We start from the raw sequence: 57,671 nt of genomic DNA, 5'->3' as shown, positions 1-57,671 counted from the left end.
TCGGCCGCCGCCGACCTGCTGGGCATCACGCCCTCAGCCGCGAGCCGGCAGGTGAAGCGGCTCGAGCAGGAGATCGGCGTGCAGTTGCTGCAGCGCACCACGCGCCAGCTGCGGCTCACGGAGCCCGGCGCCGAAGCCTTCGCGCGCTGCCGCGAACTGGTGGCGGCGGCGCAGGGCGCGATGGACATCGGCGCGCAGTTCGCGCGCACGCCGGCCGGCCGGGTGCGCCTGAGCGCGCCGAAGGCCTTTGCGCGGCGCGTGCTGCATCCGCACCTGCTCGACTTTCTGCGCAAATACCCCGCGGTGGACGTGCAGCTGATCGTGGCCGACCGCGACATCGATCCGATCCGCGAAGGCGTCGATCTCGTGGTGCGGCTGACCGCGGCGCCGCCCGAGGGACTGGTGGCGCGGCAGCTGATGGCGGTCGAGCACCTCCTGTGCGCCACGCCGGCCTACCTGGCGCGCCACGACGCCATCGCGCACCCGCACGACCTGCGCGCGCACAGCTGCCTGTCGCTGGGGGAGCACGAGCGCGACAACCACTGGCGCTTTCGCAAAGACGGTGAAGACGAGGTCGAGGTGGTGGTGGATGGCCGCTATGTTTGCAACCACAGCGAGATGCGGCTCGACGGCGCGCTCGCGGACCTGGGCGTGGCCTGCGTGCCGGCCTTCACGGCGCGCGAGGCGCTGGACGACGGCCGCGTGGTGCGCGTGCTGCCCGACTGGACGTTGCAGGGCACCTACCAGGGGCACGCGTGGCTGATGTACCCGCCGAGCCGCTACCTGCCACCCAAGTGCCGGGTGCTGGTCGAGCACCTGCTCAGCGCGCTGCCTTCCCCGTGAGCACGCGCACGGCCTCGGGCAGCGAGTGGACCTGCGGCATGAAGTGATCGATGAGCGCGCCCAGCGCCACCGCGCAGATCACGGCGCCCAGCAGCGGTTTCCAGGTGAGCCGCACCGCCGCCATGAGCCAGCCTTCGCGCGCCACGCGCACCGCGGCGCGGGCCGACACATAGGAGAAGGCGACCTCGATCGCCACGGCCAGCAGCGCGTCCCAGCTGAAGTACAGCAGCACGAGCGAGCCTGCGCCGAGCACGACGGCCACGCAGAGCAGGAAGATGGCGAGCACCGGCACGACGATGATCGCGCCCTCGTCGGCGCTGCCCGCGGCATCGAGTGCGCCGCTGGCCACGTCGGAGAGCGCGCTGCCGCCGTCGGTGGCGTCGGGCGCGCACCCCGGATCGTCAGCGCCTTCCGTCGTGCCGCCCAGGTCTTCCGGCGCCTCGAACTCGGTGCGCCGCTCCACCAGCCGCTGCGCCCACCAGCGCAGCACGCACAGGTAGCCGACGTAGCCCACGCCGAGCGTGACGAGGTAGCGAATGGCCAGCGACTCGACATGCAGCAGGTGCATCTGCAGCGCCGACACACCCCACATCAGGAGCAGCGTGAAAGTGCCGATCAGCAGGCCGTGCGTGCGCAGGCTGTGATCGCGGTGCAGGTCGCGTTCGACCTGGGTTTCCCACAGGCGCACGGAGCGCCAGTTGGAAAGAACCTTCACGTCATTCGTCGGCGGGTGCGAAGGGCACCCGCGGCGCGACCGCGCACATGAGTTCGTAGCCGACGGTGCCGGCGGCCTTCGCCACCTCGTCGATCGGCAGCACCGCACCGGTCAGGGCCGAGCGGCCCCACAGCGTGACCTCGGCGCCGAACTGCGCGTCGGGCACGGGCGTGAGGTCGACGGTGATCATGTCCATGCTCACGCGGCCCACCATGCGGGTGCGCACGCCGTTCACGAGCACCGGGGTGCCGGTGTCGCAGTGCCGCGGGTAGCCGTCGGCATAGCCGACCGCCGCGATGCCGATGGTGAGCGGGCCCTCGGCTGCAAAGCGCGAGCCGTAGCCGATGGTGTCGCCGGCCTTCAGCGTCTGCACCGAGATGAGCCGGGTCGACAGCGTCATGGTCGGCTGCAGCTGCCAGTGCGCCGCGTCGTGTTCGGGGAAGTCGGGCGCGCTGCCGTACAGCACGATGCCGGGGCGCACCCAGTCGCCGCGCGTGCGCGGTGCATGGCGCAGCGTGGCCGCGCTGTTGGCAATGGAGCGTTCGCCGGGCAGGTCGCGCGTGGCGCGCTCGAACACCTCGAGCTGGTGCTCGACGCCGCGCGGGCCGTCGGCGTCGCTGAAGTGCGTCATGAGCGAGATCTCGTCGACCTGCGGGAGCGCGTTCAGGCGCGTCCAGGCCGAGCCGAAGCGCTCGGGGGTGAAGCCCAGGCGGTTCATGCCGGAGTTCATCTTCAGGAACACGCGCTGCGGCTTCAGGGTCTTGTGGGCCGCGAGCATGTCGATCTGCTCGTCGCAGTGCACCGAATGCCACAAGTCCAGCCGTGAGCACAGCTCCAGGTCGCGCGCGTCGAACACGCCTTCGAGCAGCAGCACGGGGCCGCGCCAGCCCAGCGCGCGCACGCGCTCGGCCTCTGCCAGGTCGAGCAGCGCGAAGCCGTCGGCGCCGCGCAGGCCTTCAAAGACGCGCTCGATGCCGTGCCCGTAGGCATTGGCCTTGACCACGGCCCAGACGCGGGCGTCGAGCGCCGAACGGCGAACGCGGTCGAGGTTGTGGCGCAGGGCGGCGGTGTGGACGGTGGCAAGGATGGGGCGCGGCATGGGGGTGTTGGGGTGATTTCAGACCACGTTTTAGCATCTTCGGGAATGGGGTCGAATCCCGTGGGGATGCCTGAATTCGCGTCGTACCCCCATGCTATAACCGCCCATTCGCGCCTGACGCGACACTTTTTCACTACCGCCAGCAGACCCTCTGGCCAGCCAGCCCATCGATGAAGCGCGGTTTTTACACGATCATGTCGGCCCAGTTCTTTTCGTCGCTGGCCGACCAAGCGCTTTTCGTCGTTGCCGTCGATCTCATGCGAAGTTCGGGCGCCCCCGAATGGCAACGGGCCGCCCTGGTGCCGATCTTCGCGGTCTTCTATGTGGTGCTGGCCCCGCTGGTGGGTGCCTTTGCCGACGCGCTGCCCAAGGGCAAGGTGATGTTCATCAGCAACGCGATCAAGGTGATCGGCTGCCTGATGATGCTGTTCGGCTCGCACCCGCTGCTGTCGTACTCCATCGTGGGCCTGGGCGCCGCGGCGTACTCGCCGGCCAAGTACGGCATCCTGACCGAGCTGCTGCCGTCGTCGCAGCTGGTCAAGGCCAACGGCTGGATCGAAGGACTCACCATCGCCTCGATCCTGCTGGGCATCGTGCTCGGCGGCATGCTGGTGGGCCATGCGGTGTCGAGCCAGCTGCTGCTCATCGACCTGCCGCTCATCGACACCGGCATCGACTCGCCGGCCGAAGCCGCGATTGCGGTGCTGATCTTCGTCTACGCGCTCGCGGCCTGGTTCAACACCCGCATCCCGCACACCGGCGTCGAGATGCGCCCGCTGCGTTCCGACCCAGCGCAGAGCATGGCGCGCAACCTGGCCGGCCTGCTGCCCGACTTCTGGCATTGCAACGCCCGCCTGTGGCGCGACCGGCTGGGTCAGATCTCGCTGGCGACCACCACGCTCTTCTGGGGCGCGGGCGGCAACCTCAAGTACATCGTGCTGGCCTGGGCCGCCGTGGCGCTCGAATACAACACGACCCAGGCTTCGGCGCTGACCGGCGTGGTCACCATCGGCACCGCGGTGGGCGCCATCGTGGCCTCGATGTACATGCGGCTGGACATGGCCACGCGCGTGATCCCCATGGGCATCGCGATGGGCGTGATGGTCATCGGCATGAACTTCATCGGCAACGTCTGGCTGGCGGTGCCGTTCCTCATCATCCTGGGCGGCCTGGGCGGCTTCCTGGTGGTGCCGATGAACGCGCTGCTGCAGCACCGCGGCCACAACCTGATGGGCGCGGGCCGCTCCATCGCCGTACAGAACTTCAACGAGCAGGCCTGCATTCTTCTGCTGGGCGGCTTCTACAGCGTGTGCACGGGCCTGGGCCTGTCGGCCTACGGTGCCATCAGCGCCTTCGGCCTCGTGGTGGCGGGCTGCATGTGGCTCATCAAGCGCTGGCACGAGAACAACCTCAAGAAGTATCCTGAGGAAGTCGAGCACCTGCTGGCCATCGCCCGCAGCGACAAGCACCACTGATTTCGCGCGACCGCGTTGGTGAATGGCCGGCGCGCCGAGCGCCCTCCATTCCAACGCCCCCATGCCCGCACTCGCCCTGATGTTCAACGCCTTCGTGTGGGGCGTGTCCTGGATTCCGTTCCGCCAGATCGCCAGCCACGGCCTGCATCCGCTGTGGACCACCTGCCTCATCTACCTTGTCATCGCCACGGCGATGGGCCTCGTGCGTCGGCATGCCTGGAAGGCCTTCGCCACGTTCCCGATGCTGGTGGCGCTGGGCCTGGCGGCGGGCTTCACCAACGTGGGATTCAACTGGGCCGTGACGCAGGGCGACGTGGTGCGCGTGGTGCTGCTGTTCTATCTGATGCCGCTGTGGAGCGTGATGCTCGCCTGGCTGCTGCTGGGCGAGCGGCCGACGGGCGGCGCACTGGCGCGCGTGGCGCTGGCGCTCACCGGCGTGGTGGTGGTGCTGAAGGCGCCGGGCACCGACTGGCCCGTGCCCTCGAGCCTGCCCGACTGGCTGGGCGTGGCGGCGGGCTTCGGCTTTGCCGTGACCAACATCGTGCTGCGCCATCTGCGGCATGCGCCAGGCGAGTCGCGCGCGCTGGCGATGTTCTGGGGCTGCACCGTGGTCGCGGGCGTCGGCGCAGTGAGTGGCACCGCGTTCGGCGGCATCGATTCGCCGTTGCTCGCCTCGCCCGGCTGGTTCGGCTGGGCCGCGCTGCTGGGCACGGGCTTCATCGTCGCCAACGTGTGCCTGCAGTATGGCGCGCCCAAACTCGCGGCCAGCGCGACCTCGGTGATCATGCTGTCGGAAGTGCTGTTCGCCAGCGTCTCGTCGGTGGCGCTGGGCGCGTCGACCATGAACTCGCGCATCCTCGTCGGCGGCGCGCTGATCGTGCTGGGTGCGGTGTGGTCGGCGTTTGCGCGAACCCCGCCCGCGCGCGATGATCGCGTTTCCGCGTCCACCTGAGGAACTCCCCCCATGACCAGCGTCTACGACTTCGAGGCCACGCGCATCGACGGCAAGCCGGTGAAGCTCTCGACCTTCCGCGGCAAGGTGCTGCTGATCGTCAACACGGCAAGCAACTGCGGGTTCACGCCGCAGTTCGAAGGCCTGGAAGCGCTGCACGAAAAGTACGCCGACCAGGGCCTCGCGGTGCTGGGGTTTCCATCCAACCAGTTCGGTGGACAGGACCCGGGCACCAACGAGGAGATCGGCGCCTTCTGCATGACCAACTACGGCGTGAGCTTTCCGATGATGGAGAAGATCGACGTCAACGGCAGCGGCGCCCTGCCGCTGTTCCAGTGGCTCACCAAGGAAAAGCCCGGCCTCTTGGGCAGCACGGCCATCAAGTGGAACTTCACCAAATTCCTGGTGGGGCGCGATGGCACGGTGCTCAAGCGCTACGCGCCGCTGGACACGCCGGCCTCGCTCACGCGCGACATCGAGGCGGCCCTGGCCGCCGACTGATCAGAATCTGAAGTCCGCCGTCTTCGGCGCGCCGCCGACCGTCACGGTCTGGCTTTTTGTCTCGCCCGTCGACGTGCTCACGTCGATCACATAGCGCCCCGCCGGCAGGTCGATCAGGCAGACCGGCCCGGTGGCCGTGAAGGCCATGGCGGCCGACGTGTTCGTGTCGCCGCCCTTGATCGCGACATTCAGGTTGGCCAGGTAGGCACCGTCGGCGCGCGCGAACAGCAGCGCCAGCGGATGGTTCTTCATGGCGGCGCGCATTGCGATCGACTCGTCGGAGCCGATGCCGCCGCACACATGGCGTGTGGGGCCGGCGCCCTGCCAGGGCGGCAGCGCCGACGGCGGCTGCTGCGCCTGCGCAGCGAAGGTGCCTGCGATACAGGCAGCGGCCAGCAATGCACGGCGCAGCGGAAAAGCAGAAACGAAGGACATGGCGCGAACTCCTTGCAGCGTCTTCGGTGCGCCATGATGCGCCCCGAACGCGCGCTGCGCACGTCGGACGGCAACGTGCCCTGCCGTGCGCGTGCGCCCTACCCTGCGGGCGCTTGCAGCGCCGCGTCGAGCAGCTCGACCCAGTGCCGCACGGGCGTGTCGCCGCTGCCGCTTTGCAGGTGCGTGATGCAACCGATGTTGGCCGAGGCGATGGTCGTGGGCTGCAGCTGCTTGAGGTGGCCGAGCTTGCGGTCGCGCAGCGGATACGCCAGCTCGGGCTGCAGCACCGAATACGTGCCGGCCGAGCCGCAGCACAGGTGCGATTCGTTCATGGCCACGCGCACGTCGAAGCCGAGCGCGCGCAGGTGCGTCTCGACGCCGCCGCGCAGCTTCTGGCCGTGCTGCAGCGTGCATGGCGGGTGATACGCCACGACGCCTTCAGGCGCGCGCACGCGGGCCTTCAATGCGGGCACGAGGTCGGGCAGCAGTTCGCTCAGGTCGCGCGTGAGCGCGCTGATGCGCGCGGCCTTCGCGGCATAGGCCGCGTCGTGCTGCAGCAGGTGGCCGTATTCGCGCACGGTGACGCCGCAGCCCGAGGCGTTCATCACGATGGCTTCGACCTCGTTGCCTTCGACAAAAGGCCACCAGGCATCGATGTTGGCGCGCATCTGCGCCTTGCCGCCTTCCTGGTCGTTGAGGTGGAACTTCACGGCGCCGCAGCAGCCCGCCTTGGGCGCGACCACGGCCTGGATGCCGGCCGCGTCGAGCACGCGCGCGGTGGCGCTGTTGATGTTCGGCGCCATCGACGGCTGCACGCAGCCGGCGAGCATCAGCACCTTGCGCGCATGCGTGCCGGTGGGCCAGCGGCCGGCGTCCTGCTTCGCGGGCACCTTGGCTTTCAGGGCCTCGGGCAGCAGGCCGCGCACCGACTGGCCGAGCTTCATCGCGGGGCCGAACAGCGGCGACGGCAGCGCCTCTTTCAGCAGCCAGCGCGTGGCCGACTCCATCGCCGGGCGCGGTACTTTCTCGTCGACGATCTTGCGGCCGATGTCCACGAGATTGCCGTACTGCACGCCGCTCGGGCAGGTGCTCTCGCAGTTGCGGCAGGTGAGGCAGCGATCCAGGTGCAGCTGCGTGCTGCGCGTGGGCGCGTGGCCTTCGAGCACCTGCTTGATGAGGTAGATGCGCCCGCGCGGCCCGTCGAGCTCGTCGCCGAGCAGCTGGTAGGTCGGGCAGGTGGCGGTGCAGAAGCCGCAGTGCACGCACTTGCGCAGGATGGCTTCGGCTTCGCGGCCCGCGTCGGTGTCGCGGAATTCGGGGGCTAGTTCGGTTTGCATCGCGGGTGGTGTCGTTTCTTTTTTTATTGGTCGCCTGCGAAGAGCCGGCCGCGGTCGAAGACCCCGTGCGGATCGAACTCCTGCATCAGCGCGCGATGGATGCGCGCCACCGGCGCGCTCAGTGCGTCGAAGCGCGGCACGCTGCAGCCGGCCGCTTGCGCCGCAGGCACGCGGAACAGCGTGGCATGGCCACCGACTGCATGCGCGGCTTCACGCAGACGCGCGGCCTGCGCGGGCGGCGCGAGGTACCAGCGCTGTCCGCCGTGCCACTCGACCAGCGGTGCGGCGCAACCATCGATGGCGATCACCGGCGCGGTCTGCGGCACCGACAGGCGCCACAGTGCCAGCGAACCATCGGTGTCGAGCGCGAACCACGGCATGCGCTGGTCACGCAACGCGGCCCAGCCGGCAGCCGCGCGTGCCGGGTCCTGGCGTTCGCCGCCGAGCTGCGCGCAGGCCGCTTCCACGGCCGCCACGGCGCCGCGCAGCCGCAGGCGCAGCACGCCCGCGCCGGGCGCATGTTCGAACCAGCTGCTCGCGTTCAGCGGCAGCGGGCGCCCGCCCCATTCGTTGAGCAGGCGCAGCGCATCGGCCTGGGTGCAGGCGAAGGCGAGCGTGGCCTCGGCGGGCGCCACGGGCAGCACCTTGAGGCTCACTTCGGCGATCACGCCGAGCGTGCCGAGCGAACCGGCCAGCACGCGCGAGACGTCGTAGCCGGCCACGTTCTTCATCACCTGGCCGCCGAAGCTCAGCACCTCGGCACGGCCGTTGACGAGCATGGTGCCGAGCACGTAGTCGCGCACCGCGCCCACGCTGGCGCGCGAGGGGCCGCTGAGGCCGGCCGCGACCATGCCGCCCACCGTGCCGCCGTCGGCAAAGCACGGCGGCTCGAACGGCAGGCACTGGCCTTGTTCGGCGAGTGCGGCTTCGAGTTCGGCCAGTGGCGTGCCGGCACGCACGGTGACGACCAGCTCGCTGGGCTCGTAGCTGGTGATGCCTCTGAGCGCGCGCAGGTCGAGCAGCTCGAGCAACTCGCCATTCGGCGGCTGGCCGTAGAAATCCTTGGTGCCGCCGCCGCGCAGGCGCAGCGGTGTGGCATCGGCCGCGGCGGCGCGCACGCGCTCGACGACCTGCTGGAGGGCGGTGTCCATGTTCGTCATCGGGTTCTCAGAATCTCGGCAGGTCGGCGTGCTTCAGCCGGCCGCCGCGCACCACTTCTTTGCCGTACTCGGCGCAGCGCTGCAGCGTGGGAATCACCTTGCCGGGATTGAGCAGCCCGGCGGGGTCGAAGGCGCGCTTGATGCCGAACATCTGCTCGTTCTCGGCCGCGGTGAACTGCACGCACATGCTGTTGAGTTTTTCCACGCCCACGCCGTGCTCGCCCGACACGGTGCCGCCCATGGCGACACTGGTCTCGAGGATGTCGGCGCCGAACAGCTCGCAGCGGTGCAGCTCGTCGGGGTCGTTGGCATCGAACAGCACCAGCGGATGCAGGTTGCCGTCGCCCGCGTGGAACACGTTGCAGCAGCGCAGGTTGTACTTCTTCTCCATCTCCTGGATCGCCAACAGGATGTCGGCGAGCCGCTTGCGCGGGATGGTCGAGTCGAGGCACATGTAGTCGGGGCTGATGCGGCCCGACGCCGGAAAGGCGTTCTTGCGGCCGCTCCAGAATTTCATGCGCTCGTCTTCGCTGGTGCTCACGGCAATGGCGGTGGCGCCGCAGCCGCGCAGCACGTCGGTCATGCGGCCGATTTCTTCTTCGACCTCTTCCGGCGTGCCGTCGGATTCGCACAGCAGGATGGCGGCGGCGTCGAGGTCGTAGCCCGCGTGCACGAAGTCTTCGACGGCGGCGGTCATGGGCTTGTCCATCATCTCCAGCCCGGCCGGGATGATGCCCGCCGCAATCACCGCCGCGACCGCGTCGCCGGCTTTGCGCACGTCGTCGAAGCTGGCCATGATGCAGCGCGCGAGCTGCGGCTTGGGCACGAGCTTCACCGTGACCTCGGTGGTCACGGCCAGCATGCCCTCGCTGCCGATGGCCAGCGCGAGCAGGTCGAGCCCCGGCGCATCGAGCGCCTCGCCGCCGAATTCGATCGCCTCTCCCTCTGCGGTGAAGCCGCGCACGCGCAGCACGTTGTGCAGCGTCAGGCCGTACTTCAGGCAGTGCACGCCGCCCGAGTTCTCGGCCACGTTGCCGCCGATGGTGCAGGCGATCTGGCTCGACGGATCGGGCGCGTAGTACAGGTTGAAAGGCGCGGCCGCTTCGCTGATCGCGAGGTTGCGCACGCCGCACTGCACGACGGCCGTGCGGCTTACCGGGTCGACCTTCAGGATGCGGTTGAACTTGGCGAGCGACAGTGTCACGCCCAGCGCGTGCGGCATGGCACCGCCCGAAAGCCCGGTGCCCGCGCCGCGCGCCACCACGGGCACACCGAGCTGATGACAGGCCTTCAGCACGGCGGCCACCTGCGCCTCGGTCTCGGGCAGGGCCACCACCAGCGGGCGCTGGCGGTAGGCCGTGAGGCCGTCGCATTCGTAGGGCGTGGTGTCTTCGGCGTGCCAGATGAGCGCATGCGCGGGCAGGTGCGCCTGCAGCGCCCGCACCACCTGCGCCTGGCGCTCCGCCTTCGACAGCTGCGTGTGCTGGTCGGTCGTGACGGGAGCATTCATGGCGGGAGCAACTTTCAGCGGACGACCATCAGGGTGAATGGCCACACATAGGCCTGCAGCGTCACGTACAGGCCGACCAGCGAGGCCAGCGCGATCGAGTGGAAGAACACGTAGCGCAGGATGTCGCCTTCGTGATTGAACCACCGCGTGGCGGTGGAGGCCACCACGATCGACTGGGCGTCGATCATCTTACCCATCACGCCGCCCGAGCTGTTGGCCGCGCCCATGAGGTTGGGCGCCAGGCCGAGCTGGTCGGCCGCGACCTTCTGCATGCCGCCGAACAGCACGTTCGACGCGGTGTCGGAGCCGGTCATGGCCACGCCGATCCAGCCCATGAGCGTGCCGAAGAAGGGATAGAAAACGCCGGTGTTGGCAAAGGCCAGGCCCAGCGTGGTGTCGGTGCCCGAGTAGCGCGTGAGCGTGCCCAGCGCCAGCATCAGCACGATGGTCATGAGCGAGTAGCGCACCATCCAGAGCGTGCGGACAAAGGTGCGCACGATCTCGACGGGGTTGTACTTCATGAACAGCGCGCTCACGATCGCCGACAGCAGGATGCCGGTGCCCGTGGCCGACAGCAGGTTCAGCACGTACACCGCGCCTTCCTTCGTGGGCGCCGTGACCACCGGCGGCATCTTCTCGATCAGGTTGTGCAGCCCGCCCATCGGGAACGACGGCGCAAAGACGCCGTTGAGCGCGGTCTTCACCGACGGCAGGCCCCAGATGAACACGAACACCGAAAGAATCACCCAAGGCATCCACGCGCGCACCAGCGCCTCGCGGCTGTGCACGACGATGGCGGCCGGCGGCTTGGCCTCGTGCGCGCTCACGTCCTTGCCGCGCAGCGAAGGCGAGCGCCACACGTTCTTGGGCTGCCAGACACGCAGGAACAGCACCAGGCTGGCCATCGACACGATGGCCGCGATGATGTCGACGAGCTCCGGGCCGATGAAGTTCGACACCAGGTACTGCGGCACCGCGAACGACACGCCCGTGACCACGATGGCCGGCCAGATTTCCATCATGGCCTTTCGCCCCGCGAAGGCCCAGATGAGCCAGAACGGCACCAGCAGCGAGAAGAACGGCAGCTGGCGGCCGATCATCGCGGTGACTTCCATCAGGTCGTAGCCGTGCACCTTGGCCAGCGTGATCACCGGCGTGCCGAGCGCGCCGAACGCGACCGGCGCGGTGTTGGCGATCAGCGAGAGACCCGACGCGGCCAGCGGCGAGAAGCCCAGGCCGATGAGGATGCCGGCCGTGACCGCCACCGGCGTACCGAAGCCCGCCGCGCCCTCGAAGAACGCGCCAAAGCAGAACGCGATCAGCAGCAGCTGGATGCGGCGGTCCTCGGTGATGCCCGAGAGCGAGTCCTGCAGCACCTTGAAGCTGCCGTTCTGTTCGGCCAGCTGCTGCAGGAAGATGATGTTCAGCACGATCCAGCCGATCGGCAGCAGGCCCGTGAAGCCGCCGAAGAGCGCGGCGCGTCCGGCCATTTCGGCCGGCATGCCGTAGGCGAACACGGCGACCACCAGCGCGGCCAGCAGGCCGAGGCCGGCGGCGATGTGCGCCTTGATGTGAAAGAAACCAAGGCACGCGAGCATCACCACCACCGGGATCGCGGCGAGCGCGGTGGAAATGATCATGTTGCCGAACGGGTCGTAGATCTGCTGCCAGGTCATGCGTTGTCTCCGGGGAGTCTGTTGTTGTGACTCGCACTCTAGGGAGAAGCACGCCGTTCGAATTGAAGGTTTTTTGCCCGGGCGTTGATAAAAATTTGTCGCGCGGGCCTGTCGGTCAATGCAGCGTCTGCACGATCCAGTCGACGAAGGCCGCGCACTCCCAGCGCTCCAGCGTGCCCGGCTGCCAGCAGATGTAGTGGCGGTGCGGCGAGGGCACGGGCCGGTCCGACAGCGCCACCAGCCGGCCCGATTCGAACCAGGCGGCGCCCAGCTTCTGGCGCACCAGCGCCACGCCGAAGCCGCTCGCGGCCGCGTCGTACACGAGCCCCAGGTCGTTGAACTGCGAGCCCAGGTGCGGCTCGGGCTGGTCGATGCCGCAGCTCGCGAACCAGGTGCTCCAGGGCTCGAGCGGGCTGCGGATCAGCCGCGCGCTGGCGATCTCGGCCGCGGTGCCAAAGCCGTCGAAGGGCCCGAACTCGTTGAGGTAGCTCGGGCTGCAGGCGGGCACCACGTCCTCGCCGATGAGCAGGCGGTGCTCGCAGTCGGCGTATGCGCCGATGCCGTAGCGCACCTGCAAGTCGGTCTGCTCGGCCGTGACGTCGAGCAGCGGAATCGACACGTGCAGGGCCAGCTCGATGTCGGGGTAGATGTTGCGAAAGAGCTCCAGCCGCGGCATGAGGAACTGGCGGCTGAAGGTGGGCGTGACCGCCACGCTCAGGCGCGGCGCACGCAGCGCCGCGTCACGGCTGCCGGGCGTGGCCTGCTGCAGCGCGGCCAGGCCGACGCGCACGTTCGCCAGGTACGCCGCGCCGTCGGCCGTGAGGCTGAAGTCGCTGCGGCCGAAGAGCTTGAAGCCCACGTGCGCCTCGAGCTGGCGGATGCGGTGGCTCACGGCGCTGGCCGTCACGCACAGCTCGTCGGCCGCGCGGCCCGCATGCCGCAGCCGCGCGACGGCCTCGAAGGTCAGCAGGCATTGGATCGGGGGGATGTGGAGCAAGGCCATCCGCGGCAGTTGCCCGACTCAGTCTTCGAAGAAATTCACCGGCAGGCCCGGCGTGTCGACGCGCATCGAAAGCACCGTGCCCGAGGCCGGGCGCTGCGCCAGTTCATCGGCCGGGCGGCCCTTGCGTCCGCTGGTGACGAACAGCGTGCGCAAATCGTCGCCGCCGAAGCAGGGCATGGTCGGGCATTGCACCGGCACCGCGATGGCCTCGACGCGCTCGCCCGTGGGCGCAAAGCGCAGCAGCTGCGCGCCTTCGAACATCGCGACCCAGTAGTGGCCGGCGGCGTCGATGGTGGCGCCGTCGGGGCGGCCGTCGTAGTGCGACGGCGCACCGGGTACCCAGCCCGCGGGCTTGGGGTCGAACTGCTGGAACACGCGCGCATGCGACAGCGTGTTGGCCTCGGCATCCCAGTCCCAGGCGCGCACCGCGTGCGCGGCGGTGTCGGCCCAGTAGAGCGTGCGGTGGTCGGGCGAGAACGCCAGGCCGTTGGCCGTGGTGACGTGTTCCAGCATCGAGGTGATGTTGGGAGACACGTCGCCGGGGCGGGCGTCGAAGCAGTAGAGCGCGGCGTTGGCGCGGTCTTTCGCCTCGTTGAGCGAACCGGCCCAGAAGCGGCCGAGCGCGTCGCACTTGCCGTCGTTGAAGCGCATGGTGCGCACGTCGTGCTCCACGCGCGCCATGGCGACGAGTGCGCCGCCCCACGCGCGGGCACGGTAGATGCCGTCGCGCAGCGCGATCACGAGGCCGCCGCTGCGTGCCGGCGCCATGCAGCCGGGTTCGGTGGGCAGGGCCCATCGCTCGACCGTGGCGGTGGCGGAACCGATCTCGCCGCGCGTGCGCAGCACGGCGCGGCCGGGGATGTCGAGCCAGTAGAGCGCGCGTTCGTGCGGGTGCCAGAACGGCGACTCACCCAGGTCGCAAAGGCTGTCTTCGATGGAGGTCCACATGGTGGGGCGATTGTGCCCCCGGCCACGCGGGCGGCGGGCAAAAAAAAGCCCGCTGACGCCGAAGCGCTCGCGGGCTGAACATCCAAAGGAGACTCGCCTGAAAAAATCGGGATCTGTTGTTCTTCTTTGTATCGAAAAGGGTGGTGGTGGTGGTCTTTGAGGAGCGGGGCCGGCGCCGTGCCGGATCACCCGCTTCCTGTGTGCGAATCAGCGGTTGTAAGCCGTTTCGCCGTGCGACGAGATGTCGAGGCCTTCGCGCTCTTCTTCTTCCGACACACGCAGGCCGAGGGTCAGGTCGGCGATCTTGAAGGCGATGAACGCCACCACGCCGGACCACACGATCGTGAACAGCACGCTCTTGACCTGGATCCAGACCTGGCCGCCCATCGTGAAGGTGTCGGGGGTCAGGCCGCCGGTGCCGCCCAGGCCCTTGGCTGCGAACACGCCGGTCAGGATGGCACCCAGGATGCCGCCCACGCCGTGCACGCCGAACACGTCGAACGCGTCGTCGGCGCCGAGCATGCGCTTGAGGCCGCCCACGCCCCACAGGCAGACCAGGCCGGCCAGCAGGCCCATCACGATCGAACCCATCGGGCCGACGAAACCGGCGGCAGGCGTGACGGCCACGAGGCCGGCCACGGCACCGGACGCAGCGCCCAGCATCGAGGCCTTGCCCTTGTGCAGGCTCTCACCCAGGATCCACGACAGGGCCGCGGCGGCGGTGGCGAGCACCGTGTTCACGAAGGCCAGGCCGGCAGCGGCGTTGGCTGCACCGGCCGAGCCGGCGTTGAAGCCGAACCAGCCGACCCACAGCAGCGAGGCGCCGACCATGGTGAGCGTGAGCGAGTGCGGCGTGAACGCTTCCTTGCCGTAGCCGACGCGCTTGCCGACCATGTAGGCACCGACCAGGCCGGCGATACCGGCGTTGATGTGCACCACGGTGCCGCCGGCGAAGTCGAGCGCGCCGTCCTTGCCCAGCAGGCCGCCGCCCCACACGATGTGGGCCATGGGCACGTAGCTGAAGGTGAACCAGATCACCGAGAACAGCAGCACGGCCGAGAACTTGGCGCGTTCTGCGAAGGCGCCGACGATCAGCGCCACGGTGATGGCCGCGAAGGTACCCTGGAAGGCGAAGAACACGTATTCGGGAATCGTGGTCAGCGCGCCGAAGGTCTCCTGCGTGATGCCCTTCATGAAGATCTTGTCGAAGCTACCGAAGAAATTGCCGTCGCCCGTGAACGCCAGGCTGTAGCCGTAGATGGCCCACAGGATGCTGATCAGCGAGAAGATCACGAAGACCTGCATCAGCACCGACAGCATGTTCTTGGAACGGCCCAGCCCGCCGTAGAACAGCGCCAGGCCGGGGATGGTCATCAGGATCACGAGCAGGGTCGAGGTGAGCATCCAGGCGGTGTCGCCGGAGTCGATCTTCGGTGCGGGTGCCGCAGCCGGCGCGGCAGGTGCGGCTTCGGCGGCTGCCGGTGCTGCAGCCGCGGGAGCCGCTGCAGGAGCGGGCGCTGCAGCAGCAGGTGCCGATGCAGCCGGTGCTTCCGGAGTGGCGGCGGGTGCCTGGGCCATCGCCGAAGTGCCGGCGACGAAGACGCTCAAACCGAGCGCAAGAGAGACAAGAAGTTTTTTCATGGTCGTTGTTCTTTCGGGCCAGGAATCGGTCAGAGGGCTTCGCGGCCCGTTTCGCCGGTGCGGATGCGCACGACCTGCTCGAGGTTGTAGACAAAGATCTTGCCGTCGCCGATCTTCCCGGTGCGCGCGGCCCCCTCGACCGCCTCGATCACGCGGTCGACCAGCTCGTCGGAGATGGCCGCCTCGATCTTCACCTTGGGCAGGAAGTCGACCACGTACTCGGCACCGCGGTACAGCTCGGTGTGGCCCTTCTGGCGACCGAAGCCCTTCACTTCCGTGACGGTGATCCCCTGCACGCCGATGGCCGAGAGTGCTTCACGCACCTCGTCGAGCTTGAACGGTTTGATGATGGCTGTGACCAGCTTCATGATGAGTTGCTCCTTCTGGATGGATGAAAGGCGGCGCGGCAACGTGGGCCGCGCCTGGTTGTTGTGTCGATTACAGCGTCTTCGTCAGCGTGAGGATGAAGCGCGCCTTGTTGGGCGAGTAGTAGGTGGTGCCGAAGGTACCGAAGTCGGGGATGTCGATGCCCGGGTAGGCCACGACCTGGTAGTTGGACTTCTTGTTGGCGCCCTGCACCGAGCCCGTGAGCGTCAGGCCGCTGCCGAAGTCGTAGGTCGCGCCGACGTTGTAGTCGACGTAGCTCTTGTAGCCCAGGCTGCGGATGTCGCTGGACATGTTGGTGAAGCCGACGGCGGCCTTGAGCGTGACCTTGGGCACGATCTCCTTGCTGTAGGCCAGGTTCAGGTAGCCGGTGTTGCGGCCCTTCAGGCCCGAGCCCGACTTGGCGCCGGCGTAGCCGAAGTAGTCCTTGGACACGGTGTGCGAGTACTTGGCCGTGAACGAGCCGAAGGCTTCGTTGGCGTAGGTGGCGCCCACGTAGAGCTCGGTGGTGTTGCCCACCGAGTTGCCCGGGTAGATGTAGGTGAGCGCACCGACGTCCATGTCGACCGGGCCGGCCTTGAACTTGTAGCCGCCGTACAGGTCGCTCTCGATGCTGTTGCCCTGGAGCCAGTTGACGCTGGAGTTCCAGTTGCCGACGTAGAAGCCGCTGTCGCCGAAGGCGTAGTCGAAGCCGCCCTGGATGGCGGGCTTGAAGCCCTTGGTCTTGGCGTAGTCGTTCTTGCCGATCATGTCCTGGTCCTGGCCGCGGAACTTGTAGTTCGTGGTCAGGGTGACATTGCCCGTGAGCAGGGGCGCGGGCGCCGGTGCGGCGTCGGCGGCCTGGGCCATGGCGGCGCCGGAGGCGGTCAGTGCGGTGGCCAGAACGATCAACGCCTGGGCGGCGGTACGGTGCGTCATCAGGGAACTCCTCGCAAGTGTGTTGTTGGACCTGAGCACCCTCAAAGCAGGGAGCGTGCCAAAGTGCACAAATACCGCTCCGGCCAGAGGGCGGCGATGCCCGGCGGTGAGCGCCAAATCGTTACAAGCCCTGTTTCCGGCAGTTGCACACGCTTGCACGCTGCACGGTCCTGGGCCTGCATGTCGCGGGCGCACCAACTTGGGGAGAGGGAGAAAAATGAGTCTGTCTTTGGTGCAAAGCCGCGCCTTGCTCGGCCTGGAAGCCGCCGCCGTCACGGTCGAGGTGCATCTGGCGAACGGCCTGCCGAGCTTCACTTTGGTCGGGCTGGCCGAGACGGAGGTCAAGGAAGCGCGCGAACGCGTGCGCTCGGCGATCCAGAACGCCGGCCTCGACTTCCCGACGAACAAGAAGATCGTCGTCAACCTTGCGCCCGCTGATTTGCCGAAGGACTCGGGCCGCTTCGACCTGCCCATCGCCCTGGGCATCCTCGCGGCCAGCGGGCAGATCGAGAACCACCGGCTGGCCGGCCACGAGTTCGCTGGCGAGCTGTCGCTGTCGGGCGAGCTGCGCCCCGTGCGCGGCGCACTGGCGATGGCCGTGGCCACCTACACGCAAGGCACGGCCGTGCGGCTGGTGCTGCCCATGGACAGCGCCCACGAGGCCGCGCTGGTGCCGGGTGCCGAGGTGTTCGGGGCCCGGCACCTGCTCGACGTGGTGCGGCAGTTCGTCGCCAGTGGCGGCGGGCCCGTCGATGCAAGCGACGACGGTTGGGCCCGCGTGCGCGCCGCGCCCGGCGACGGTGCGCCGCGCTATGCCGACCTGGCCGACGTCAAGGGCCACACCGGCGCCAAGCGCGCACTCGAGATCGCCGCGGCCGGCGGCCACAGCCTGCTGATGGTGGGCGAGCCGGGCTCGGGCAAGTCGATGCTCGCGCACCGCTTCGCCGGCCTGCTGCCGCCGATGAACGTGGACGAGGCGCTGGAAAGCGCGGCCATCGCCAGCCTCGACGGCCGGCTGTCGCCCGAGCGGTGGATGAGCCGCCCGACGGCCACGCCGCACCACACGGCGAGCGCGGTGGCGCTGGTGGGCGGCGGCTCGCCGCCGCGGCCGGGCGAAATCTCGCGCGCGCACCACGGCGTTCTGTTTCTGGACGAATTTCCGGAGTTCACGCGCGCCGCGCTCGAAGCCCTGCGCGAGCCGCTGGAGACCGGCACCATCACGATCACCCGCGCCGCCCGGCGCGCGGAGTTTCCGGCGCGCTTCCAGCTCATCGCCGCCATGAACCCCTGCCCCTGCGGCTACCTCGGCTCCACGCTGAAGCCCTGCCGCTGCACGCCCGAGCGCGTCGCGCGCTACCAGAGCAAGCTCAGCGGCCCGCTGCTGGACCGCATCGACCTGCACATCGAAGTGGCGGCGGTGTCGGCGCCGCAACTGCTCGATGCACCGGCGGGCGAATCGACCGACAGCATCCGGGCGCGCGTGGTGAGCGCGCGCGAACGCGCGTTGCGGCGCCAGGGCCATGCGAACCAGGCGCTGCAGGGCCGCGCGATCGACACCCACGCCGTGCTCGACAGCGCCGCGCGCCATCTGTTGCAGCAGGCGGCCGCGCGGCTGGGCTGGTCGGCGCGCAGCACGCACCGCGCGCTGAAGGTGGCGCGCACCATCGCCGACCTTGCGGCGGAAGATGCCGTGCAGGTCGCGCATGTGGCGGAGGCGGTGCAGTACCGCCGCGCGCTGCGCACCGGCGCGCCCTGACCCGCCGGCCTTCTTCTGCTACTTGAACTCGTGGCTCACGACCGGTGCGGACTTGCTGTCCTGCACCGTCACGCGCTGGCGATAGGCCGTGAGGTCGCCGTTGCGCACTTCGATCGTGTAGATGCCCGGGCGCAACGGCAGCGACTTGAGCGGCGGGCTCACGCCGCGGTCCGCGCCGTCGACGAAGACCTGGCCCCAGGGCCGGATGTTGAACTGCACACGGCCCATGCCGGGCGCCGCGGCCGGGGGCGGCGGTGACGCGGGCGGCGCACCGGCGATCACGGTCGGCACGGGGTTCGTGGGGCCCGCGGCCGGCGGCGGCGCCGACTGGCGGTCGAACTCGGCGATCGCGTTGCGCGCCTCCCGTGCATGCGGGCCGCGGCGGTAGCGCCGCAGGTAGGCCTCGTAGCCTTCGCGCGTGTTCTCGGCCTGGGCGAGGAGCCACGCCTCCACCTCGGCCATCACGGCGGGGTTGGCAGGAGGCGGCGGCTCGGGCTGCGCCGGCTGTGCGGGCGGGGCCTCGGGCTCGGCCGGCGGCGTCGCAGGTGGCGTGGGCGCGGCAGCGACCGGCACGTTGTCGAGCGGGCTCAGCGGGGCGCTGGCCGATGCGGCGGGCGCGGACGCAGGCGGCGCCTCCGGGGCGGCCCCGACCGGCGGCATCGCCGCGGGCGGCGCGCCCGGATCGGACATCGGCACACCGGGCGGCGGTGCCGCGGCGATCATCGGATCGGACGGCGCCTTGGCTGTCAGCCGCCAGCCGATCCAGCCGCCGACCGCGAACAGCGCGAGCACCAGCGCGCCCACGAGGAACCACGGCGGACGCTTCGACGGCTTCTTCGGCCGTGCGACAGGCGACGGTGCCGGCGGTGGCGGGGCCTGCACGCGCGCGGGCGCGGGCGCGGCTTCCACGGGCACGGGCTGCACCTCGGGCGCTGGCGGTGGCATTTCGACTTCCGGCTCCGGCGCAGGCGGTTCCTGCGGCACGGGCGCCGCGACGGGCACGACAGCCGCCGCAGCAGCCGCTGCCACAGGCGCCGACCGGTCCACCACGTAGAGGTCGCCCAGCTTCACCAGCCCCAACTCGGCCGCAAAGGCGGCCACCGACTGTGTGCGGTCCTTGCTGTGCACGGCCAGCGTGTGGTCCACCGCGGCGCAGAAGGCCGGGCTCAGGTCGTCGCGGTCCATCGACGACAGCGGCACGTAGGCGTCCTGCACGCTGCGCACCACGGCCGAGGGCGGCGGATGGCCGGTCACGGCGCGGTACAGCACGGCGCCGAGCGCATAGAGGTCGGTCCACGCGCCCTGCAGCAGCGTGTTGTCGTCGGCGTACTGCTCGATCGGCGAGTAGCCCGACTTCACCATCACCGCGACCTCGTCGACCAGGTCGGCGATCGACTTGCGCGCGGCGCCGAAGTCCAGCAGCACCGGGCGGTCGTCCTGCTGCTGGATGAAGATGTTGTCGGGCGCGATGTCGCGGTGGAAGCACTGGCTCTGGTGCAGCGTGTCGAGCGCACCCAGCAGCGGCCCCAGCATGCCCAGCAGCCACGATTCGGTCAGCGTGCCGGGCTCGTTCTCGGCCAGCTTGCGCAGCGTGCGGCCCTTGTAGAGCTGGATCGCCATGTAGGCCGTGGAGTTGGCCTCCCAGAAACGATGCACGCGCACCAGCGCCGGATGGCTGAACTGCGCCAGCGTGCGCGCCTCGTTGATGAAGCTGCGCAGGCCGGCCGCGAAGGTGGCCGTGAGCCGCTCGGAGCGCACGTGCACGCTGTTGTCGCCCACGCGGCGCGCGAGCATCGAGGGCATGTATTCCTTCACCGCCACCTCGCGCTGCAGCGAGTGGTCATACGCGCGGTAGACGATGCCGAAGCCACCTTCGCCGATGACTTCGAGCAGCTCGAACTCGTCGAGCCGGTGGCCCGTGCCGAGGGGATGGGGGCGCTCCTCCTGCGGGTCGGGCGTCGCGCTGGGGCTGGCGGGCGTCGTCATGGGATGTCTCTTTTTTCCTGCGGGTGGATCGGGCGCGTCATGCCCATGGCACGTGGCCTTGCGAAAACAACTGGGAGAACAGCGGCGTGTTGAGCCCGCCGCCGTGCGCCGCGGTGCGCAGCGGCGAGCCGTCGGCCTGGTTGGTCCACCAGTAGCTGGTGCCGCCGAAGGGGTCGAAGCACAGCGGCAGTTCGGGCCAGCCCAGGCGCTGCTGCGCGCTCGCGCCGCGCGCCCCGTGGGCAGCCGGGCCCGCCGCCGCGCCGAGGACCGAGAGGATGTCGTCCGAGCCGCCGCTGGCCGTGCGAAAGCCCGTGCGGCCCGCAGCCAGCACCTGGCTGTCGAAGAGGTCGGGCGCCACGCCATGGCGAATCGCCTGCAGCAGCGCGCTGCCGCACTGCCAGTACCACGCGGCCGAGCCCTCGAGCACGGCGGGGTGGTAGCGGCTGGCGTCCACTTGCAGCGTCACGCAGGCCGGGTAGTAGCGGCCCACGCGGTCGCAGCTGGGCGCGATGCAGCCGAACTGCACCGCGTTCACGCCGTGCGTCGCCGGAATGGCGAAGTTCCAGACCGGCGCCACCGCGTAGTGCCGCGTCATCGCGTCGGGCCAGCGCTTGAAGCTGCCCAGGCCGTTCTGCATCCAGCGGTCCCACCAGGCCTGCAGCTCGCGCGGCATGCGGCGGTAGAGAAAGTCGCCGGCCGACGGCAGCTTGCCGTACCAGCCGATCTGCTCGTCGACCGGCGACCAGGCCTGCGGAGGGAGTGCGCTGTTCATGCCCGCGCCCTTCTGTCTGGCCCCTTCCCCCGCTGGGGGAAGGCTGGGATGGGGGCAGGCAGAGCGCCCGATAGGAACGCCGCGTGCCCCCACCCCTGCCCTCCCCCGGAAGGGGAGAAAGAAAAAGGGCACGCCGCGCGCACGATGTGGTTCATCTCAGGATTTCCCCGGGCACGAGAAGCCATTCATCTGCGACAGCCGCAGCGGGTTGTAGACGCTGTTGGCCGTCACCGCGAGCACCACCTTCTTGCCCTGCAGGTCGAAGGTCGCGTTGAACGATTCGGGCGTGCGGCCCGACGAGATCGAGGCCTTGTCGAACAGCCGGTGCAGCGCCCACGGCCCTTCGGTCACGATGCCGCCGGCCGGCGTGCCGTTGGCCACCGTCACCTGCAGCCGCACCTGGTTGCTGTTGCGCGGGCCGGGCCACTTGATGCTGCTGGGCGCCTGCGGGCCGTGGGCGTAGCGCACCGTCTGGCCGTCGATGTCGAGCGTGAACTGCGTGAGCGCGGCATCCATGTCCTCGGGCCGGATGTCGAGCGTGAACGAAGGCGTGCGCCCGCCCGCCATGCCCGAGAAGAACACGTCGCGGATCGCCTGCGCCTTCTGGAACGCATCGAGGTAGGCCGAGCGCCCCGATGCGCTGCCGTCCACGCCGCGCTTGAAGGTCCACGGATTCACCGAGGTGTCGACCTGCGAGGCGAGGTTCTTCTGGAAGAAGTCGTCCATCATCCCGCCGGGCGCGAACAGCTGCGCGAAGTCGCCGGCCGCCACGTCGCGGCTGGAGCCGCGCGCGAACGGGTAGCGCCCTGCAATCGCCTGGCTGCAGAACTGCCCGATGGTCGCGGCGGCGTTCTGCCCGATGTTCTGCCGCGTCACCGCCGCAGCCTTCGACGACGCGGTGGCCGACAGGTCGTTCAGCATGCCCTGGAACGGCACCGGCAGGCGCCCGGCTTCGGCCTGCAGCTTCGTCACCGCGTCGCTGGAGGGCGGGATGTTGCCGCTGCGCAGCGCGGTGTCGGTGGCGGTGAGGAAGGTGTACAGCTCGTTGATGAGCGCGGCCGTCTGGTCCAGCGGCGACTGGCCGCCGGCCTTGGGCGCGGTCACCATGCGGCGCAGCGGCGCAAAGTGGTTGTCGACCAGCGACTCGGGCCGGTCGGGTGCGGTGTTGCGGCGCTGGCTGCCGTCGGGCTGGCCGATGAGCTGCTCGATGCGCTCGCGCGTGCTCGTCACGCGGTTCTGCGCCTGGTCGAGCAGGCTGCGCGCGGCCTCGTCGTGGTTGCGCAGCAGGTCGGTCTCGCGCGCGGCGCCGCGGATGATGCGCGACATCGGCGACTCGCCCGTCGACAGCACGCGCGTCATCTGGATGCTCTGCAGCAGCGACTTGCTCTCGGCCAGCCGGATGTCGGCCAGGTACTCGTCCCAGGTGCGGATGTAGTCGCTGAGGTACAGGCGCCGCACCTCGCGCAGCAGCAGCTCGCGCGAGGTGATGTCGGCCATGCCCGGCGCGCGGATCTGCAGCACCCAGCGGTCTTCCTGCTCCAGCCCCAGCGCGGTCTCGGCCATGCGCTTGTCGAAGATGTCCCAGTAGCCGCGGTAGGTGAAGAGCGTGGGAATGCCGTCGGTCAGCGGCTTGCCGCTGGCGCGGCGCACCACCAGCGCCGACTCCGCACCGCCCGCCTCGGCGATGGTGAAGGCGTTGGGCGCGCTGGTCTGCAGGAGGATGCGGCGCAGCCGCGCGTACGAGCGCTGAGCGAGCGGCACGCCGGCCAGGCGCTCGCGCGTCTGCGCGATGAGCTTGTCGTCCTTGGTGAAGGGCGAGGTCACGACGCGGTCGGCGAACAGCGTCTTCAAATGCGCCTCGAGGTTCGTGCGCTGCTCGCGCGTGAGCGAGGCGCCGATCTTGCGGTCGACGTCGGTCAGCAGCCAGGCCTGCAGGAAGTCGGCGTCGTAGCGCTCGGGGTCGTACAGCATGAGGTAGGCCTTGAGCGCCTCGTAGCTGTATTCGGCATCGGCCTTCGCGGCCTCGCGCAGCGACTGCTCCACGCGTTGCGCGGCCTGCGGTAGCAGCACGGTTTCCAACGCGCGCTGGTACACGCCGTCGGTCGCGGCCTGCAGCTTCTCGCCCTGGTAGAGGCCAAAGCGGTAGCCCACGGGCGGATCGCCGATGTCGAACTCGGCCGACTTCGGCAGGTCGCGCAGGCGGTCGAGGATGAGCAGCGAGCTCGCGACGTCGCCGCTCGAGTCGACCACCGTCGGCAGCTCGCCGCGCGCCGCCGCCTTGTTGAAGGCCTTGGCGTTGCCGTCGACCTCGGCCACGTAGGCCTTGTTGTGGCGCCAGCTGTTGGCCCAGGCGCCCAGCAGCACCACCGCGAGCAGCCCGACCAGCGCGTAACCCGCGAGGTCGATCGCGCGGCGCCGGCGGTACCAGCGCAGGTTGGTGCCGGCCACGCCTGCGTCGCGGAAGATCACCTGCTGGAGCAGCTCTTTCAGGAAGTAGCTCTTGCCCGGCCCCGGCGGCGGCGCGGGCGGCGCGTTCACCTGCAGGTAGCGCTTGATGGCGCCCATCACGCGGTCGAAGGCCGTGCCCTCCTGCGTGCCGCTGGTGAAGTACACGCCGCGCAGCAGCGGCGCCACCTCGAACTTCGACGGGTTGAACACGTCGGCCAGGAAGGTGCCCAGGATGTCCTCGAAGCTCGCGAACTGCTGCGGCAGCAGGTAGGCCTGCGCGCGCCGCATCGGGTCGGGCTCGGTCGCCATCAGCTCGGGCAGGCGCTCGTCCAGGCGCTGGTGCAGCAGCTTGTATTCCTGGTGGAAGCGCTCGCGCAGGTCGGCCTTGGCCGGGTCGGCGGGGTTGCCTTCGATCGGGAAGGTGAAGCCCCACACCTGCTGGCGCTCGGCGCGGCCCAGCGAGCCGAAGTACTCGTTGAAGCCGGCCAGCAGGTCGGTCTTGGTGACCAGCACATACACCGGGAAGTTGATGCCCAGGTCGTTGCGCAGTTCGAGCAGCCGCTTGCGCAATGCCATCGCGTGGCGTGCGCGCTGCGCGTCGTCGGCCAGCGGCAGGTCGGCGATGCTGATGGTGAGGATCGCGCCGTTGATCGGCTGGCGCGGCCGGAACTTCTTGAGCAGTTCGATGAAGCCCTTCCACTCGCCCTCGTCGGTCTCGCGGTGGCTCTCGTGCGTGGTGTAGCGCCCGGCCGTGTCGATGAGCACGGCCTCGTTGGTGAACCACCAGTCGCAGTTGCGCGTGCCGCCGATGCCGCGCACTGCCGCCTTGCCCAGCTGGTCGGCGAGCGGAAAGTCCAGGTCCGAGTTGACCAGCGCCGTGGTCTTGCCCGAGCCCGGCGCGCCGATGAAGATGTACCAGGGCAGCTGGTAGAGGTACTGCCGGTCGAACAGCGCAAAGCGCCCGGCCGCCTTGCCGCCGGGGCCCGGGGCGAAGCGCATGTTCTTCAGCACCGCGGTCGCGTCGGAAAAGCCGCTGTGCAGCTCCTTGATCTCGGGCGCGTCTTCGGGCTTGGCAGCCTTCGCCTTGGGCGACGGCGTGCGCAGCTGGTGCAGCAGCTGCGCGTTGAGCCGGCGCTCGCGCCACTTGCGGTAGGCCACGCGCACCAGCCACACGCCGAACATCAGCGCGATGACCACGATGCGCACGAACTCGCTTTCGAGCGGCCGGTAGCGGCCCACGGCGATCACCGGGCCGATGACCCAGATCAGGAACGCGAGCGCGATCAGCCCCAACAACACCCAAAGGTCGCGGCTGACGAGAAAACGGAAGAGCGCGCGCAGCATCAGCGGGTTCCTCCTTGTTGCGGGTGCTGCGGTTGCGGCGCAGACCCCGGCACGGGCACGCCCGCCACCGGCGCCACCAGCAGCGTCACCTCGACGCGACGGTTGCGCGCGCGGTTGGCCGCCGAGTCGTTGGGCACCAGCGGATCGGCGTCGCCGCGGCCTTCGGCGCGCAGGCGTTCGGGCCGCGTGAGGCGCCGGCCGATCATGGTCTTCACCGCATCGGCGCGCGCCTGCGAGAGCTGCCAGTTCGACGGAAAGCGCACGCTGCGGATCGGCTGGTCGTCGCTGAAGCCGCTGACCAGCACGTTGCCTTCCACCGCGTTGAGCGCATCGGCCACGCGCGCAAGCACCGGCGCGTAGCGGTCGAGCACGCGGTCGGAGCCCGAGGCGAACAGGCCGTCGCCGCGCAGCACCACCACGCTGCGATCGGCCTCGTCGCGCACCGTGAGCAGGCCGTCGCGGATCTCGGGTTCGAGAAAGCGCTGCAGGCGCGGTTGCGCCGCCACGGGCGCGGCCACCGCGCGCTGCGTCTGCGGCAGGCGCACCGCGCTCACGGCCGAGAACGCGCCGTCGGAATGGCCCGCGAGGTTGAAGGTGAGCACCGCGAACACCAGCACCAGCAGCACCGCCGCCACCGCGCCCACGGCCCACACCGGCAGCCAGTGGCGCGTGCGGCGCACGGGCGCGCTCGCGTCCTGCCAGTGCGGCGACAGCGGCGCGGCAATTTCGCCGCGCGTCTGCCGGATGATCTGCAGCAGCCGCTGCTTGAGCGTTTCGAGCTGCGAGCGGCCGTTGTCGATGACGCGGAAGCGCCCCTCGAAGCCCATGGCCAGGCAGAAGTAGATGAGCTCGATGAGGTGCAGGTGCTGCTGCGGGTTCTGCACCAGCCGCGACAGCAGCTGGAAGAACTTCTCTCCGCCCCAGGTCTCGTTGTGGAACATCACGAGCAGGCTCTGCGACGACCAGATGCTGCCGCCCCACGGCGTGAGCGCCGCGGCCTCGTCGACCGCCGTGCACAGGCAGTAGCGCGCGCCGATGATCACTTCGGGCGCGATGCCGGCCTGCTGCGCGCGCGTCTCGAAACGCCGCACCTCGTCGACCAGGTGCTCGCGCAGCTGCGCAGGCGCCGGATGGTGGCCGGTGGCGCGGATCTGCGGGATCAGGTCGAGCAGCGGGTTGGCCGCCGCGACCAGCGGGTTGTTGCCCGCCAGCGCCGTGTCGCCCGCGTGCGGACGCCGTGCGTCGTGCCACGCGGTGAAGGCATCGGGCTGCGGCTGCGATGGTTGCGGCTGCAGCGACCCCGGGCCGCTGCTGGTGTTCGCACCGCCGCCCGGGTTGGGCGGCACGAAGCCTCCCGGGCCGACGGCCATGTCATTGGCACCGTTCATAGGGTCCCTCACGGACGGATGGCCCAGAACTCCATGGAGAGCCCTGGAAAGTCGCCGGCCAGGTGCATGGCGACGCCGCCCGATTTCTCAAGCTGGCGCCACATGTCGCCGCCCTTGTCGAGTTCGAAGTAGTGGTAGCCCGCGTGGTACGGGATCTGGCGCGGCGCCACCGGCAGCGAGCGCACGACCACGCCGGGCAGCTGCAGCTGCACGAGGTCGCGGATGCGCTCGACCGAGCCGATCTTGACCTGCGTCGGAAAGCGCTGCTGCACCGCATCGGCCGGCAGGTCGGCATGCACCGCGAGCACGAAGGCCGCGTTGCGCACCAGCACCGGGTCGGGCATGCGGCCCACGCGCACGCCGTGGCTGCGCTCTTCCAGCTCGATGGCGATGGCGCTCTGCTCGAGCACCGCCGACAGCGAACGCCGCAGCTCTTCCATCAACGGGCGGATGCTCTCGTTGAGGTTGTCGTGGTCGTACACCGGCCACACCACCGGACGGCGCGTGGGCGAGGTGTGCGTGGCGAGGTCGCAGGCCAGCTTGAGCCAGTCGACGAACAGCGTCTCGGGGTGCACCTGCACCGCCTGCTGCGCATGCCAGGTGAGGGCGAGGTAGCGATTGACCAGCTCCAGCAGCAGGAAGTCGGAGACCTCGCTCACGCCGCCGCGCCCCGGCTGCGACAGCCGCGAGGCCAGCGCCTCGGAACGCTGCGTGAGCAAGCCGTGCAGCTCGGCCGTCATGCTGCGCAGCATCGGATGCGCCGAGGCATCGAGCACCGGCGGTATGTAATTGGCATCGACCACCAGCTTGTGGTCGGTGCGCCGCTCGATCACGCGCACCGCACCGATGGCCTGCCACTCGGCCGTGAGCGACGACGCGCGCGCCAGCCGCAGGCGCGGCTTGGCCAGCTGCAGCACCGCGGGGCCGAGTGCGACCGCATTGGCGTCGGCCACTTCGCGCTCGACCACGCCGAAGCGCGCGGCCGAGCCTTCGTCTTCCGAGAAGATCACCTCTTCGCTGCCGGGCCGGCGCAAGGGCAGCGCGAGCACGATGAGTTCGTCGGTGAGGTCGGTGGGCACGTCGAAGGGCACCGGTGCGTCTTCGAGGCCGAACGAGAACGGCGTGCCGTCGGGCAGCACGCCCGCGCCGGCGAGCAGCGACACGCGGCCGAGCGCGAAGGCGTCGCGGTCGATGTCCAGGTGCAGCCATCCCCAGTAGGCACCTTGCATGCCCGCGGTGCGGCGAGTGACGTACTGCTCGACATAGCGCTCCATCTGCTGGAAGTGCTGGGGCCGCAGGTACATGCCTTCGGACCACACCACGCGATTCGCCAATGCCTGAGATTGGGCGCCCTGGACGGCCGCGCCCGCGTTGCGAACTGTCACCAAAGAACCTCCTGGAGTGCTCACACGGAGGCGGGGAATGCGCTGTACAGCGGCTCCCCGCTCGATCTTCTTTCGCGCCTGATGCTACACGGCGCCTCTTGCGTTCTGCACGACTTTTCAGAGGCAGATGCGCCGCACTTTCGTATTAGCGCGCGCTGAAAATTAACGACTTGGTAGCACTTCGAGGCCGCTCTTGCGCACCGCGATGCGCACGCCCTGCTCGCTCGGAGAAAACTGCCACACCTTGTAAAGATTCGTTTGCTTGGGCTCCTTCAACGGCAACACGATGCGCCACCGAGCCGCTTCCAGCTTGCGATAACCGGCGATCACGCCGATGGCGCGCGAGTCGAGTCCGGCCTCGCGCTTGAACACGCGTTCCTCGCCGCTGCGCATGATGGCCTGGTCCGCGTTCACGAGTTCGGTCATGAGCGTCTCGCGGTCGCGGTCCTGCAGCGCGAAGTAGTCTGCCGTCTCAAAGTTGCCGGAAGATTTCAGTTCGAAGACCTTCACGAGAATCGGTGCAGCCTGGCCACGGCCGTCGGGATTCACGCCTTCGTCGATGCGCACGGTGATGGCGTAGGGCGTGGGCATCGACTTCGCTGTCGATGCGCATCCTGCAATGCCAGAGAGGCCTGCGAGCAACGGTGGTGTTGCCAATGCGCCTTGAATCAAGGTCCGTCGATGCATGAGATCTCCCTGAAAGCTTCGCGATCTATATTATCGAAACCATGCACGCGCACGGTGTGCATTGCGTGCTGTTGCATCACGATGCACGGCACACTGTCTCTCACGCATTGCCTCTCGCGAAGTAGGAGAAAAGATTGAAGTCTTGCCTGCCTGTTCTGTCTTTTGCCTTCACGCTTGCGCTGTTGAGCGGCTGCCAGAGTACCCCCGATGCATCGCAGCAACCCGAACGCCTGAGCCAGCAAGTGGCCCGCACCACGCTCGAACGTGCGCAGCAGGCCTACGATGCGGGCGACTACCCCAAGGCCATCTCGACACTCAAGAGCGGCGGCGTGTCGGTGTTCGACGGGGCCGAGCCCGCCACGCGGCTCGCCGCGCTGAAGCTCGAAGCCTTCAGCTACTGCGTGAACAACCAGATCCCGGAATGCCGCACGCAATTCCGCAAGCTCCTCGATGTGTTCCCGAGCTTCGACCTGAACGTCGCGGAACGCACCCACCCCGTGTGGGGCCCCGCGTTCGAGGCCGCGAAGAAGATGAAGCGCGGATGACACGCGGCCGGCCACGGCCGCGCAGTGCTCATGCCGCGACGAACATGGAGATGCCATGCGCTGGACAGTGATTGAACACGGCGGCACGCCCGTGGCCTCCGGGCCCTCGGCGCTGCTCGCCGCCCCGGGCGGCACCATCGGCCGCAGCCCCGACAACCACCTCGTGCTGCCCGACGAACAGCGGCAGATCTCGCGCCTGCAGGCCACCGTGCGCTTCGACGACGAAGGCGCCGCCGTGGTCCGCAACATGAGCGCGGTGCTGCCCATCAGCGTGAACGGACGCATGCTGCGGCACGAAGAAGAATCGCGCGTCGCGGAAGGCGACCGCGTGACCATCGGCAGCTACGTGCTCCAAGCCGCGAGTGCCGCACAGGCCGCGCCGCCCGCCGTCACCGAAGCACCGATCACCGAACCGATCGGCGAACATCCGGTGGCGCCGATCACGGAGCCGCCGCCTGTGTTGCCCGTGTCCATGTCTGCAGCGCCAGCGCCTTCTTCATCGATCAGCGCGCTGCTGCCTGCCGCCTCGCCGGCGTCCGATGTCTTTGCGGACCTGTTCGGCGAGGGCGCGCTGCCCATCGGCGATGCGCCGCCCGAGAAGACGGTCGCGATGCCCACCTTCGCACCCCCGCCGGTGAACGCGCCGATGAACGCGCCGGCACCTGCGCCGCTGCCCGCGCCGCCGCCACCACCACCACCGCCCCCGTTTTCTTCCGCTGGTGCAGCGGCTCCCACGACCACGCAGGTCTCCGCGCAGATGCCATCGGCCGCCGACTGGGACGCCATCCTCGCGAACGCGCCGCGCCGTGCCGACGATGCACAGGCGCCGATGCCCGACCCGATGGCGCAGGAGCCCTTCGCCCTGCCCTCGCAGGCGCAGCGCAACCCGGTCGATCCGCTCGCCGAGCTGAACCCGCAGTCGACGCAGGGCCTGTCCGACCTCGCGCTCAAGCGCAGCATGGACCCGCTCTCCTTCTTCGCCGAAGACCGCGATGCGCCCTCGCCGCTGTCCGACCCGCGCCCCACGGCGCTGACGCAGGACAACCCGCTCGATGATGTGCACCCGGCCATGGACCTGATCGCCAGGCCGCCGGCCGCGTCGTCGGGCCACAGCCTCGCGAACCATGCGCGCGAGATGACGTCGCAGTTCAATCCGCCGCAGCCGGTGGCGATCACGCCGTCAGTCGCAACGCCAGAGCCCGTGGAAGAGGTTGCACCGCCGGTGGTTGAAGAGCGTGTCGTTGCCGCAGCGCCGGAGATTCCGGTCGCGGTCGCAGAGCCCGTCGTGCCGGATGACGCGCCGCCTGCCTTGCCAGTCGCTGCGCCGGCACCCGCATCGCCCCGCCCACCCTCGTCGAGCGACGACCTGTTCAAGGCGTTTCTCGAAGGCGCCGGCGTGCCCGAGATCGCGGGCCAGCAGCCGCTCGATGCCGACGCGATGCGCCACCTCGGCCGGCTGATGCGCGCCTTCACCGACGGCACCATCGAGCTGCTGTCGTCACGCGCCATGCTCAAGCGCGAGGTGCGCGCCGAGATCACCATGATCGTGGACGAAGAGAACAACCCCTTCAAGATTTTGCCCAACGGCCGCGCCGTGCTGATGCAGATGTTCGGCGCACGCATGCCCGGCTTTCTCACGCCCGAGGCCGCCGTGCACGACGCGCTGGGCGACCTGCAGTCGCACCAGCTCGGCATGGTCGCCGGCATGCGAGCCGCGCTGCTCACGCTGCTGCACCGCTTCGACCCGGGCGGCCTCGACCAGGCCACGCCGCACGACGGCGGGCTCGGCGAAAAGCTGTTGCCCGGCGGCCGCGAAGCGCGGCTGTGGCGCCAGCTGAAACAGCTGCACGCCAACACCACGGCGGCTGTCGAAGACGACTTCCAGGCCGTCTTCGGCCGCGCTTTCCAGCAGGCCTACGACCGCGAGATGGAACGCTTGAAGGAGGCGCGCCGTGCTTGAAGCCACCCGCACCTTCGCCGTGCCCATCTCGACCTCGCAGTTCTCGTGCGTGGGCGAGCGCAGCGGCAACCAGGACGCCATCGGTTACCACCTGGACGAACGCAACGCCTGCTTCGTCGTGAGCGACGGCGTCGGCGGCCACGCGGGCGGCGAGCTGGCCTCGCGCATCGTGGTCGACACCGCGCTCAACACCTTTGTCGACCACCCGTCCGTGGCGGCCGACGACATCCGCCACGCCGTGAAGGAGGCCAACGACGCCGTGCTCGCCAAGCAGCGCGAGCTGGCCGACCAGAACCGCATGAGCGCGACCATCGTCTCGCTGTTCGTCGACCGCGCCACCGGCGAAGCCTGCTGGGCCCACGTCGGCGACAGCCGCCTCTACTGGTTCCGCCGCGGCGCGCTGATGCAGCGCACCGAGGACCACAGCCTGTCGGAACGCTCCGGCGAGGCCGCCGCAGGCCACGGCGCCAACGGCGGCGAACGCCTGGTGAAGAGCAACCTGCTGTACCGCGCGCTCGGTGCGCGCGCAACGGCGGAGACCTCAGTGTCGACACCGCAGCGGCTCGCCGATGGCGATGCGTTCCTGCTGTGCACCGACGGGCTCTGGCAGCTCATCTCGCAGCAGGTGATGGAGCGATCGCTGCAGCTGGCGGCCAGCGCGGAAGAATGGCTGGCGCTTCTGCGGCGCGCGGCGGAGGCGAAGGCCGATGCGCTGCAGGACAACTACTCGGCGCTGGCGGTGTGGGTGGGGGCGCCGCAGCAGGTGACGCTGGCGGGGGTGGGGGCGGCGGCGGTGCACGGCGCCTAGCGGCACCCGAACCGGCGCCGCGGCGCAGCGCGCCGGGGCTCACATGTGCAGGATGTTGCTCTGGCTCGGAATCACGCGGTAGCCTCGGGCATTGCCGCCGTTCTGGTCCATCTGGTCGCTCAGGCGCACCGAGAGCGCGCCGCCCACGACCACCTTCTTGCCCGACGACGTGTACCACGCCGGCCCCATCACCAGCGGCACTTTCACACCGAGCCCGACGCCCGCGGTGTCCAGCATCGAGAAGGGATTGACCGTCGCCCTGTTGTGCGCGGGCGTGCACTTGTACAGGACCTTTCCCTGGCTCGGCACGGCCATCATGCCGTCCGCCTTGTTGATCAGCGGCACCGGCGCTGCCGGCGCCCGGCATGTATCGGGAACGGCGACGCTCGAACCGCCGAGTTGGCAACTTGCCTGGCACATGGCTGAACTCCTTGAATCAATGAAAGGGCTTCATTCAGCCCACGTGAATCTGTCGGGCGTCCACCTTCACCACCCGCTCGGCGGTGACGAAGGTGTTCTTGGCATGAACGCGCAGCATCTCTTCGGCCTGGTAGTCCAGCCGGCCGGCGCGCACCTGTTCCACGCCGTCGGTCATGCGAAACGCCGAGCGGCTGAGTTGCACCAACCGGTCGACGACGGCTTCGTAGAGCCGCCCGATGAGGCGCACATTGAGCACCTTCGCCTCGACATCGGTTCCCTCGTAGTCCAGCCGTCCCACGCGGCAATCGGCCTCGGCTGCGTCGAGTGCCAGCCGCGATGTGCCGATGCGCACGCTCTGGCGGCCCTTGAGCACGAGCTGCGTGTCCGCTTCGATGCTGACCTCGCCGCGGTTGGCTGCCAGCGTCATGCTGCCCTCGGTGTCGATGCGCGACACGCTGGCATCGGCCTGCTCGGCCACCGCGGTCAGGTAGAGGCGTTGCGCATCGGGGCCGGACACCAGCACCGTGTCGCCCAGCTCCGGCCGCAACAGGCAGCTCGCAGCACGCTGGCAGCGCAGCGGCACCTCGTCGCACACCACGGTGTAGATGCCGCCCGGCAATGCGCCCGTCACCACCCCCAACGCGTTGACCATGCCGCCGGACCGACGCTCGATGGCTTCGACCTCGGCTCGCGTGGGACGGTCGAAGGCGACAACGGAAGACGTGTGCGCGTTCATGGCAGGACGGCGCGGTGCGCGCGGCGTGGGAGGGCGGCGAACGAGATGGTCATGGTCTCTCCTGTCTGCGGCGTTGGGAACGGCGCGCCGAGAATTCCTCGGCGGCCAGGACATCGGGATCGGGTTGAAGAAAACCGCTGCGCTCGCCGATGCGCGCCCCTTCGAGCAGGGCGCGGTGCATGTGGGTGCGCGACAGCGTCGCCTCGCGCAGATCGGCCTGGCGAAGGTCGGCATGCGCGAAGTCGGCAAACACCAGCCGCGCGCCACGGAAGTCGGCGCCGCTGCAGCGTGCCCGGTGAAAGACGGCCTGCTCCAGGTTCGAGCGGGCGAAGTTCGCTCCCTCGACCTGCGCATCCACCCAGATGCCCTGCATCAGGAAGGCATCGCTGGCCTGGACGCCGCGCATCCTGGCATTGAGGAACACGCAGTTGGGCGCATGCGCGCCGGTGAAGCGCGCGCCTTCGAGCATGGCGCCCATGAAGTTGCAGGCCGACAGCGTGGCGCCCTCGAAGTCGCAGTCGCGCATCTGCGCGTCGATGAACTGGCAGTGCGCGAAGCTCTGTTCGCGAAACGACTGCCCTGTGAGGTTCGCCTCGACGAAGACCGCCTGCTGGAAGCGGCAGCCGCCGAAGCGCGCGGTGCGCAGGTCGGCTTCGTAGAAGGTGGTGTATTTGAGGTCGCAATCCGAGAAGTCGGTGCGCGCCAGGCTGCCTTCGGCGAACACCAGGATGTCGCAGCGCAGCGCGCGGAAAGAGGCGTCGTCCAGCGTGCAGGCCACAAAGTTGCTCATGGTGCTCTTGGCCTGGTCGAACACCGCCCCAGCCAGATCGCACGCGTGGAAGGTGATGTCGTCCATGAAGACACCGCGCATGCGGGCCTGCGCACCGTCGCAGCGGTCGAGTGCGCAGCGACCCAACTGTGCGCCTTCGAAGTCGGCCTGCGCCAGCCGGCAATCCTCGAACAGGCTGCCGTGAAGATCGGCACCGGTGAAGTTCGCGCCCGAGAAATCGGTCCGGGCGAACAACCCGCCCGACAGGTCCAGGCCCCGGAAGTCGAGCCCGGCGAGCCGCTTGCCTTCGATCCGCCCACCCGATTTCACCTGGGCCACCACATCCGCCGGCGTCATGCCACGGTTCCGCTCTTGCGCCTGGGCGTCGTGACGGCCTGCACCGCATGCGCGCCGTCGAACAGCGTGTGCTCGTCCGCCAGGCACTCCGACAGGTCGGTGCGAAACAGGTTCGCGCGCCGCAGATCGGCCGATGCGAGGATGGCCTTGCGCAACACGGCACCGCTCAGGTCCGCGTCGATCAGGCAAGCCTGGGTGAAGTCGGCGCGCATGAACATCACGCCCGGCGCATCGGCGCCTTCGAAGTTGGCATGGCGCAGCGAGGTGCTGCCGAAATCGCTGTTGAGAATCCGCGCGCCCGAGAAGTCCGCTTCATCGCACGGCACTTCGCGCAGGCAGCAGTCCTTCAGCGTTGCGTCGCGGAACACCGCGCCGCGCAGCACCGTGCCGCCGATGAAGCAGGTCTTGAGCAGATGCGACTGCGACAGGTCCACGCGCTCGACCGTCGGCATCGCCACCCAGGCGCAATGGGTCATGACGGCGCGCACGAAGCTCACGTCGTGCAGCTCGGACTCCATCAGCGAGCAGCGCTCGAAGACGGCATCGTCGAAGCGCGTCTGGCGCAGAACGCAGGCCTCCAGCAGGTGCAGTGCGGTGATGCGCGCGCGATCGAAGCAGCATTGATCGATGTGCACGGTCAGCCCCTGGATCTCTTCCACCACGGCGCCAGAGAAGTCGCAGCGCCGGGCCTGCAGTTGCTCGATCTGCATCTGGCGCAGCGTGGCCGCTTCGAACACGGCGTCTTCCAGGCTGGCCAGCGACAGGTTGCAGCCGTGGAAGACCGCGCGCCGCAGCGAGGTCCGGTGCAGCCTGGCGCGAACCAGCACTGCCTCGTGGAAGTCGCTGTCGTCCAGGGTGCAGCCGCTGAAGTCGACGCCTTCCAGCAGCGTGCGGTGCCAGCGCGTGCCGCGCAGGTCCATGCCGGAGAAGTCGGCGCCAGTGAAGTCCCTGTCGGAAAAATCCCGATCGCCCGCCAGGATGCGCTGTGCTTCCTCGCGCGCCTGTGCGGCGGCCGCACTGTCCATGGAATCAGCGGCGGACTGGTGGTGGGCCATGCGCCGGTAGGCCTCGGTCAGGCCCTGCCGGCCGTGCTCGGTCACGCGGCGCAGCTCGTCCTGTTTGTCCTGCGCCAGGGGAGGCAGTCCCACCGCTGCCGCCACGCCGGTGATGCCGTCGAAGAGTTTCCCGGTGTTGACCTTGGGCGGCCCCTTGACCACGGCCTGGTCGAACTTCTCGAAGAACTGCGAGGTGTCCATGCCGGCCTTGCGAGACATGGGCGCATTTTTCTTCGCCAGCACTTCCATCTTGGCGCGCGCCGCCGTGAGCCGGTCTTTCTGCGCCGCCGCCAGGGCCCGGGTTTTCTCGATGAAGGCCGGCAGGTCCTTCAGCGTCGGCGTGGCGGGGGTGGGATCGGCCGGAAACTGGTAGCGCGAAAAGTCGCCGCCCGAGGCGCGGTAGGCCTGCGAGAGCCGCTCGCGTGCCCGCTCGCCGCGTTCACGCATGTTGCGCGCCAGCGCATCCGACAGTTCCTCGCTCTCGGCATCGAGCCACGGACCGATGCATGCATCAGGCAACAGGGCCGTGTCGTCCAGCACGACGAAGGGCGCCCCTTCCGGATCGCAGCGGCTGTACAGAACCTGCCAGTAGTGGTCGGGGTCGCGCGGCGCATCGCGCGGGTCTTCCAGCGCGATCATCATGTGGCTCACGTCTTCGGCGTCGTTCTCGGTGACCGGCACGGCGCCATGGAAGACCAGCACCAGCCGGTCCAGATGCGGAAAGAACCAGGCGGTCGTCAGCTGCATCGTCACCTGCTCGAAGTCCTTCGCCTGCGGCATGGCCTCGGACCCGATCGGGGGCTCGACGCCGCGCACGATGAAGCCACAGGCACGCCAGACCGGCAGCGTGCCCCGGATCACGGCGTCTTCCGGGTGCATGTTGCGGATCTCGAAGGAGGCGCCGGCGAGCTCACCATCGCCCTCGCCCAGCCACTGGTCCGGCGATGCAGCGTTGAAGTACCGCCAGTCCATGTCCCTGGAGAAGCCCGGGAACAGATGGTCTTTCCAGTGATCGTCGTACTCGCGCCCCATCCGCTGCATGCGCGAAGGCCGCTGCATCTCGATGGCGCCCAACCCGGCGGGAGCAACCACCTGGTCCGGCCGCCGCAGCAGGTGGTCGGGGTGCTCGATGTTGGGCAGGCGGCGCGCGCGCACCCCGTTGACGACTTCCTCGCTGCGGCCGAGGCCCACCGGATTCTCTTCGTGGTCCGGGCCGCCATAGGCATGCTGCCAATCGATGGGCATCGCATCGAAAGCCTGCGGCGGACTGGGGCGGCCATCGATCCAGAAGCGGTCGCCGAACACGGCCAGCGCCTTCCTGCGTCGCCCCACCTGCACGCTCACGGCGGCCTGGGTCTTGTCATCCTGATGGCGGGTGTATGCATAGCCCGTGGCCAGGAACTCGGGCTGGCTCTTGGGCATCGAGACGTCCAGCACGCCGTCGCTGCCCAACGCCTGGGCCACGGTGTCCCAGAGCTCCGGGTCCGGCAGCAGGATCGGCACACCGCGCAGCGTCGTCATCCCGATCGCGGTCAGCGCAAGCCAATCCTGACCATCCTTCTGGAACGGGCGATGCATGGCGCTCAGGCGCAGCGGCTTGATGATTCTCATGAAGCGGGCGTGTTGCGGATTTCGAGCAGGGCCTTGTCGCGATCGATCGCGACGAAGCCCGGGTTGTCCCCCGCGTAGACGATCGGAACGCTGCGTCCGGTCACGAAATTGCTCATCAGTTCGCGCTCGATCAAGGTGGACACGCGGGCCTCGTGCACGACGCCCTGCGGGTCGCGGAACGACAGCAGGAGGTCGGTGGCGGCCAGCGCATAAGCCTCGCCGCCCGAGATCGCCAGCTGGTTGGCAGGGCGCGTCAGTCGCAGGACGACCGCTTCGCCGCGCGTGCCCGAACGCTGCAGCGACTGCCACCGGCGCTCGTCTTCCCGGTACGTCTCCTCCGTGGCCCTCGGCGGCACGCGCGCGGTCAGCGCCCATGCGCCGCCGCCGACGAATAGCACGAACACCAACGCGGCGCCTGCCACGTCCCACCAGTTCATGTTGTGGACCACCTCCAATGGCTTCACCGCTCAGATCCGGATGAACAGCTTCTTGGCGGCAAAGCACAACCCGCCGCGAACAGAGCTGACCTTCTCGTCCTTGACCTTGATGCTTGTGTTTTCAAGCTTGACCCTGGCGGTGATCATGTTGATCCGGGAGATGTTCATGAAGGTCCCGTTGAACTGCGCATTCAACAGGGAGACCTGGGCCTTGAGTCCGTACAGGTCCGCCGCAAACGCCCAGGCCCCCGTGTGCTCGAGGGTCCCATGGTTGTCCGTCCAGCGCCACCAGTCCTCGTTCGCGGCGTTCACGGTGTGCTGGGGCGTGTTGGTGGTCTTCTCCGGCGTATTGGTGGTGTCGGGCCCCGTGGTGGTCGTGGTCTTGCCGCCTTCCACGACGGTGGTGTGATCCCCCAGCACATTGCTGTGGAAGCCGCCGTTGACGGTGAAGTTCATGCCGTCGTTGATGGTCTGGTTCACACCGCCTGAAATGGTCTGCCGCACGCCGCCGGTGATCGTCGAGTTGATGCCGCCGCCGATGATTTCCTTGATGCCGCCGGTGATGGTCTGGTCGAGGCCGCCGCTGATGGTCTCCTTCATGCCGCCGGTCACGGTGCGGGTTTCGCCGCCGGCGATGGTCTCCTTGGCGCCGCCGGTGATGTCGCGCGTCTCGCCCCCGGTGATGGTTTCCTTCGCCCCGCCTTCCACGGTGCGCGTCTCCCCGCCCGTGATTTCTTCCAGCGCACCGCCCGTGATGTGGCGCTCCTCGCCCGACTCGTAGGTCGCCGACTCGTGCCCCTTGATCAGGGTCGTGCGCGTCTTGTCGGTCGTGTGCGTCTCGTCGCCCTCCACCTCCACGTCGAGGTTGCGCTCGGCGTGCAGCAGGACCTGCTCGGCGCCCTTCTTGTCCTCGAACATCAGCACGTTCGCATTGGCTTGCGAGCCGCCCGGCGTGGAGCGTGTGACGACGCCGCTTTTGGTGGCCTCGCCCGGCAGGTCGAAGGGCGGCATCTGGTCGGCGTTGTAGACGCGTCCGACGATCACCGGCCGGTCGGGGCGTCCGGAGATGAAGTCGACGATCACCTCCTGCCCGATGCGCGGCATGAACACGCCGCCGAAGCGCTCGCCGGCCCAGATGTGCGAGACGCGAACGAAGCGCGAGCTGTTCTCGTCGCGCTGGCCGTAGCGGTCCCAGTGAAACTGCACTTTCACGCGGCCGTACTTGTCGGTCCAGATTTCCTCGCCCGCCGGGCCGACCACCGTCGCGGTCTGCGGGCCGCTGGTGCGCGGCACCGGTGTCTCGCGCGCGGCGCGAAAAGGCGTCGACACCGGCTGCACCACGAAGTTGAAGTCGTAGTTGCCCGGCTCCTCTCCGGTCGCGTAGCCGCCTTCGCGCAGCGCGTAGGCCACCTGCACAGCCAGGTATTCCTGGTTGTCGTCGGCGCGCGGCGAGTTGCGCATGTTGAACTTGTAGCCCGGCGCCAGGCCGCGCACCGTGGCCTGCCCGGCGCTGCGCACCGCCAGCGACTGCGACTCCTCCAGCCGCATGCGCGCGTAGTGCTCGCCATCGCCTTGCGCCGGGTAGTCGCCCAGCCACTCGTACATGTCGTAGCCGGCGTTGTCGTGGGCGCGCGGCTGGCTGCGCACATTGACCAGGTCGCCCTTGGGCGTGGTGAAGTTGTAGTCGTCCACCGTGTAGCTGCCGCTGCGCACCTCCTCGGAGGGCTGCCATTCGCGGATGACCTCCATGTCTTCGGTGATCTCCCGGTCGGCCGCGAAGTGGTCGATCTGCTCATAGCCGGCTACCGTCTCGTGCGCGCCGATGTCGTCGGCCAGCACCAGCGTGTGCTTGTTCTTCTCGTGCTTGAAGAAGTAATAGATGCCTTCCAGTTCCATCAGCCGGCTGATGAAGGCGAAGTCGCTCTCTCCATACTGCACGCAGTATTCCCACTGGCGATAGCTGTTGCTGAGCTTCTTCTCGAACGGGAAGCCGTAGTCGCCGAGCACCTCCTCGACGATCTCCACCACGGTCTTGTTCTGGAAGATCTTGTTGTCGCTGGAGCGCGTGAGATACCACAGCCAGGGTCTCACCTGCGCGCGATAGACCGTGTGTCGCTCGGTCTTGCCTTCGCGACCGATCACGGTGAAGCGGGTGATCTGGCCGTCCAGGTAGCGCGGCGCGCCGCTGATGGTCAGGATCTCCAGCGTCAGCGGCTTGCCCAGCACCGACTTCATGTCGATCGAGGCATTCGGGCTCAGCAGGTCGACTTCGAACTCGAAGAGCTGCGAGAGACCCTCGGTGCCGTGCATCGAGCGGAACATCAGCTGGTCTTCGCCCAGCGGGGTGTGGGCCTTGACGATTCTGTTCATGGTGCGATTTCCTTCTTTTCGGCGGCGTGTCCGGAGAACGCGTAGGCGAAATCGTCGGCCGCGGCCGACAGGTCCACCGCCGCCAGCTTGCGCCCGCTGACGGTGGCACCGATAACCTCCTCGCTCAGGCGCGGGAGGATGGTGTGCGTGAGGATGGCGTCGATCATGCGGCCGCCCGACTCGATGGCAGTGCAGCGGCGTGCGACGAGTTCCACGGCGCTGTCGCTGTAGCGCAGGGCAATGCCGTGGTTCGCCCGCAGCCGCGCCGCGATGCGGTCCAGCTGCAGGCGAATGATCCGGTGCAGCGCATCGGCCTGCAGCGGGTAGTAAGGCACGACCACCAGCCGCCCGAGCAGCGCGGGCGCAAACACCTTCAGCAGCGGCTCGCGCAGCGCGGCCGCCAGCGGCTCGGGGTCAGGGCGCAACGTCGGGTCTTCGCACAGCTGCATGACGAGGTCGGTGCCGACGTTCGACGTCATGATGATCACGGTGTTGCGAAAGTCGATGTGGCGGCCTTCGCCGTCTTCCATCCAGCCCTTGTCGAAGACCTGGAAGAAGATCTCGTGCACATCGGGGTGCGCCTTCTCGATCTCGTCGAGCAGCACCACGCTGTAGGGCCGCCGGCGCACGGCCTCGGTGAGCACGCCGCCTTCGCCGTAGCCCACGTAGCCGGGCGGCGCGCCCTTGAGCGTGGAGACGGTGTGCGACTCCTGGAACTCGCTCATGTTGATGGTGACGAGGTTCTGCTCGCCGCCGTACAGCGCCTCGGACAGCGCGAGCGCGGTCTCGGTCTTGCCGACGCCCGAGGGGCCGCACAGCAGGAACACGCCGACGGGCTTGTTGGGGTTGTCCAGCCGCGCACGCGCGGTGCGGATGCGCCGCGAGATGGTCTCCAGTGCATCGGGCTGCGCGACCACACGGGCCGACAGAATCTCGCCCAGCCGCAGCACCGACTGCGCGTCGTCGCGCACCATGCGGCCGATGGGAATGCCGGTCCAGTCAGCCACCACGGTGGCGACGGCCTGGGCATCGACGGCTGCGAGGATGAGCGGTGTCTCGCCTTGCAGCTGCACGAGCTGGTCTTGTGCTTCGTCGAGTTCGGCGCGAATTTCTTCGGGTGTTCTTTCGTGCGCGGGCGCTTTTTCTTCGCTGTTGTCTTCTTCGACTTCGGCCTGCACCGGCACCGCCGCAGGCGACAACAGCTTGCGCAACGCAACGATGCGCTCGACCAGCGCGGCCTCTTCCACGCGCCGCTGCTCCAGCAGCGCGAGTTCGGCCTGCGCCGCCGCCACTTGCGCCGCAATGTCTTCGACGCGCTGGTGCTCGCCGACACCGATCGCCGCCTCGCGCCCCGCAATGCCCGACTCGATGCCCAGCACCTCGATGCGCCGCTTCAAATCTTCGAGCGCTGCAGGCAGGGCGTGCTGGCTCAGCGCCACGCGTGCGCAGGCCGTATCGAGCAGGCTCACCGCCTTGTCGGGCAATTGCCGCGCGGGAATGTAGCGGTGCGACAGGCTCACGGCCGCTTCGAGCGCGGCATCGAGGATGAGCACGCCGTGGTGTTTTTCCAGCTCCGCCGAGATGCCGCGCAGCATGACCACGGCCTTCGGTTCGGTGGGTTCGTGCACCTGGATGGTCTGGAAGCGCCGCGTGAGCGCCGGGTCTTTCTCGATGTACTTCTTGTACTCCGACCACGTCGTGGCGCCGATGGTGCGCAGCCGGCCGCGCGCCAGCGCAGGCTTGAGCAGGTTGGCCGCATCGCCGGTGCCTGCGGTGCCGCCCGCGCCGACCAGCGTGTGCACTTCGTCGACGAACAGCACGATGGGCTTGGGGCTTTTCTCGACCTCGTCGATCACCTGGCGCAGCCGCTGTTCGAACTCGCCCTTCACGCCCGCACCGGCCTGCAGCAGCGTGGGGTCGAGCACCCACAGCGACACGTCCTTCAGCGAAGGCGGCACGTCGCCGGCCGCAAGGCGCGAGGCCAGGCCTTCGACCACGGCCGTCTTGCCGACGCCGGCCTCGCCGGTGAGCAGCGGGTTGTTCTGGCGGCGGCGCATGAGGATGTCGACGATCTGGCGGATCTCGTCGTCGCGGCCGTACACGGGGTCGAGCTCGCCGGCGCGCGCCTTGGCCGTGAGGTCGCTCGCGTACTTGGCGAGTGCCGAGCCGCCGGCTGCGGGGGCATCGCCCTGGTGTTGCGCCACCGGTGCGCCCGTGCCCGCATCCGACGCGGCGTCGTAGTCGTCTTCCGGCGAGCCTTCGGTCCATGCCGCGAGCTGCGCGACGAGCACGTCGGGCACGAGCTTGTCGAACTCGCGCGAGATGCCCGAGAGCACCTGGCGCAGGCCCGGCGTCTTCACGATGCCGGCGAGCAGGTAGGCACCGCGGATCGACGTGGCTTCGAAGCGAAGGCTCGCGTACACCCACGCGCGCTCGACGGCGTGGTCGACGTGCTCGGAGATGTCGCTGATCGACGTGGCGCCGTGCGGCAGGCGGTCGAGCGCGCGCACGAGGTCTTGCTCGACCGCATCGAGGTTGAGTCCGGCGCGCTTGACGATGCGCAGCAGGTCGCTGTCCTGCAACTGCAGGATCTGGTGCAGCCAGTGCACGAGTTCGACGTAGGCATTGCCGCGCAGCTTGGCGAAGGCCGTGGCGGTCTCCAATGCCTTGTAGAGCATCGGATTCAGTTTCGAGAAAAGAGAGACGCGGCGGATGTCGGTCATGAAGAAGCCGGTGCGTTGCGGGAAAAAAGCGCCTCGGGCTGGAACACCATGTCGCCGGCGTCGGTGTCGGACAGGCGCGTGCCGAGCCAGCTGCCCCAGCCCAGGCGCTGGTCGCTGCTCAGCCGCATGCCGCGCGCCTCGGGCTTGCTGAGCACCAGCCGCAGCTCCCAGGCGAATTCGATGCCGACGTACTGGCGCACCCAATCGACCACCTGCCGCAGCCGCGGGCTGCCCGGCAGGAACTCGCGGAACTGCTGTTGCGACAGCGGCCCGAGTTCGAGGCGGAACTTGCTCTGCGCATCGCGCACGGCCAGGCCGATGGTGGCGCCGCTGCCGAGCCGGTGGTTGCGCCCGAGCAGGCCGATGCGGCTGACCTGGCGCTCGTCGATTCGCACCCAGTCGCTCACGAACTCGACCACGCGCACGGGCACATCGAAGTACAGGCGCAGGATCTGGATGAGCCCTTCGGGGTTGCGCGTCTGGCGCACGAGGTGCCCTGCCATGTGGGTGCGCGCATGGTCGGCGATGCGGTCGCGCGCCTTCAGGCCGGGCTGCCCCATGTTCATGAGGCTGGCCACGTAGTCGACGAAGCGGTGGCCGTCGGGGCGGTCCAGGCTGTTGACGGACTGCGCATCGGCCCACGCGCGGTAGAACAGCAGGATCAGCCGGTGATGGAACAGATCGGCGAACGCGCTCAGCGTGTTGTCGGCGTGGTGGCGCTTGCGCTCGCGGGCGTACTCGGTCAGGTGCAATGGCAGCGGGCCGTTGGGACCGAACAGGCCGAAGCCGTAGATCGAGATGCGCGGCGCGCCGTCGTGATCCACCTCGACGCCCGACACGTTCGACGGCGCAAACGCCATCGAGGGCTCCTGCCCCAGCCGCAGCGGCTCATCGAACGGGCGCGGCGCACGGCCCAGCAGCGGATGGCCGCCTTGCGCATCCAGCCGGCGCAGCAGCATGAACAGGTCGTGCTCGAAGGGCTGCTCGACGAGCTGGGCCCACAGCACGGGGTCGGCTTCGGGCACGCCACGGCGCGGCGTGGCTTTCGCCTTCTCCCGGGTTGGACTGCGCACCTCATCCGGCGCCTCGTCGCGCGCCTCGGCCTCTGCCGACAGCAGCTGCAGCATGGCGTCGTCGTCGGTGAGGCCGGTCGTGCTCATACGGCGGGTCGGCGTCCCACGCGCGGGGTCCAGCGTGCGATCTCGCCGCGCTGCAGACTCGACAACGCGAACTCGGTGAACGCGTTGAGCGACACGTGCCGGCTGAAGAACTGCTCCAGCACGGCACCGAACAGGTACGGGCTCGCGCCCGAGAACGCGACCTCGTCGATCTGCAGCGCGATCTCCACGCCGCGCCCGAACACGATCGGCCCCGGCTCGGGCAGGCGGCGGAACACGGGCGCCAATGCCATCGAGCGCACGCCCTGGATCTGCCGGCGCACCGCCGGGTCGGCGAGGTTGCCGTACAGGTCGAGCATTTCGCGCAAGGCGGCGGCGCCCTGCGTGGCATCGACGTCGGTCAGGCTCAGGTAGTTGAGGCCCAGGTGGCTGATGAGGCGCCACGTGAGCGCGCCTTCGGCCAGCGCCGGGTACGGCCGCGACGGGCCGCGCAGGATGCGCACGCCGCGCACCGGCGCCGACACGCGCAGCGTGAAGTCCGACTCCAGTCCGGTCGGCAGCAGCAGCGGCAGGTCGCGGTTGGTGCACAGCGCATCGAGGGTGATGTGGCGCAGGCTGTGCGGGAACGGTGCGTCGTGCTGGTCGACCAGCGACACATACACCTCGCTGCCCGTGTAGCTGGTGCGCGTGCCCTGCGCGCGTGCGCGGTCGGACACGAGGCGCGGCTCGCGGCGCAGCGAGAAGTAGGCGCCGAAGTCGCCGTCGTCGGATGCGAACGAACCGAGGAAGGGCCGGAACTCGCGCTCCTCCGAGCCGTTGGCCATGTGGCCCGTGACGCGCTCGACGGTGAAGATCTCGAAGTCGCGCGGGCGCGTGCGGTCGATCACCGCGTGGTGCTCGTGCTGGCCCGGCCCGACCGGGATGCGGTCGCTGCGGCGCGGCACGAGGTTGATGATGGGCGTGCAGAACAGCGAGAAGTGCTTGGCGTCGACGAGCCGCTCCAGGTCAGCGTCGGCGCGGTCGAGCAGGATCACGATCTCCATCGTGGTGCCGCCGATGGCCGAGGCCGCCGCGCGCAGGTGCTTCACGCTGAAGAACAGGTAGCGCTCGGGAAAGGCGAAGTACTCGTGCAGCAGGCGGTAGCCCTGGAACGAGCGCGCGTCGTAGGGCAGCAGCGACTGCTCGGGGTCGAAGCCCTCGTGGCGGATCGCCTCGTCGCCCAGCGGCACGATGCGCGCCGTGCTGCCGGGGCCCGCGCGGCACACGGTGGCCACGCTGTGGTGAGCAACCAGTTCGAGCACGCGCAGCGCATGCAGCTCCGCGCCCGAGAGAAAGAACTCGAGCCGATCGAGCGGCATCTCGGAAAAACGCGCACCGCCCACGGCCTCGAGCTTGATGGTGATGGCGCTCTTGGCCTGGCGCGCCGCCATCGGCAGCGCATGCGCAACCTCGGCCGGTACGGGGCCCAGGCTGGCGTCGGCAATCCTGATCGGCCACAGCGTGACGGCATGGCCCGTGCGGAACTCGCAGGCCGTCTGCTCGCCCTTGATCATGCGACCGCGCAAGAGCGTGTGGCGCGGCAGTTCGTAGCCCGCCTTCAGCGAGCCTTCGTTGAGGTTGCCGTCGATCTGCACCACGGCCATCGCGGGCAGCGGCGCGAGGAAGTTGGGGTACACCACTTCGAGCAGGCGCTGCGAGAAGCGCGGAAACTCCGCATCCATCTTGAGCTGGATGCGCGCCGTGAGAAAGCTGAAGCCTTCGAGCAGGCGCTCCACATACGGGTCGCTGACCTCGATGCCGCGCATGCCCAGGCGGCCCGCGATCTTCGGATAGCGCTGCGCGAACTCGGCCCCGAGCTCGTGCATGTAGGTGAGCTCGCGGTTGTAGTAATCGAGGAGCTTGGCGTCCATGTCAGCGGCCCCGCTCTTCGTCTTGTCCCCTCTCCCTTTGGGAGAGGGTTAGGGTGAGGGCAGCGGCCTCGACGACGCAGCCACCCGTTGCAAGGCCGTCGGCCCTCACCCCCGCCCTCTCCCAGAGGGAGAGGGAGTCAATCCGGGGAGCGCGCGCAGAGTTCTGCATCACAGCCCTCCCGTCGGCCGCAGCACCATGTTCCCGCTTTCCAGGTCCAGCTCCGAACGCAGGATGAACTCGATCGGGTACGGCACCGACCACAGCGTGCCGCGGATCTCCAGCGCGAGCAGGTTGTGGTGCTCCAGGTCGGTCGCGTCGGTCACGCAGCGCACGTCGATGCTGTCCTTCATGATGCGCGGCTCGAAGTCGATGATGGCTGCGCGGATGGCCGCTTCGACGTCGGCGAAGTCGACCTCCGACATGCGCCCGCCGGCCCAGCCGCGCACGCCGTAGTTCACCACCGAGCCGCGGGCGCGCGGCATGCCGTTGATGCGGTGGTCGGCGCCGAAGTTGGTGGTGTTGAGCAGCCACTGCAGATCGCGCAGCACCGAGTCGCGCAGCAGCTTGCCGCTCATGAGGAAGGCGCCCGCGCGCTCCTGCCCGTTCTGCGGCGCCTTGTCGGTGAGGCGGTCGAGCAGCACCGGTTGCAGGCGGTCGCGCGCGACGCTCTCTTGTGCGTCGCCGTCGATGTCGGTGGCAAGGGCGGGGCTCATGGGACCGCCCCTTCCGTAGCGGCGGCTTCGAACTCGATGCGCCGCAGGTCGAGCAGCGAGTGGTCGCCGGCCTCGCTGATCAGCGTGCGCTGGCCGATGCCCGCGAACTGGTCGTCGCCCGCGAGCGGTTGCCAGTCGGTGCGGCGGCCCAGCGCGGTTTCGTCGTCGAGGCTGTCGAGCGCGCCCGGGTAGCGCACGGGCACGAGCGCGCTGAGGCCGCGGCCGTCGTGCAGCTCGATCTCGGCCGGCGCCCACAGCAGGTCGACCAGATGTTGCGGGCGCGAGAACTTGATGCGGCGCACCGCCGGCAGCGGCAGCCACGCATAGCCCGAGGGCGTGAACAGTTCGAGCACGGCGCCGATGCGCGCGTCGCCGTCGCACAGCCAGGCGAAGTCGCTGTGCGCCGCGGGCTCGCCGTCGAGCGCCTGCACGCCGCGTGCATCGGAGCGGTCGATGGTGGTCAGCGTGCCCTGCAGCGCGGGTGCTGCGTCGCGCGCGGCCTCGCGCAGTGCGGCGGCCTCGTCGGCGCGCTCGGCGGGCAAGGCGGCCGCGCTCAGCAGTTGTTCGACCCAGTCGGCATTGCCCGAGACGATGGCCGGCGTGCGTCCGCCGCCGGCCCAGAAGTCGCTGCGCGCTTGCTCACCCCTGAGCGCCATCGCGCAGGTGACGCTGGCCGGCGTGAACGTGGGGTCGAGCTTGGTCGCGAGCTTGAGCTGGTCTTCGGCCCGCTGCCATTCGCCGCGCAGCGCGAGGAAGTGGCACAGGGCAAGGCGCAGGCCGGCGTTCTGGGGACTGGCGCGGATCTGCCGCTGTACCCATTCGGTGTGCTCGGCCACGGAGCGCTCGCCCAGCACTGCAAACCCATCGCCCATGAAACTTCCCCGTTGACTGGCTGAAAGGTGAAAGGCGGCGCGCCGCGAAGGGCCGCCGCAAGAGACAGACAAACGGCTGTGGACCGCCGGCGAGGGCTGCATGGCCATCAGGCCACGGCCCCGCCGCGCAAGAAGGAAATCAGGCTTCCTTGTTTTCCTTGATGTTCCAGCCCAGCACCGTCTCGGCGCCCTTGCCGCCCTTGTCGGTCTGTTCCCAGTACTGCTGCTTCACCTTCGCGGCCTGGAAGGCGTACTGCACGAAGACGGCGTCCGACCCCTGCTCGGCCGTGTACTGCACCGAGGTGACGAGCACCTCTTCGAGCGTAACGCGGGTGTATTCGATCTGCGAGCCGCCGGCCTTGCACACGGCCACTTCGACCTTGCTCAGGTGCTTGCCGCTCGCGCAGTTCTTCAGCACGGAAGGCGCGGCCTTGTCGATGCGCGCGAGCACCTGCAGGTCGTTGAAGCTGGCCTTGCCCACACCGCCGCCGCCGCCGCTGACCATGTTGCCAGGCTGCGTCGCTCCCCATGCAAACGACTTGATGTCGGTCCAGTCCTTGTGGTTGGAGTCCTTGGACTCACCGTTTGCACCCTCGACGCGCATGAACATGTCTACTGCCATGATTGACCCCCAAAAGTTATCGATGAATTGCCCGGTAGCGGGACAGTGGAATTAGCTGCTGTCCTTCTTGTTGGACGGCAACTTCGAAACCAGCCGCAACGACACCGTGAGCCCTTCGAGCTGGTAGTGCGGCCGGAGAAAAAACTTGGCGGCGTAGTAGCCGGGGTTGTCCTCGATGGCTTCCACCTGGACTTCGGCCGCCGCCAGCGGCTTCATCGCCTTCGTGTCCTGCGAAGAGGTGCCGGGGCTGCCGTCGACGTAGTTCATGATCCAGTCGTTGAGCCAGCGCTCCATGTCCTCGCGCTCGCGGAACGAGCCGATCTTGTCGCGCACGATGCACTTCAGGTAGTGCGCGAAACGGCAGCACGCGAACAGGTACGGCAGGCGCGCCGCCAGGTTGGCGTTGGCCGTGGCATCGGCGTCGTAGTACTCGGCCGGCTGCTGCAACGACTGCGCGCCGATGAAGGCCGCGAAGTCGGAGTTCTTGCGGTGCACCAGCGGCATGAAGCCGTTCTTGGCCAGCTCGGCCTCGCGCCGGTCGCTGATGGCGATCTCGGTCGGGCACTTCATGTCCACGCCGCCGTCGTCGGTCGGGAAGGTGTGCGTGGGCAGGTTCTCCACGGCACCGCCCGACTCCACGCCGCGGATCGACGTGCACCAGCCGTACTGCTTGAACGAGCGGTTGATGTTCACGCCCATCGCATAGGCCGAGTTGGCCCAGGTGTAGCGCGTGTGCTGCGCCGAATCGGTTTCTTCCTCGAACTCGAACTCGTCGACCGGATTCGTGCGCGCGCCATACGGCAGGCGCGCCAGGAAGCGCGGCATGGCCAGGCCGATGTAGCGCGCGTCTTCCGAATCGCGCAACGAGCGCCACGCGGTGTGCTCGGTGTTCTGGAAGATCTTGGTCAGGTCGCGCGGGTTCGACAGCTCCTGCCACGAGTCCATCTGCATCACGGTGGGCGAGGCGCCGGCGATGAAGGGGCAGTGCGCGGCGGCGGCGATCTTGGCCATCTCGCCGAGCATCTCGACGTCGGGCGGGCTGTGGTCGAAGTGGAAGTCGCCAATCAGCGCGCCGAAAGGCTCGCCGCCGAACTGGCCGTACTCGGCCTCGTAGATCTTCTTGAACATCGGGCTCTGGTCCCAGCCGATGCCCTTGTGGCGCTTGAGCGAACGCGCCACTTCGCGCTTCGATGCGCACATGACGCGGATCTTCAGCTGCTCGTCGGTCTCGGTGTTGTTCACGAGGTAGTGCAGGCCGCGCCATGCGCCTTCGAGCTGCTGAAAATCTTCGTGGTGCAGGATCTGGTTGATCTGCTCCGACAGCTTGCGGTCGATCTCCGTGATGATGGCCTGCACGCTGCGGTAGGCGTCGTTCGAGATGGTGACGGTGTTCTCGAGCGCCTGCACGGCCAGCGTCTTGACGGCGTTCTCCACCGCCTCGCGCGCCTGCTCGGTCTTGGGCTTGAACTCGCGCTGAAGAAGGTCGGAGAACTCGTTGGGCTCGAGGGCTTCGACGGTCGCGGTCTTCGCGCGTGCGCTCTGCTGGGATGCGGTGCTCATGGTGCGGTCCTGTCGTCGGCTTGCTTGGCTGCTGCTGCGGCATCGGCGGCCGCCTGCGCGACCGCGGGGTTGGGCGCGGACGCCAGCGACTTGAGCAGCGCCGGGTTCTGCAGCGCCTGGGCAATGAGTTGCTCGGCGCCGTTCTTGCCGTCCATGTACGAGAGCAGGTTCGACAGCTCGGTGCGCGCTTCGAGCAGCTGCTGCAGCGCATCGACCTGGCGCGCAATGCGCGCGGGCGAGAAGTCGTCCATGCTGTCGAAGGTGATGTCGACATTCATCTGGCCTTCGCCGGTGAGCGTGTTGGGCACCTGGAACGCGACGCGCGGCTTGATGGCCTTCATGCGGTCGTCGAAGTTGTCGATGTCCACCGCCATGAATTCGCGCTCCGCGAGGTCGGGCATCGGGTCGGTCTGCTTGCCGGCGAGGTCGGCGATGACGCCCATCACGAATGGCAGCTGGATCTTGCGTTCGCTGCCGTAGATCTCGACGTCGTACTCGATCTGCACGCGCGGCGCCCGGTTGCGCGCAATGAACTTCTGACCACTGTTTCTGACACGGTTGTCTGCCATAAGCTTCCTCTTGAAACTGAATGCATGGGTCGTACCGGTCGGCCGATGCCGGGGCGTTCGGACGCGCCGGCTGCAACGACCGCTAGGGCGATGCGGTGCCGCCGTTCAACGGGCGGCCGGCAAGGCTTTCTATCTTTTGCAATCCCTCGGGCACGAGCTCTTCGATGATCTGGAAGAAGTTGAGGTCCAGCAGCCGCTGGGCCCTGCGGATCAGCATGGGCGCCGGATGGCTCGGTTCCGTTCGCTCCAGGAACTCGCACGCTTTTTCCAACAGCACCTGCACATCTTCACGAGCCGATATTTCAATCTCTTGAATGCGCAGCGGACGCGCAGCCATTTGCGGGGCCGCTGCAACGTGCGCGGTGAACGAGCCACCCGGTGCGTGCACGTGCGCCGCACCGCTTGGTTGTTCTGCACTGCCCGCGGCCGACGCCTGCGGCACTTCGCTGTGCGGCTGCTCCGGCAGCAACTGGCCCACGGTGCGCAGCGACCGTTCGAGCCGCGAAAAATCGGGCGCCCAGCTCTGGCCCAGCGCGCGCTCGCAGGTCTCGCGGATGCGCTGCAGGAGTGCCAGAGCCTCACGCAGCGCCACCACGGGCGGTGCCGCCTTGTCGTGCGCGCGGCGCGCGGCCTCGCGCAGGCGGCCCACGCCGCCGGGGTAGTCCACCTGGTCGCTCTTGCTCGAATCGAGCAGCGCCTCGACCTGCCGCAGGCTCATCGCCGTGCCGCCGTCTTCGAGCAGCCGCGCATCGCGCACGCTGCGTCCGAGCCCTTCGGCTTCGGCCAGTGCGGCCAGCGCATTCATGCGCGGCAGCGGGTCTTCGTTCGTGCCATCGACGACGCGCGGATGCACGTCGTTCCAGAAAGTCTGCAGCACCGCATCGACGTGGCGCAGCCCGTCGACATAGCCGGGCAAGCCGCGGCTTTCGGTCCATGCGAGCGTGAGCGGCACCAGCACGCGCAGGTCGCGCGTGCGCAGGCACAGTTGCCGTGCGATGCGGTCTACGCGCGCCCAGTCGGGCGGCTCGGCGGGGATGATCGTGTCGCCGAACTGCTGCTCGCGCTTGCCCGTGGCCGCCTGTTGAAGCGCCATGAAATCGGCGTCGTATTCCAGATCTTCACCACAGGGAAGCGGGCCTTCGACGGGCGTCTGCAATAGATCGATCTCGTTCGGCAGCAACCACGTCTCCCTTGATTTATCCACTCGCGATGGTAGTTATCTTGAGGGTAAGAAGAGGCATGGTCAACCGCAACAGAATGCAAAGTACAGGCTCTGAATTCCAAAGGAGTACATCTGCTTTTAAAGTGCAGAAATACGGTTTACAGCAACTGGCGAGCGGCCAGGTTGCGCATCAGGGCACCGAGGCCGAAAGACCACCGAGGTGCCTGGTCTGCATGCACCACGCGGTTGTTCAGTGCGCCCAATTCAGGCGCGGCAATGCGCACGTGATCACCCACGACATGCGTGAATCCTTGCCCCGGTCCGTGACGGTCTTGTGTCGGCGCGAACATCGTGCCCAGAAACAACATGAAACCGTCCGGGTAGGCGTGGTGGCGGTTGAGTGTCTGCGCCACGAGGTCGAGCGGATCGCGGCTGATCTTCGACAGCGAGCTCGAGCCTTCGAGCGTGAAGCCTTCGGGGCCCGTCACGCTCAGCGCCACGGTGATGCGCCGCACGTCGGCAATACCGAAGTGCGCATCGAACAGACGGATGAACGGGCCGATGGCGCACGAGGCGTTGTTGTCCTTGGCCTTGCCCAGCAGCAGTGCGCTGCGGCCTTCGAAGTCGCGCAGGTTGACGTCGTTGCCGAGCGCGGCACCGAGCGTCTCGCCGCGGCTGTTCACAGCGAGCACGACCTCGGGCTCGGGGTTGTTCCAGGCCGAGTCCGCGTGAATGCCCACGTCGGCGCCCGTGCCCACGGCCGCGAGCACCGGGGCCTTGGTGAAGACCTCGGCGTCGGGGCCGATGCCCACCTCGAGGTACTGCGACCACATGCCCTGCGCGATGAGCACGTCCTTCACCTTCATGGCTTCGGGCGAGCCCGGCACGATGTCGGCGAGGTTGTCGCCGAGCACATCGCCGATGGCCGCGCGCGTGGCCTCGGCGCGCGAGGCATCGCCGCGCGCCTGCTCTTCGATCACGCGCTCGAGCAGGCTCGCCACGAAGGTCACGCCGCTGGCCTTCACGACCTGCAGGTCGCAGGGTGCGAGCAGCCAGGGCTGGCCGCTGTCGCGCGTGCTCTCGTCGCTGTTGGCGAGCACGGCCTCGAGCGCGGCGATGCGCGGCGCGGTGCCACTCTGCAGTGCCGCGCGCACGGCTTCGGACGGCGAGCCCTGGCCTTCGAGCAGGTCGCTCATGGTCGGTGCAAGCTTCGACAGGTCGTGCAGGCCATCGCCCTGCACGGCCACCAGCACCGGGCCCACGCCGGGTTGCCAGAGACGGCCGACAAGGGTGGCGCGCTCGGCGTCGCGGGGCAGGCTGGAAGCGGTCGAAAGGTTCAATGGCATGGCGGGATGTCTCCGTGAAATAGGGTCTGCGCGCCATCGTAGCCGCGGCCTCGGGACGGCGTCCGCCGCGGGTCAGTGGCCCGGCGTGGCCCGCACGCGTGCGACGTCGGCGGGCAGGTTCGGCCACGCGGCTTCCTGCGGTGCGAAGCGGGCGCGCATGTAGCCGGCGAGGTCGGCGATCTGGCGGTCGTCGAGCGCGTCGCGGAACGCGGGCATGAAGCCGATGTCGCGGTGCGCGGGCGCGCGCACGCCGTCGAGGATGGTGCGCAGCAGGTTGTCGGGCCGCGTGCTCGTGAGGCTGCTGTTGAGTGCGAGCGGCGTGTTCACGCCCAGCAGCGTGGGGCCGTCGCCATCGTGGTGGCACGACGCGCAGGCGCTGTCGAACATGCGCTGCGCGGGACCGAGCAACTGGCCCTGCGTGCGCGCGGCGTTGTCGACGGCCTGTTGCGCGAGCGCCTGCGGCTGCGCGACCGGCTCGGGGTTGAACGACCCGAGGTAGACGGCCATCGCGCGCACATCGTCGTCGGGCACCTGCGCGAGTTCGCGCACCACCTCGGCCATCGGGCCGCCTGCGATGCCGTGGCGCGGTGAGTGGCCGTTGCGCAGGTAGCGGTAGAGCGCGTCGGTGTCCCATGGCACGGCGGCCTTCGACAGCTGCGTGAGCGCGGGGGCTTCCCAGCCATCGACCATCGCGCCTGAGAGGTACGCACTGCCGCCCTGCTCCGCGCCGAGCGCGTTGCGCGGCGTGTGGCAGGCGCCGCAATGGCCCAGGCCGTTGACGAGGTAGGCACCGCGGTTCCACTCGGCACTCTGCGTGGGCACGGGCTGCAGCGGCGCGGGGTCGTGGAACAGCGCGTTCCATCCGGCCATCAACGGGCGCAGGTTGAACGGAGACTTGAGCTCGGACTTGGGCGTTTCGGCGCGCACCGCGGGCATCGCCATGAAGTACGCATAGAGCGCCTGCAGGTCGTCGTCGCTGGTCTTCGCGAAGGCGGTGTAGGGGAAGGCGGGGTACAGGTGGTGGCCGTCGCGCGAGACGCCTTCGCGCATCGCACGCTGGAAGGCGCTGAAGGACCAGCGGCCGAGACCCGTCTCTGCATCGGGCGTGAGGTTCGTCGTGTAGAGCGTGCCGAAGGGTGTGTCCATCGCACGGCCACCGGCGTTGGGTGCGCCGCCGGGTGCGGTGTGGCAGACGGCGCAGTCGCCGAGCGCGGCGAGCACGCGGCCGCGTTCGATGGTGGACTGGCTGTAGACCGGCGCGGTGAGCGACACGGGCGCGATGGCCGAGCGCCAGCCGAGAAGGCCGGCGACGACGCCGAGGCCGCCGATGAAGAGTGCGACGCCCGTGGCCCACACACTCTTGCGCTTCGGCCAGATGGTCCCCGCATTGCTCCTTCCCCCTCTGGGGGAAGGTTGGGATGGGGGCACAGCGGCTTCACCACTCCAACGCCGCTCGCCCCCACCCCCGCCCTCCCCCGGAAGGGGAGGGAGCAAACCCCGATTCAACTCGGCCAGCACCGTCTCCGGCGTGAAGGGCGGCGCACGAAACCGCACCCCCGTCGCATCAAAGATCGCATTCGCAATCGCCGCCGTCCCCGGCACCGACGACGACTCGCCCGCGCCCAGCGACGGCTCGCCGGGACGCGGCATGTGCATGACCTCGATCACTGGCACGTCGCGGAAATTGATGATCGGGTAGCTGCCCCACTCGCGGCTCGCGACCACGCCGGTCGGCAACACGCCGGGCAACTGCGCCCCGCCCGACGATGAGCCCTGCTGCGGCGCGAACTTCACCTCTTCCATCAGCGCGCGGCTCGTGGTCTGGATCACGTTGCCATGCACCTGGTGCTCGACGCCCGCCGGATTGACCAGCAAGCCCGCGTCGTGCCCCACCACCACGCGGCGCACATGCACCTCGCCCGTCTTGCGGTTGACTTCGACATCGGCCACCCACGCAGCCCACGCCGCACCGAAGCCCGGCCACTTGCTGTGGATGTAGCGCGCGTACGCGAAGCCCTGGCCGAAGAGGATGTCGCCGCCTTCGCCGAGCCCGCCGTCGGCGTTCTCTTGCGGCCCGGTGCGCATGCGCCAGCCGGCCTTCTGCGCGGTGGCCTGCACGAGTTCGATGGCGCGCGGATCGTCCAGGTGCCGCAGGCGGAACTGCACCGGATCGACGCCGGCCGCCGTCGCCAGCTCGTCGATGTACGACTCGTGCGCGAACGAACTCGGCAGCGCCGACACGCCGCGCAGCCACGAGGCGCGCACGATCGGCGCCATGTCGTTGACCTTCACGCGCAGGTTGTCGTAGCTGTACGGCGGGCGCGCGGTGCGGTCGCCCATCTCGTAGGCCTGCGCCACGGGCTCGACCGTGCGCGTGAGCAGCAACGCCAGCGTGGGCGCGCCGTTCGACGGATACGAGGTTTCGAAGTCGTAGGCGGCGACGCGGCCATCGGCCATGAGCCCGCCGTCGATCTCCATGAGCTGCGCGGCGCCCTTGGGCTCCCACGCATGCTCCTGCTCGCGCGAGAGCTGCACGCGCACCGGCGCACCCACGGCACGCGCGAGCAGCGCGGCATCGGCCGCCACGTCGTCGGCGCCGTTGCGGCCGTAGCAGCCCGCGGCCTCCATGCGCACCACGTCGACCCGCACGTCCTCCACGCCCATGAGCTTGGCGAGGTCGGCGCGCAGCACGTGCGGGTTCTGCGAGCCGGCCCAGCAGCGCAGCTGCATGCCGCTGCCATCGGCCGGCTGCCAGTCGGCCAGCGCGCACGACGGGCCGATGGACGCGTGCATCTGGTACGGCCACACATACGTGCGCTGCATCGGCTGCGCAGCGGCGGCCATCGCGCCATCGACATCGCCTTCGTCGACCAGCAAGCGCTGCGTCGAGGGGTTGTCGCGCAGCGCCTGCGCCACGTCGCGCAGATCGGGCATGCCGGGCCAGGGCTTCCAGGTCACGCGCAGTTCGCGCATCGCCTGCTCGGCGTGCTCCTCGCGCTCGGCGACGATGCCGACGAAGTCGCGCACCACGACCACGGCGCGGATGCCGGGGATGTGCGCGATGGACGATTCGTCGACCGATTCGAGCGTGTTGCCGATGAAGTCGCCATGGTCGGCGCCCGCGTACGGCGGGCGCACCACGCGGCCGTGCAGCATGCCGGGCACGCGCATGTCGTGCACGAACACGAGGTCGCCCGCGAGCTTGGCCGGGATGTCGACGCGCGCCTGGCGCGTGCCGACGAGGCGGTAGTCGGCCGGGTTCTTGGGTGTCGCGTCGAGGTCGAGGCGCAGCACCGTGCGCTGGTGCGCCACGAGGTCTGCGTAGTTGACGTGGCGGTCCGGTGCCTCGGTCACGCGCACCACGCCGTTGCGCACCTGCAGCGCATCGACGGCCACGCCCAGCCGCTCGGCCGCACGCGCCAGCAGCCAGGCGCGCGCCTGCGCGGCGGCCAGCCGCAGCGGCTGCGCGTGGATCTGGATCGACGCGCTCGCGATCGTCGCGCCCTGGTTGGGCGCGCGCGCGGTGTCGCCGAGCATCATGCGCACGCAGGGCATGCCGAGGTCGAGCTCTTCGGCCACGATCTGCGCCAGCGCGGTCTGGATGCCGGTGCCGAGATCGACGTGGCCGTTGAGCGCGGAGACGCTGCCGTCGTCCCACAGCGCGAGCAGCACCTCGTCGCCTTCGGTGGGGTTGCTGGCGATGAAGGCGGGTTGGCCTTTGGCGGGCGGGGGTGGGGGCGGTGCGTCGCGCACCACGAGCAGCACGCCGTCGGCGGCGAGGAATTCCGCGCGGGTTTGCGGCAGGTCGGCGCGGCGCGTCATCGGTTTTGCCCCCTCTCCCCGTATTGCTCCCTCTCCCTCTGGGAGAGGGTTGGGGTGAGGGCCAGCGGCGATGGCAGAGGCTGTGCGCTTGCGAAGGCCGATGCCCTCTCCCGCAAGCGGGAGAGGGGACAACGCGGGCCGCTCATGGCTTGACCTCAGCACGCATGCGCACCGCCGCGCGCTGCACCGCATCAAGAATCTCGATGTGCGTCCCGCAGCGGCACAGGTTGCCCGACAGCTCGCTGCGGATGCGCGCCTCGCTCGCGCCAGGATCACGCGCGAGCAGCGCAGCCGCCTGCATCACCATGCCGTTGAGGCAGTAGCCGCACTGCGCGGCCTGCGCGTCTTCAAACGCGGCCTGCACCGGATGCCAGCGCCCGCGCATGCCCAGGCCTTCGAGCGTCGTGATGCTGCGTCCCGCCACGCCATGCGCGGGAATCACGCAGGACCGCGCCGCCACGCCGTCGACATGCACCGTGCACGCACCGCACTGCCCGAGCCCGCAGCCGTACTTCGGCCCGTTGAGCCCGAGGTCGTTGCGCAGCAGGTGCAGCAGCGAGGCTTCGCGCGGCACGCCGGCGAGCGCGTGCGCCTGGCCGTTGACCTGCAGGTGCAGCGGCTCCGCGCCGCAACCGGCCGTCACGGGCACCGGGCTCCAGGCCCGCGAAGGGTGTGGCCCGCGATCGAAAACTTCATGCGTTGTCTCGTCCGTCGTCGTGGTTGTGGTTGCTGCCGTCTGCCGCGGCCCGGTGGCATCAGGCCGCCTGGATGTCGCCCGACTGGATGCGCTTCACGCCCTTGGCCGTCATCTGCTTCCAGGCGGCGGCCAGCGAGCCGTTGAGGTCGATGCCGCGCGTGGCGTCTTCGATCACGTAGGCCTCGAAGCCGGCCTTGCGCGCGTCCATCGCGGTCCAGGCCACGCAGAAGTCGGTGGCGAGACCCGTGACGAACACGGTCTTGATGCCGCGCGCCTTGAGGTAGCCGGCCAGGCCGGTGGCCGTCTTGTGATCGGCCTCCTCGAAGGCGGAGTAGCTGTCCATGTCCTTGTGGAAGCCCTTGCGGATGACGAGCTGCGCGGTCGGCACCTTGAGTTCCTTGCCGAGCGCGGCGTCGTCGGTGCCCTGCACGCAGTGGTCGGGCCACAGCACCTGGGTGCCGTAGTTGAGCTTGGTCGTCTCGAAAGGCTTCTTGCCCGAGTGGGTGCTGGCGAAGGAAGCATGACCGGCCGTGTGCCAGTCCTGCGTGACGACGATGTTCTGGAACGCGGGTGCCAGCGCATTGATGACCGGGATCACTTCGTTGCCGCCCTTCACCGCGAGCGTGCCGCCGTCGAGAAAGCAGTTCTGCACATCGACCACGATCAGCGCGGCCTTGCCGCCGGGCTTGATCTTGCCGGCCGCGAAAGCGGACGAGAGACCGAAACTGCCGAGGCTGCCGACGAGCCCAAGGGCAGCGGCGGACTTCAAGACGGTTCTGCGATGCATGGCGTGGACTCCGGTGGGTTGAGGAAACGAAATGATCAGACGCTGAGGTAGGCCCTGCGCACTTCTTCGTTGGCCGCCAACTCGGCCATCGTCGCGTGGTAGCGGATCTGCCCCTTCTCGAGCACGTAGGCGCGATCGGAAACCAGCTCGGCGAAGTGCATGTTCTGCTCCGACAGCAGGATGCTCACGCCCTGTGCCTTGAGCTCGAGAATCATGTTCGCCATCTGCTCGACGATGACGGGGGCCACGCCCTCGGAAGGTTCGTCGAGCAGCACGAGATACGGGTTGCCCATCAACGTGCGCGCCACGGTGAGCATCTGCTGCTCGCCGCCGCTCAT

46 protein-coding genes (2 of these 46 running past the window's edge) are annotated in these 57,671 nt (G+C 68.9%); 8 read left to right on the top strand and 38 right to left on the bottom strand.

The window, feature by feature from the left end; translation table 11 throughout:
• Positions 1-843 carry the 3' portion of a LysR family transcriptional regulator gene (locus RZE79_RS01430; RefSeq protein WP_319361056.1) on the top strand. 39 nt of this gene lie to the left of the window's left edge, so only the last 843 of its 882 coding nucleotides appear in the window; its start codon lies off the left edge, out of view; its stop codon occupies positions 841-843.
• On the opposite strand, the gene RZE79_RS01425 is transcribed toward RZE79_RS01430, so the two are convergent.
• Positions 821-1,558 (bottom strand): hypothetical protein, encoded by a 738-nt coding sequence (locus tag RZE79_RS01425; RefSeq protein ID WP_319358661.1) that lies wholly within the window; start codon positions 1,556-1,558, stop codon positions 821-823. The genes RZE79_RS01430 and RZE79_RS01425 overlap by 23 nt on opposite strands.
• 1 nt (position 1,559) lies before the next feature.
• Complete coding sequence (alr, locus tag RZE79_RS01420; RefSeq protein ID WP_101493492.1) at positions 1,560-2,657, bottom strand: alanine racemase; 1,098 nt, start codon at positions 2,655-2,657, stop codon at positions 1,560-1,562.
• 170 nt (positions 2,658-2,827) lie between these two features.
• Between alr and lplT the strand changes: the two genes are divergently transcribed.
• From lplT to RZE79_RS01405, 3 genes are all read left to right on the top strand, one after another.
• Positions 2,828-4,132: a lysophospholipid transporter LplT gene (gene lplT, locus RZE79_RS01415; protein ID WP_319358660.1), complete on the top strand. Its 1,305-nt coding sequence runs from the start codon at positions 2,828-2,830 to the stop codon at positions 4,130-4,132.
• Between the two features lie 61 nt (positions 4,133-4,193).
• On the top strand, positions 4,194-5,084 hold the full coding sequence (locus tag RZE79_RS01410) for a DMT family transporter (RefSeq protein ID WP_319358658.1): 891 nt from the start codon (positions 4,194-4,196) through the stop codon (positions 5,082-5,084).
• Positions 5,085-5,096: 12 nt separating this feature from the next.
• A complete protein-coding gene (locus tag RZE79_RS01405; RefSeq protein ID WP_319358657.1) occupies positions 5,097-5,585 on the top strand; it encodes a glutathione peroxidase in 489 nt (162 codons plus the stop codon).
• On the opposite strand, the gene RZE79_RS01400 is transcribed toward RZE79_RS01405, so the two are convergent.
• The 10 genes from RZE79_RS01400 to RZE79_RS01355 form a co-directional block, all read right to left on the bottom strand.
• Positions 5,586-6,020: a carboxypeptidase regulatory-like domain-containing protein gene (locus RZE79_RS01400; RefSeq protein WP_153281159.1), complete on the bottom strand. Its 435-nt coding sequence runs from the start codon at positions 6,018-6,020 to the stop codon at positions 5,586-5,588. It abuts the gene before it with no gap.
• Between the two features lie 98 nt (positions 6,021-6,118).
• Complete coding sequence (glcF, locus tag RZE79_RS01395) at positions 6,119-7,357, bottom strand: glycolate oxidase subunit GlcF (RefSeq protein WP_319358656.1); 1,239 nt, start codon at positions 7,355-7,357, stop codon at positions 6,119-6,121.
• 23 nt (positions 7,358-7,380) lie between these two features.
• A complete protein-coding gene (glcE, locus tag RZE79_RS01390) occupies positions 7,381-8,508 on the bottom strand; it encodes a glycolate oxidase subunit GlcE (RefSeq protein WP_373696560.1) in 1,128 nt (375 codons plus the stop codon).
• Between the two features lie 16 nt (positions 8,509-8,524).
• A complete protein-coding gene (locus RZE79_RS01385; protein ID WP_319358654.1) occupies positions 8,525-10,027 on the bottom strand; it encodes an FAD-linked oxidase C-terminal domain-containing protein in 1,503 nt (500 codons plus the stop codon).
• Positions 10,028-10,041: 14 nt separating this feature from the next.
• The gene (locus tag RZE79_RS01380; RefSeq protein ID WP_153281163.1) at positions 10,042-11,703 is read right to left on the bottom strand and encodes an L-lactate permease; all 1,662 of its coding nucleotides are present in this window, start codon (positions 11,701-11,703) and stop codon (positions 10,042-10,044) included.
• Positions 11,704-11,818: 115 nt separating this feature from the next.
• Positions 11,819-12,706, bottom strand: a complete 888-nt coding sequence (locus RZE79_RS01375) for a LysR substrate-binding domain-containing protein (protein ID WP_153281164.1) — start codon at positions 12,704-12,706, stop codon at positions 11,819-11,821.
• Between the two features lie 18 nt (positions 12,707-12,724).
• Positions 12,725-13,654, bottom strand: a complete 930-nt coding sequence (locus RZE79_RS01370) for an SMP-30/gluconolactonase/LRE family protein (protein ID WP_319358652.1) — start codon at positions 13,652-13,654, stop codon at positions 12,725-12,727.
• A gap of 207 nt (positions 13,655-13,861) precedes the next feature.
• Positions 13,862-15,295, bottom strand: coding sequence for an ammonium transporter (locus tag RZE79_RS01365; RefSeq protein ID WP_319358651.1), 1,434 nt, complete (start codon positions 15,293-15,295; stop codon positions 13,862-13,864).
• A 29-nt stretch (positions 15,296-15,324) separates the two neighbouring features.
• Positions 15,325-15,663 (bottom strand): P-II family nitrogen regulator, encoded by a 339-nt coding sequence (gene glnK / locus RZE79_RS01360; protein WP_056583732.1) that lies wholly within the window; start codon positions 15,661-15,663, stop codon positions 15,325-15,327.
• A 70-nt stretch (positions 15,664-15,733) separates the two neighbouring features.
• Complete coding sequence (locus tag RZE79_RS01355; RefSeq protein WP_153281167.1) at positions 15,734-16,597, bottom strand: TorF family putative porin; 864 nt, start codon at positions 16,595-16,597, stop codon at positions 15,734-15,736.
• 217 nt (positions 16,598-16,814) lie between these two features.
• Between RZE79_RS01355 and RZE79_RS01350 the strand changes: the two genes are divergently transcribed.
• A complete protein-coding gene (locus RZE79_RS01350) occupies positions 16,815-18,353 on the top strand; it encodes a YifB family Mg chelatase-like AAA ATPase (RefSeq protein ID WP_319358649.1) in 1,539 nt (512 codons plus the stop codon).
• Between the two features lie 18 nt (positions 18,354-18,371).
• On the opposite strand, the gene RZE79_RS01345 is transcribed toward RZE79_RS01350, so the two are convergent.
• From RZE79_RS01345 to tssJ, 6 genes are all read right to left on the bottom strand, one after another.
• The gene (locus tag RZE79_RS01345) at positions 18,372-20,339 is read right to left on the bottom strand and encodes a serine/threonine-protein kinase (protein WP_319358648.1); all 1,968 of its coding nucleotides are present in this window, start codon (positions 20,337-20,339) and stop codon (positions 18,372-18,374) included.
• A 37-nt stretch (positions 20,340-20,376) separates the two neighbouring features.
• The gene (tagF, locus tag RZE79_RS01340) at positions 20,377-21,111 is read right to left on the bottom strand and encodes a type VI secretion system-associated protein TagF (protein ID WP_319358647.1); all 735 of its coding nucleotides are present in this window, start codon (positions 21,109-21,111) and stop codon (positions 20,377-20,379) included.
• Between the two features lie 156 nt (positions 21,112-21,267).
• The gene (tssM, locus tag RZE79_RS01335) at positions 21,268-24,903 is read right to left on the bottom strand and encodes a type VI secretion system membrane subunit TssM (RefSeq protein WP_319358646.1); all 3,636 of its coding nucleotides are present in this window, start codon (positions 24,901-24,903) and stop codon (positions 21,268-21,270) included.
• Positions 24,903-26,291 carry a DotU family type VI secretion system protein gene (locus RZE79_RS01330; protein ID WP_319358645.1) on the bottom strand — a complete coding sequence of 463 codons (1,389 nt, stop codon included), beginning with the start codon at positions 26,289-26,291 and terminating at the stop codon, positions 24,903-24,905. The genes tssM and RZE79_RS01330 overlap by 1 nt, the downstream gene beginning before the upstream one ends.
• Before the next feature lie 8 nt (positions 26,292-26,299).
• A complete protein-coding gene (gene tssK / locus RZE79_RS01325; RefSeq protein ID WP_319361055.1) occupies positions 26,300-27,595 on the bottom strand; it encodes a type VI secretion system baseplate subunit TssK in 1,296 nt (431 codons plus the stop codon).
• Positions 27,596-27,838: 243 nt separating this feature from the next.
• Positions 27,839-28,267, bottom strand: coding sequence for a type VI secretion system lipoprotein TssJ (tssJ, locus tag RZE79_RS01320; RefSeq protein ID WP_319358644.1), 429 nt, complete (start codon positions 28,265-28,267; stop codon positions 27,839-27,841).
• Between the two features lie 230 nt (positions 28,268-28,497).
• Between tssJ and RZE79_RS01315 the strand changes: the two genes are divergently transcribed.
• Genes RZE79_RS01315 through RZE79_RS01305 form a run of 3 tightly spaced genes read left to right on the top strand, consistent with a single transcriptional unit; the run spans position 28,498 to position 31,676 of the window.
• The gene (locus tag RZE79_RS01315) at positions 28,498-28,908 is read left to right on the top strand and encodes a TssQ family T6SS-associated lipoprotein (RefSeq protein ID WP_153281175.1); all 411 of its coding nucleotides are present in this window, start codon (positions 28,498-28,500) and stop codon (positions 28,906-28,908) included.
• A 55-nt stretch (positions 28,909-28,963) separates the two neighbouring features.
• On the top strand, positions 28,964-30,868 hold the full coding sequence (gene tagH / locus RZE79_RS01310; protein WP_319358643.1) for a type VI secretion system-associated FHA domain protein TagH: 1,905 nt from the start codon (positions 28,964-28,966) through the stop codon (positions 30,866-30,868).
• Positions 30,861-31,676, top strand: a complete 816-nt coding sequence (locus RZE79_RS01305) for a protein phosphatase 2C domain-containing protein (RefSeq protein ID WP_319358641.1) — start codon at positions 30,861-30,863, stop codon at positions 31,674-31,676. The genes tagH and RZE79_RS01305 overlap by 8 nt, the downstream gene beginning before the upstream one ends.
• A gap of 39 nt (positions 31,677-31,715) precedes the next feature.
• On the opposite strand, the gene RZE79_RS01300 is transcribed toward RZE79_RS01305, so the two are convergent.
• The 20 genes from RZE79_RS01300 to RZE79_RS01205 all read right to left on the bottom strand — a co-directional run.
• The gene (locus RZE79_RS01300; RefSeq protein WP_319358640.1) at positions 31,716-32,096 is read right to left on the bottom strand and encodes a PAAR-like domain-containing protein; all 381 of its coding nucleotides are present in this window, start codon (positions 32,094-32,096) and stop codon (positions 31,716-31,718) included.
• Positions 32,097-32,130: 34 nt separating this feature from the next.
• Entirely contained in the window at positions 32,131-32,832 is a 702-nt protein-coding gene (locus RZE79_RS01295) for a DUF3540 domain-containing protein (RefSeq protein WP_319358639.1), read from the bottom strand.
• 49 nt (positions 32,833-32,881) lie between these two features.
• Positions 32,882-33,958: a pentapeptide repeat-containing protein gene (locus RZE79_RS01290; protein WP_319358638.1), complete on the bottom strand. Its 1,077-nt coding sequence runs from the start codon at positions 33,956-33,958 to the stop codon at positions 32,882-32,884.
• A complete protein-coding gene (locus RZE79_RS01285) occupies positions 33,955-36,624 on the bottom strand; it encodes a DUF2169 domain-containing protein (RefSeq protein WP_319358637.1) in 2,670 nt (889 codons plus the stop codon). The genes RZE79_RS01290 and RZE79_RS01285 overlap by 4 nt, the downstream gene beginning before the upstream one ends.
• Positions 36,621-37,061: a hypothetical protein gene (locus tag RZE79_RS01280; RefSeq protein WP_319358635.1), complete on the bottom strand. Its 441-nt coding sequence runs from the start codon at positions 37,059-37,061 to the stop codon at positions 36,621-36,623. The genes RZE79_RS01285 and RZE79_RS01280 overlap by 4 nt, the downstream gene beginning before the upstream one ends.
• 30 nt (positions 37,062-37,091) lie before the next feature.
• The gene (locus RZE79_RS01275) at positions 37,092-39,431 is read right to left on the bottom strand and encodes a type VI secretion system tip protein TssI/VgrG (protein WP_319358634.1); all 2,340 of its coding nucleotides are present in this window, start codon (positions 39,429-39,431) and stop codon (positions 37,092-37,094) included.
• On the bottom strand, positions 39,428-42,154 hold the full coding sequence (gene tssH / locus RZE79_RS01270) for a type VI secretion system ATPase TssH (protein ID WP_319358632.1): 2,727 nt from the start codon (positions 42,152-42,154) through the stop codon (positions 39,428-39,430). The genes RZE79_RS01275 and tssH overlap by 4 nt, the downstream gene beginning before the upstream one ends.
• Positions 42,151-43,314 carry a type VI secretion system baseplate subunit TssG gene (gene tssG / locus RZE79_RS01265; protein ID WP_319358631.1) on the bottom strand — a complete coding sequence of 388 codons (1,164 nt, stop codon included), beginning with the start codon at positions 43,312-43,314 and terminating at the stop codon, positions 42,151-42,153. Before tssG ends, tssH begins: the two co-directional genes overlap by 4 nt.
• Positions 43,311-45,182 (bottom strand): type VI secretion system baseplate subunit TssF, encoded by a 1,872-nt coding sequence (gene tssF / locus RZE79_RS01260; protein WP_319358629.1) that lies wholly within the window; start codon positions 45,180-45,182, stop codon positions 43,311-43,313. The genes tssG and tssF overlap by 4 nt, the downstream gene beginning before the upstream one ends.
• 168 nt (positions 45,183-45,350) lie before the next feature.
• Positions 45,351-45,896 (bottom strand): type VI secretion system baseplate subunit TssE, encoded by a 546-nt coding sequence (gene tssE, locus RZE79_RS01255; protein ID WP_319358628.1) that lies wholly within the window; start codon positions 45,894-45,896, stop codon positions 45,351-45,353.
• On the bottom strand, positions 45,893-46,768 hold the full coding sequence (locus RZE79_RS01250) for a type VI secretion system accessory protein TagJ (protein WP_319358627.1): 876 nt from the start codon (positions 46,766-46,768) through the stop codon (positions 45,893-45,895). Before RZE79_RS01250 ends, tssE begins: the two co-directional genes overlap by 4 nt.
• A gap of 139 nt (positions 46,769-46,907) precedes the next feature.
• A complete protein-coding gene (locus RZE79_RS01245) occupies positions 46,908-47,390 on the bottom strand; it encodes a type VI secretion system tube protein Hcp (protein ID WP_056583653.1) in 483 nt (160 codons plus the stop codon).
• A 51-nt stretch (positions 47,391-47,441) separates the two neighbouring features.
• Complete coding sequence (gene tssC, locus RZE79_RS01240) at positions 47,442-48,950, bottom strand: type VI secretion system contractile sheath large subunit (protein WP_319358626.1); 1,509 nt, start codon at positions 48,948-48,950, stop codon at positions 47,442-47,444.
• Positions 48,947-49,519, bottom strand: coding sequence for a type VI secretion system contractile sheath small subunit (tssB, locus tag RZE79_RS01235; RefSeq protein WP_153281190.1), 573 nt, complete (start codon positions 49,517-49,519; stop codon positions 48,947-48,949). Before tssB ends, tssC begins: the two co-directional genes overlap by 4 nt.
• Before the next feature lie 82 nt (positions 49,520-49,601).
• Positions 49,602-50,699 carry a type VI secretion system protein TssA gene (gene tssA / locus RZE79_RS01230; protein ID WP_373696525.1) on the bottom strand — a complete coding sequence of 366 codons (1,098 nt, stop codon included), beginning with the start codon at positions 50,697-50,699 and terminating at the stop codon, positions 49,602-49,604.
• Between the two features lie 140 nt (positions 50,700-50,839).
• Positions 50,840-52,027, bottom strand: coding sequence for a fumarylacetoacetate hydrolase family protein (locus RZE79_RS01225; protein WP_319358624.1), 1,188 nt, complete (start codon positions 52,025-52,027; stop codon positions 50,840-50,842).
• Positions 52,028-52,099: 72 nt separating this feature from the next.
• Positions 52,100-55,849 (bottom strand): molybdopterin cofactor-binding domain-containing protein, encoded by a 3,750-nt coding sequence (locus tag RZE79_RS01220; RefSeq protein ID WP_319358623.1) that lies wholly within the window; start codon positions 55,847-55,849, stop codon positions 52,100-52,102.
• A 142-nt stretch (positions 55,850-55,991) separates the two neighbouring features.
• Complete coding sequence (locus RZE79_RS01215) at positions 55,992-56,492, bottom strand: (2Fe-2S)-binding protein (RefSeq protein WP_319358622.1); 501 nt, start codon at positions 56,490-56,492, stop codon at positions 55,992-55,994.
• 112 nt (positions 56,493-56,604) lie between these two features.
• Positions 56,605-57,333 carry a bifunctional nicotinamidase/pyrazinamidase gene (gene pncA, locus RZE79_RS01210; RefSeq protein ID WP_319358621.1) on the bottom strand — a complete coding sequence of 243 codons (729 nt, stop codon included), beginning with the start codon at positions 57,331-57,333 and terminating at the stop codon, positions 56,605-56,607.
• A gap of 35 nt (positions 57,334-57,368) precedes the next feature.
• Positions 57,369-57,671, bottom strand: partial view of an ABC transporter ATP-binding protein gene (locus RZE79_RS01205; protein ID WP_070063547.1) — the 3' portion only. Its footprint extends 432 nt past the window's final position; 303 of the gene's 735 nt are visible here — the last part of the coding sequence; its start codon lies off the right edge, out of view; the stop codon is at positions 57,369-57,371.

The organism is Variovorax sp. EBFNA2 (assembly GCF_033802765.1).
Classification (GTDB): Bacteria; Pseudomonadota; Gammaproteobacteria; order Burkholderiales; family Burkholderiaceae_C; genus Variovorax; species Variovorax paradoxus_H.
The sequence above is the reverse complement of the archived record's forward strand: the minus strand, read 5'-3'. Positions and strand labels throughout refer to the sequence as shown.

Bases quoted from the DNA above. Each gene is read 5' to 3' on its own strand.
- RZE79_RS01280 (WP_319358635.1), bottom strand. From the start codon at position 37,061: ATGAACTGGTGGGACGTGGCAGGCGCCGCGTTGGTGTTCGTGCTATTC.
- RZE79_RS01355 (WP_153281167.1), bottom strand. From the start codon at position 16,597: ATGACGCACCGTACCGCCGCCCAGGCGTTGATCGTTCTGGCCACCGCA.
- RZE79_RS01220 (WP_319358623.1), bottom strand. From the start codon at position 55,849: ATGACGCGCCGCGCCGACCTGCCGCAAACCCGCGCGGAATTCCTCGCC.
- glcF (WP_319358656.1), bottom strand. From the start codon at position 7,357: ATGCAAACCGAACTAGCCCCCGAATTCCGCGACACCGACGCGGGCCGC.
- RZE79_RS01365 (WP_319358651.1), bottom strand. From the start codon at position 15,295: ATGAAAAAACTTCTTGTCTCTCTTGCGCTCGGTTTGAGCGTCTTCGTC.
- alr (WP_101493492.1), bottom strand. From the start codon at position 2,657: ATGCCGCGCCCCATCCTTGCCACCGTCCACACCGCCGCCCTGCGCCAC.
- RZE79_RS01225 (WP_319358624.1), bottom strand. From the start codon at position 52,027: ATGCCATTGAACCTTTCGACCGCTTCCAGCCTGCCCCGCGACGCCGAG.
- pncA (WP_319358621.1), bottom strand. From the start codon at position 57,333: ATGCATCGCAGAACCGTCTTGAAGTCCGCCGCTGCCCTTGGGCTCGTC.
- tssC (WP_319358626.1), bottom strand. From the start codon at position 48,950: ATGAGCACCGCATCCCAGCAGAGCGCACGCGCGAAGACCGCGACCGTC.
- RZE79_RS01290 (WP_319358638.1), bottom strand. From the start codon at position 33,958: ATGACGCCGGCGGATGTGGTGGCCCAGGTGAAATCGGGTGGGCGGATC.
- RZE79_RS01375 (WP_153281164.1), bottom strand. From the start codon at position 12,706: ATGGCCTTGCTCCACATCCCCCCGATCCAATGCCTGCTGACCTTCGAG.
- RZE79_RS01250 (WP_319358627.1), bottom strand. From the start codon at position 46,768: ATGGGCGATGGGTTTGCAGTGCTGGGCGAGCGCTCCGTGGCCGAGCAC.
- tssJ (WP_319358644.1), bottom strand. From the start codon at position 28,267: ATGCCCACGCCCTACGCCATCACCGTGCGCATCGACGAAGGCGTGAAT.
- RZE79_RS01400 (WP_153281159.1), bottom strand. From the start codon at position 6,020: ATGTCCTTCGTTTCTGCTTTTCCGCTGCGCCGTGCATTGCTGGCCGCT.
- tssE (WP_319358628.1), bottom strand. From the start codon at position 45,896: ATGAGCCCCGCCCTTGCCACCGACATCGACGGCGACGCACAAGAGAGC.
- tssG (WP_319358631.1), bottom strand. From the start codon at position 43,314: ATGAGCACGACCGGCCTCACCGACGACGACGCCATGCTGCAGCTGCTG.
- RZE79_RS01295 (WP_319358639.1), bottom strand. From the start codon at position 32,832: ATGAACGCGCACACGTCTTCCGTTGTCGCCTTCGACCGTCCCACGCGA.
- RZE79_RS01380 (WP_153281163.1), bottom strand. From the start codon at position 11,703: ATGACCTGGCAGCAGATCTACGACCCGTTCGGCAACATGATCATTTCC.
- tssF (WP_319358629.1), bottom strand. From the start codon at position 45,182: ATGGACGCCAAGCTCCTCGATTACTACAACCGCGAGCTCACCTACATG.
- RZE79_RS01245 (WP_056583653.1), bottom strand. From the start codon at position 47,390: ATGGCAGTAGACATGTTCATGCGCGTCGAGGGTGCAAACGGTGAGTCC.
- RZE79_RS01410 (WP_319358658.1), top strand. From the start codon at position 4,194: ATGCCCGCACTCGCCCTGATGTTCAACGCCTTCGTGTGGGGCGTGTCC.
- tagF (WP_319358647.1), bottom strand. From the start codon at position 21,111: ATGAACAGCGCACTCCCTCCGCAGGCCTGGTCGCCGGTCGACGAGCAG.
- RZE79_RS01350 (WP_319358649.1), top strand. From the start codon at position 16,815: ATGAGTCTGTCTTTGGTGCAAAGCCGCGCCTTGCTCGGCCTGGAAGCC.
- tssB (WP_153281190.1), bottom strand. From the start codon at position 49,519: ATGGCAGACAACCGTGTCAGAAACAGTGGTCAGAAGTTCATTGCGCGC.
- tssH (WP_319358632.1), bottom strand. From the start codon at position 42,154: ATGACCGACATCCGCCGCGTCTCTCTTTTCTCGAAACTGAATCCGATG.
- tssK (WP_319361055.1), bottom strand. From the start codon at position 27,595: ATGTACCTGCGGCCCCAGCACTTCCAGCAGATGGAGCGCTATGTCGAG.
- RZE79_RS01285 (WP_319358637.1), bottom strand. From the start codon at position 36,624: ATGAGAATCATCAAGCCGCTGCGCCTGAGCGCCATGCATCGCCCGTTC.
- RZE79_RS01405 (WP_319358657.1), top strand. From the start codon at position 5,097: ATGACCAGCGTCTACGACTTCGAGGCCACGCGCATCGACGGCAAGCCG.
- tagH (WP_319358643.1), top strand. From the start codon at position 28,964: ATGCGCTGGACAGTGATTGAACACGGCGGCACGCCCGTGGCCTCCGGG.
- RZE79_RS01300 (WP_319358640.1), bottom strand. From the start codon at position 32,096: ATGTGCCAGGCAAGTTGCCAACTCGGCGGTTCGAGCGTCGCCGTTCCC.
- RZE79_RS01275 (WP_319358634.1), bottom strand. From the start codon at position 39,431: ATGAACAGAATCGTCAAGGCCCACACCCCGCTGGGCGAAGACCAGCTG.
- glnK (WP_056583732.1), bottom strand. From the start codon at position 15,663: ATGAAGCTGGTCACAGCCATCATCAAACCGTTCAAGCTCGACGAGGTG.
- RZE79_RS01345 (WP_319358648.1), bottom strand. From the start codon at position 20,339: ATGACGACGCCCGCCAGCCCCAGCGCGACGCCCGACCCGCAGGAGGAG.
- RZE79_RS01330 (WP_319358645.1), bottom strand. From the start codon at position 26,291: ATGAACGGTGCCAATGACATGGCCGTCGGCCCGGGAGGCTTCGTGCCG.
- lplT (WP_319358660.1), top strand. From the start codon at position 2,828: ATGAAGCGCGGTTTTTACACGATCATGTCGGCCCAGTTCTTTTCGTCG.
- glcE (WP_373696560.1), bottom strand. From the start codon at position 8,508: ATGGACACCGCCCTCCAGCAGGTCGTCGAGCGCGTGCGCGCCGCCGCG.
- tssM (WP_319358646.1), bottom strand. From the start codon at position 24,903: ATGCTGCGCGCGCTCTTCCGTTTTCTCGTCAGCCGCGACCTTTGGGTG.
- RZE79_RS01370 (WP_319358652.1), bottom strand. From the start codon at position 13,654: ATGTGGACCTCCATCGAAGACAGCCTTTGCGACCTGGGTGAGTCGCCG.
- RZE79_RS01385 (WP_319358654.1), bottom strand. From the start codon at position 10,027: ATGAATGCTCCCGTCACGACCGACCAGCACACGCAGCTGTCGAAGGCG.